Annotated in this window: 53 protein-coding genes (2 of these 53 cut by a window edge); 49 read left to right on the top strand and 4 right to left on the bottom strand. The window is 30.9% G+C overall.

Annotation, left to right across the window (positions count from 1 at the left end):
- Positions 1-1,237 carry the 5' portion of a spore germination protein gene (locus L1S49_RS05280; protein WP_238902885.1) on the bottom strand. The gene continues 272 nt to the left of window position 1, outside the view, so the window shows 1,237 of its 1,509 coding nt (coding positions 1-1,237); the start codon lies at positions 1,235-1,237; its stop codon lies beyond the left edge, outside the window.
- A gap of 355 nt (positions 1,238-1,592) precedes the next feature.
- On the opposite strand from L1S49_RS05280, the gene L1S49_RS05275 reads away from it, so the two are divergent.
- From L1S49_RS05275 to L1S49_RS05250, 6 genes are all read left to right on the top strand, one after another.
- Positions 1,593-2,447 carry an RnfABCDGE type electron transport complex subunit D gene (locus L1S49_RS05275; protein WP_238902884.1) on the top strand — a complete coding sequence of 285 codons (855 nt, stop codon included), beginning with the start codon at positions 1,593-1,595 and terminating at the stop codon, positions 2,445-2,447.
- A 2-nt stretch (positions 2,448-2,449) separates the two neighbouring features.
- Positions 2,450-3,058: an RnfABCDGE type electron transport complex subunit G gene (locus tag L1S49_RS05270; RefSeq protein ID WP_021803298.1), complete on the top strand. Its 609-nt coding sequence runs from the start codon at positions 2,450-2,452 to the stop codon at positions 3,056-3,058.
- 14 nt (positions 3,059-3,072) lie between these two features.
- Positions 3,073-3,753, top strand: coding sequence for an electron transport complex subunit E (locus L1S49_RS05265; RefSeq protein ID WP_238902883.1), 681 nt, complete (start codon positions 3,073-3,075; stop codon positions 3,751-3,753).
- Between the two features lie 24 nt (positions 3,754-3,777).
- On the top strand, positions 3,778-4,356 hold the full coding sequence (gene rsxA / locus L1S49_RS05260) for an electron transport complex subunit RsxA (protein ID WP_181602499.1): 579 nt from the start codon (positions 3,778-3,780) through the stop codon (positions 4,354-4,356).
- A 12-nt stretch (positions 4,357-4,368) separates the two neighbouring features.
- A complete protein-coding gene (locus L1S49_RS05255; RefSeq protein ID WP_238902881.1) occupies positions 4,369-5,166 on the top strand; it encodes an RnfABCDGE type electron transport complex subunit B in 798 nt (265 codons plus the stop codon).
- 310 nt (positions 5,167-5,476) lie between these two features.
- Positions 5,477-6,151: a hypothetical protein gene (locus L1S49_RS05250; protein ID WP_238902880.1), complete on the top strand. Its 675-nt coding sequence runs from the start codon at positions 5,477-5,479 to the stop codon at positions 6,149-6,151.
- 406 nt (positions 6,152-6,557) lie between these two features.
- Here the strand turns inward: L1S49_RS05250 and L1S49_RS05245 are convergent, their stop codons facing one another.
- Complete coding sequence (locus L1S49_RS05245) at positions 6,558-6,989, bottom strand: MarR family transcriptional regulator (protein ID WP_238902879.1); 432 nt, start codon at positions 6,987-6,989, stop codon at positions 6,558-6,560.
- Positions 6,990-7,297: 308 nt separating this feature from the next.
- Between L1S49_RS05245 and L1S49_RS05240 the strand changes: the two genes are divergently transcribed.
- From L1S49_RS05240 to L1S49_RS05050, 39 genes are all read left to right on the top strand, one after another.
- A complete protein-coding gene (locus L1S49_RS05240; RefSeq protein WP_238902877.1) occupies positions 7,298-8,689 on the top strand; it encodes a PTS transporter subunit EIIC in 1,392 nt (463 codons plus the stop codon).
- A 31-nt stretch (positions 8,690-8,720) separates the two neighbouring features.
- Positions 8,721-10,178, top strand: a complete 1,458-nt coding sequence (locus L1S49_RS05235; protein ID WP_238902875.1) for a glycoside hydrolase family 1 protein — start codon at positions 8,721-8,723, stop codon at positions 10,176-10,178.
- Between the two features lie 19 nt (positions 10,179-10,197).
- Complete coding sequence (locus L1S49_RS05230) at positions 10,198-10,473, top strand: antibiotic biosynthesis monooxygenase family protein (RefSeq protein ID WP_238902874.1); 276 nt, start codon at positions 10,198-10,200, stop codon at positions 10,471-10,473.
- Positions 10,474-10,825: 352 nt separating this feature from the next.
- Positions 10,826-12,220 carry a PTS transporter subunit EIIC gene (locus tag L1S49_RS05225; RefSeq protein WP_238902872.1) on the top strand — a complete coding sequence of 465 codons (1,395 nt, stop codon included), beginning with the start codon at positions 10,826-10,828 and terminating at the stop codon, positions 12,218-12,220.
- A 190-nt stretch (positions 12,221-12,410) separates the two neighbouring features.
- Positions 12,411-14,813: a helix-turn-helix domain-containing protein gene (locus L1S49_RS05220; protein WP_238902870.1), complete on the top strand. Its 2,403-nt coding sequence runs from the start codon at positions 12,411-12,413 to the stop codon at positions 14,811-14,813.
- A 168-nt stretch (positions 14,814-14,981) separates the two neighbouring features.
- A complete protein-coding gene (locus tag L1S49_RS05215; RefSeq protein ID WP_238902869.1) occupies positions 14,982-16,034 on the top strand; it encodes a Gfo/Idh/MocA family oxidoreductase in 1,053 nt (350 codons plus the stop codon).
- A gap of 30 nt (positions 16,035-16,064) precedes the next feature.
- The gene (locus L1S49_RS05210; protein ID WP_238902867.1) at positions 16,065-16,979 is read left to right on the top strand and encodes a sugar phosphate isomerase/epimerase family protein; all 915 of its coding nucleotides are present in this window, start codon (positions 16,065-16,067) and stop codon (positions 16,977-16,979) included.
- A 44-nt stretch (positions 16,980-17,023) separates the two neighbouring features.
- Positions 17,024-18,127, top strand: a complete 1,104-nt coding sequence (locus L1S49_RS05205; protein ID WP_238902865.1) for a Gfo/Idh/MocA family oxidoreductase — start codon at positions 17,024-17,026, stop codon at positions 18,125-18,127.
- Between the two features lie 18 nt (positions 18,128-18,145).
- Entirely contained in the window at positions 18,146-18,586 is a 441-nt protein-coding gene (locus L1S49_RS05200; RefSeq protein WP_238902863.1) for a DUF6379 domain-containing protein, read from the top strand.
- Positions 18,587-18,597: 11 nt separating this feature from the next.
- Positions 18,598-19,572, top strand: coding sequence for a TIM barrel protein (locus tag L1S49_RS05195; RefSeq protein ID WP_238902862.1), 975 nt, complete (start codon positions 18,598-18,600; stop codon positions 19,570-19,572).
- Between the two features lie 25 nt (positions 19,573-19,597).
- The gene (locus L1S49_RS05190) at positions 19,598-20,242 is read left to right on the top strand and encodes a histidine phosphatase family protein (protein ID WP_238902861.1); all 645 of its coding nucleotides are present in this window, start codon (positions 19,598-19,600) and stop codon (positions 20,240-20,242) included.
- Between the two features lie 75 nt (positions 20,243-20,317).
- Positions 20,318-21,283, top strand: coding sequence for an ROK family glucokinase (locus L1S49_RS05185; protein WP_238902859.1), 966 nt, complete (start codon positions 20,318-20,320; stop codon positions 21,281-21,283).
- Between the two features lie 10 nt (positions 21,284-21,293).
- Entirely contained in the window at positions 21,294-21,803 is a 510-nt protein-coding gene (locus tag L1S49_RS05180; RefSeq protein ID WP_238902857.1) for a PTS glucose transporter subunit IIA, read from the top strand.
- Positions 21,804-21,932: 129 nt separating this feature from the next.
- Entirely contained in the window at positions 21,933-22,904 is a 972-nt protein-coding gene (locus tag L1S49_RS05175) for a flavodoxin family protein (RefSeq protein WP_238902855.1), read from the top strand.
- A 159-nt stretch (positions 22,905-23,063) separates the two neighbouring features.
- Positions 23,064-23,381, top strand: a complete 318-nt coding sequence (locus L1S49_RS05170) for a hypothetical protein (RefSeq protein WP_238902854.1) — start codon at positions 23,064-23,066, stop codon at positions 23,379-23,381.
- Between the two features lie 65 nt (positions 23,382-23,446).
- Positions 23,447-24,361, top strand: coding sequence for a MurR/RpiR family transcriptional regulator (locus tag L1S49_RS05165; RefSeq protein WP_238902853.1), 915 nt, complete (start codon positions 23,447-23,449; stop codon positions 24,359-24,361).
- A gap of 130 nt (positions 24,362-24,491) precedes the next feature.
- Positions 24,492-24,791, top strand: a complete 300-nt coding sequence (locus L1S49_RS05160) for a PTS lactose/cellobiose transporter subunit IIA (protein WP_275299530.1) — start codon at positions 24,492-24,494, stop codon at positions 24,789-24,791.
- Positions 24,792-24,847: 56 nt separating this feature from the next.
- Entirely contained in the window at positions 24,848-25,147 is a 300-nt protein-coding gene (locus L1S49_RS05155; RefSeq protein WP_238902849.1) for a PTS lactose/cellobiose transporter subunit IIA, read from the top strand.
- Between the two features lie 497 nt (positions 25,148-25,644).
- Positions 25,645-27,012, top strand: coding sequence for an 8-oxoguanine deaminase (locus tag L1S49_RS05150; protein ID WP_238902848.1), 1,368 nt, complete (start codon positions 25,645-25,647; stop codon positions 27,010-27,012).
- Positions 27,013-27,078: 66 nt separating this feature from the next.
- Complete coding sequence (locus tag L1S49_RS05145) at positions 27,079-28,119, top strand: S66 peptidase family protein (RefSeq protein WP_238902846.1); 1,041 nt, start codon at positions 27,079-27,081, stop codon at positions 28,117-28,119.
- A 115-nt stretch (positions 28,120-28,234) separates the two neighbouring features.
- Positions 28,235-28,666: an Rrf2 family transcriptional regulator gene (locus L1S49_RS05140; RefSeq protein ID WP_238902844.1), complete on the top strand. Its 432-nt coding sequence runs from the start codon at positions 28,235-28,237 to the stop codon at positions 28,664-28,666.
- Between the two features lie 89 nt (positions 28,667-28,755).
- Positions 28,756-29,397: a DsbA family oxidoreductase gene (locus L1S49_RS05135; protein WP_238902842.1), complete on the top strand. Its 642-nt coding sequence runs from the start codon at positions 28,756-28,758 to the stop codon at positions 29,395-29,397.
- A gap of 20 nt (positions 29,398-29,417) precedes the next feature.
- Positions 29,418-30,059 carry an NAD(P)-dependent oxidoreductase gene (locus L1S49_RS05130; RefSeq protein ID WP_238902840.1) on the top strand — a complete coding sequence of 214 codons (642 nt, stop codon included), beginning with the start codon at positions 29,418-29,420 and terminating at the stop codon, positions 30,057-30,059.
- Positions 30,060-30,194: 135 nt separating this feature from the next.
- On the top strand, positions 30,195-30,803 hold the full coding sequence (locus L1S49_RS05125) for a sugar O-acetyltransferase (protein ID WP_238902838.1): 609 nt from the start codon (positions 30,195-30,197) through the stop codon (positions 30,801-30,803).
- Positions 30,804-31,103: 300 nt separating this feature from the next.
- On the top strand, positions 31,104-32,405 hold the full coding sequence (locus L1S49_RS05120) for a PTS sugar transporter subunit IIC (protein ID WP_238902836.1): 1,302 nt from the start codon (positions 31,104-31,106) through the stop codon (positions 32,403-32,405).
- A gap of 78 nt (positions 32,406-32,483) precedes the next feature.
- Positions 32,484-35,426, top strand: a complete 2,943-nt coding sequence (locus L1S49_RS05115) for a prolyl oligopeptidase family serine peptidase (protein ID WP_238902835.1) — start codon at positions 32,484-32,486, stop codon at positions 35,424-35,426.
- A gap of 308 nt (positions 35,427-35,734) precedes the next feature.
- Complete coding sequence (locus L1S49_RS05110; RefSeq protein WP_021804147.1) at positions 35,735-36,055, top strand: PTS lactose/cellobiose transporter subunit IIA; 321 nt, start codon at positions 35,735-35,737, stop codon at positions 36,053-36,055.
- Positions 36,056-36,086: 31 nt separating this feature from the next.
- The gene (locus L1S49_RS05105; RefSeq protein WP_073022325.1) at positions 36,087-36,398 is read left to right on the top strand and encodes a PTS sugar transporter subunit IIB; all 312 of its coding nucleotides are present in this window, start codon (positions 36,087-36,089) and stop codon (positions 36,396-36,398) included.
- An 85-nt stretch (positions 36,399-36,483) separates the two neighbouring features.
- Positions 36,484-37,785: a PTS sugar transporter subunit IIC gene (locus L1S49_RS05100; RefSeq protein WP_238902834.1), complete on the top strand. Its 1,302-nt coding sequence runs from the start codon at positions 36,484-36,486 to the stop codon at positions 37,783-37,785.
- Between the two features lie 158 nt (positions 37,786-37,943).
- Complete coding sequence (locus L1S49_RS05095; RefSeq protein ID WP_238902833.1) at positions 37,944-38,591, top strand: hypothetical protein; 648 nt, start codon at positions 37,944-37,946, stop codon at positions 38,589-38,591.
- A 125-nt stretch (positions 38,592-38,716) separates the two neighbouring features.
- Positions 38,717-39,148 (top strand): MarR family transcriptional regulator, encoded by a 432-nt coding sequence (locus L1S49_RS05090; RefSeq protein WP_238902832.1) that lies wholly within the window; start codon positions 38,717-38,719, stop codon positions 39,146-39,148.
- A 54-nt stretch (positions 39,149-39,202) separates the two neighbouring features.
- Positions 39,203-40,936 (top strand): ABC transporter ATP-binding protein, encoded by a 1,734-nt coding sequence (locus tag L1S49_RS05085; RefSeq protein ID WP_238902831.1) that lies wholly within the window; start codon positions 39,203-39,205, stop codon positions 40,934-40,936.
- On the top strand, positions 40,929-42,815 hold the full coding sequence (locus L1S49_RS05080) for an ABC transporter ATP-binding protein (RefSeq protein ID WP_238902830.1): 1,887 nt from the start codon (positions 40,929-40,931) through the stop codon (positions 42,813-42,815). The genes L1S49_RS05085 and L1S49_RS05080 overlap by 8 nt, the downstream gene beginning before the upstream one ends.
- A gap of 276 nt (positions 42,816-43,091) precedes the next feature.
- Positions 43,092-45,542, top strand: coding sequence for a helix-turn-helix domain-containing protein (locus tag L1S49_RS05075; protein ID WP_238902829.1), 2,451 nt, complete (start codon positions 43,092-43,094; stop codon positions 45,540-45,542).
- 166 nt (positions 45,543-45,708) lie between these two features.
- The gene (gene srtB, locus L1S49_RS05070; RefSeq protein WP_238902828.1) at positions 45,709-46,485 is read left to right on the top strand and encodes a class B sortase; all 777 of its coding nucleotides are present in this window, start codon (positions 45,709-45,711) and stop codon (positions 46,483-46,485) included.
- 98 nt (positions 46,486-46,583) lie between these two features.
- Positions 46,584-49,289 (top strand): prolyl oligopeptidase family serine peptidase, encoded by a 2,706-nt coding sequence (locus L1S49_RS05065; protein ID WP_238902827.1) that lies wholly within the window; start codon positions 46,584-46,586, stop codon positions 49,287-49,289.
- Positions 49,290-49,407: 118 nt separating this feature from the next.
- The gene (locus L1S49_RS05060; RefSeq protein WP_238902826.1) at positions 49,408-49,791 is read left to right on the top strand and encodes an SdpI family protein; all 384 of its coding nucleotides are present in this window, start codon (positions 49,408-49,410) and stop codon (positions 49,789-49,791) included.
- Positions 49,792-50,090: 299 nt separating this feature from the next.
- Positions 50,091-53,615, top strand: coding sequence for a pyruvate:ferredoxin (flavodoxin) oxidoreductase (gene nifJ, locus L1S49_RS05055; protein ID WP_238902825.1), 3,525 nt, complete (start codon positions 50,091-50,093; stop codon positions 53,613-53,615).
- Between the two features lie 299 nt (positions 53,616-53,914).
- Complete coding sequence (locus L1S49_RS05050; RefSeq protein WP_238902824.1) at positions 53,915-54,607, top strand: aspartate/glutamate racemase family protein; 693 nt, start codon at positions 53,915-53,917, stop codon at positions 54,605-54,607.
- A gap of 54 nt (positions 54,608-54,661) precedes the next feature.
- On the opposite strand, the gene L1S49_RS05045 is transcribed toward L1S49_RS05050, so the two are convergent.
- Entirely contained in the window at positions 54,662-54,886 is a 225-nt protein-coding gene (locus L1S49_RS05045; protein WP_238902823.1) for a DUF2922 domain-containing protein, read from the bottom strand.
- A 35-nt stretch (positions 54,887-54,921) separates the two neighbouring features.
- Positions 54,922-55,149 carry a DUF1659 domain-containing protein gene (locus L1S49_RS05040; protein WP_238902822.1) on the bottom strand — a complete coding sequence of 76 codons (228 nt, stop codon included), beginning with the start codon at positions 55,147-55,149 and terminating at the stop codon, positions 54,922-54,924.
- A gap of 532 nt (positions 55,150-55,681) precedes the next feature.
- On the opposite strand from L1S49_RS05040, the gene L1S49_RS05035 reads away from it, so the two are divergent.
- The 4 genes from L1S49_RS05035 to L1S49_RS05020 form a co-directional block, all read left to right on the top strand.
- Positions 55,682-56,095, top strand: coding sequence for a hypothetical protein (locus L1S49_RS05035; RefSeq protein WP_238902821.1), 414 nt, complete (start codon positions 55,682-55,684; stop codon positions 56,093-56,095).
- Positions 56,096-56,135: 40 nt separating this feature from the next.
- Positions 56,136-56,339: a hypothetical protein gene (locus L1S49_RS05030; RefSeq protein WP_238902820.1), complete on the top strand. Its 204-nt coding sequence runs from the start codon at positions 56,136-56,138 to the stop codon at positions 56,337-56,339.
- A gap of 223 nt (positions 56,340-56,562) precedes the next feature.
- On the top strand, positions 56,563-57,414 hold the full coding sequence (locus L1S49_RS05025; RefSeq protein ID WP_238902819.1) for a PRD domain-containing protein: 852 nt from the start codon (positions 56,563-56,565) through the stop codon (positions 57,412-57,414).
- A gap of 133 nt (positions 57,415-57,547) precedes the next feature.
- A protein-coding gene (locus L1S49_RS05020) for a beta-glucoside-specific PTS transporter subunit IIABC (RefSeq protein ID WP_238902818.1) crosses the window boundary here: on the top strand, positions 57,548-57,671 show its 5' end (the start). The gene runs 1,709 nt beyond the window's last position; the window shows 124 of its 1,833 coding nt (coding positions 1-124); its start codon is at positions 57,548-57,550; its stop codon lies off the right edge, out of view.

Here is a 57,671-nt window from a genome sequence, read left to right as displayed (position 1 = left end):
TTATATCTGGTAATGCGAAAGAAGAGAGCCCAGTAATTGATACTATTATTACTAATATAGGACTGATTATATTTGCTTCTACTGCTGCCTGCCCTAAAATTAATGCACCTACAATACCTATAGTGGGACCTATTGTAGTAGGAATTCTTACCCCAGCTTCACGTATTAGTTCAAAAGCAATTTCCATTAAAATCACTTCAACAATTATTGGAAAGGGAAGTACTTCTCTAGCGGCAGCGATAGATACAGCAAGATCGCTTGGGATCATTTCAGCGTGAAAGTTACTCATTGCAATATATAATCCTGGAACTAACAAGGATATAAGAACTGCAAAGAGTCTAATTATTCTTATAAAATTTCCATAAGCCCATCGTTCATATTGATCCTCGGCAGTATGAAAAAATGCCCAAAATGTTACTGGTGCTATTAAACAAGCGGGAGAGCCATCAATAAGTAGTACTATGTGGCCTTCATTTAAAAAAGATGATGCTCTATCAGGGCGTTCTGTATATAAGATTGTAGGAATAAGTGAATAGCTTCTTTCTTCAATAAATTGTTCTAGCATGGAAACATTTGATATAGAGTCTGATTTTATATTATTGATTCTATTTCTTATATTTTCTATCAATTCTGGGTCAGCAATTCCCTCAATATACATCATATAAACATCATTTTTAGATTTTTCACCAACTTCAATACTTTCAGTAACTAAGTTGGCATATTTTATATGTTTACGTATAAGAGATCTATTAACATTTGCAGATTCAACAAAGGCTTCTTTAGGTCCTTTTATGGTATTTTCATTTGCTGGTTTTTCAATAGAACGATGTTCAAATTCAGTAGTAGAAATAGAAATAGCTTCCTTGGAGTTTTCTATAAGCAACAACGTATTTCCTTTAGTAATTGAAGTTGTAATTTCAGCTATGTTTGATATTTTATGAGCTTCTTTAGTAGTAAGTATTTTATTTATTATACCTTCGGTAATGGGGTTAGGTGTTTCGTTAATTCCTTCTTTAGTTAATGGTTGAATAACATCAGCTACTATTGTGTTTATGCATGCAGAACCAGTTAAATAAATTATAATGCCGTCTACATTTAAAGCCTTTATATGCAAGGGTCTTATGACAAAGTCTTTATTTTTAGGATAAAAGAATACATTTTTCAAATTATTAAGATCAAGTTCAAGATTACCTGTAAGTAGTTTATAGTTATATTCATCTTTATTTATTTTAATCACCTCATTTATGTTTTATCATGAGTGTATTTTGCCTTTGGTGGAAATTTTTTATTCTATTAATATAAGTTAGATTTTTACAACCAACAACTTTTTGACAGAGAAGATTCGTTATGATAATATTATTATGAAATAAATATGAACGTATCGGTTGAGCAGGAAACTGTTTTCAAGTCGTCTGGGCTACTCAGGGGGGAGAGCCCAGACGATTAGGAAACGGTTTGTTTTTTTTTTATCAAGGAAAAACTAGTTTTTTCTTAAAATGAAAATGAACGTAGACAAAAAAGTGCAAGCCGATAAAAAAATGACAGCTGCTTTATGTACTTAAAAACTTATCTATAAAGAGAGGATGAATAATTTGTCAAACAATCTAAATTTAAAGAACAAAACTATGGTTGAAGTAATTATAGCAACTTTGCCTACAGTTGCTGCAAGTATGTATTTTTATAAGTTTGATGCTGTAAAAATAATATTAGCATCAGTTATAACCTCGATTTTATGTGAAGTTATTTGGAACTATGGAAGAGATAAGAAGTTAAAATTAAAGGATCTAAGTTCAGTAGTTACAGGAATATTATTTGCTTTGATTCTGCCAAGCCATCTTCCAATATGGATAGTTGTAATAGGGGCTATATTTTCTAATATCTTTGTTAAAAGTTTCTTTGGAGGATATGGAGGAAACTTTATGAACCCAGCTGCAGTTGGAAAGGTGTTTTTAATTACATCTTGGGCAGCAATTATAGCTAAACCATCAGGTGGAGAAACGGTACAAGCTGCTAGCTTAATGGATAAATTCTTAGGAGCAGCTAGTGGAAATCTAGGCGAGGTTTCTGTATTAGCTTTATTAGTAGGATTTATTTATCTATTAGTTAGAGGTGTTATTAGTTATAGAAGTACTTTAAGTTATTTAGCATTTTTTGCTTTATTTAACTGGGTATTTTCAAGAGAAGGATATTTTCTTGGTGATTATACAAATGTTATAAACGGGGCAGTAGTATTATCAGCAGTGTTTATGGCTAATGATCACGTAACCACACCAAAGGAAAAACTTGGACAAGTAATTTTTGGAGCGCTTACAGCTATGCTTGCAAGCATAATTATGATCTATGGATATAACCCAGATGGTCCTTATTATGCAATTATAATTATAAACTTGTTAACTCCAGTAATTGATTATGTTACTAAAAGAAAGCCTATAAAGGAGGTAGCATAAATATGAAAGAGAATTTTAAGTTAGGGATTATTTTAGCAATAATTACGTCTATAGCAGGAGTTCTTTTAGGATTGGCAAATGGTGTTACTAAAGATGCAATTGCAGAAAATTCTAAACTAAATAAAGAAGACTTAGCATTAATTATGCCTTTAGCAACTTCTGTTGAAGAAACAGATAAAAAGTTAGAGGGGAATATTTTAGAAGTTCTTGAAGGAAAAAATGGTTCTGAGGGAGTTGGATATTTATTTAAAGTAAATACCAAAGGCTTTCATGGTCCAGTTGACCTTATGATTGCAATATCAAATGAAGGAAAAATGACAGGTCTTAAGGTTATATCTCACTCTGAAACCCCAGGGTTAGGAGCTAAAATAGATGAAGATAAATTTAAAGAAAGATTTAAAAATGTACCAATAGATAAAGGAATTAGTATGGTGAAGACAACTCCAACTAGTGAAAATGAGGTTGAAGGAGTAACTGGTGCAACCATATCCTCAAAAGCGGTAGGAACAGCAGTTAATGAAGCTATTAATTACTATAGAGTTAATATTCAGGGAGAGGCACCTATCGATGAAAATGGTACGGATGCAAATTCCGGAGCATCAGAAAGTTAGAGGGAGTTGTTTATATGAATAAAGTATTTGAAAGAGTAAAAAATGGCGTAATAACAGAAAATCCTATATTTGTTCAAGTTTTAGCTATGTGTCCAACTCTAGCTGTAACCACTTCTACTGAAAATGCCCTTGGAATGGGAATAGCTACCACAATAGTTTTAATATTTTCAAATATGTTGATTTCTGCTTTAAGAAAATTTATACCAGATAAAATAAGAATACCAGCATATATAGTTGTAGTTGCGTCTTTTGTAACTATTATAGAGATGTTTATTCAAGGATATGTACCAGCTTTATATAAATCTTTAGGAATATTTATTCCTTTGATAGTTGTAAACTGTGTTATTTTGGGAAGAGCTGAAGCCTATGCTTCAAAAAATCCTATAATACCATCAATTTTTGATGGACTTGGAATGGGACTAGGATTTACTTTAGCTTTAACAATGGTTGGAGTTATTAGAGAGTTAATAGGTTCAGGAGCAGTTTTTGGTTTTACTATAATGCCAGAAAGTTATAAACCAGCTTCAATTATGATTCTTGCTCCAGGAGCATTTATAACATTAGGCTTTTTAATGGCTATTTTAAACTACATTAATATTAGAAAAGCTGATAAAAATGGAACTTCACCTAAGACATTAGAACACGGCTGTGGAAATTGTTCAGGCTGTGGAACTGGATGCAATACAGAAAAATAGTATTAAGAGGAGAAGGTGAAATAAATGAATTTATTATTGATTTTTGTAAGTGCCATGTTTGTAAATAATTTTGTGCTTTCTAGATTTCTAGGAATATGTTCTTTTTTAGGGGTATCAAAAAAGAGAGATGCTGCTATAGGAATGGGGTTTGCAGTTACCTTTGTTATGGTTATAGCATCTATAATGTCTTATTTAGTGTTTAACTTTATATTAGTACCACTTGAACTTCAGTATCTATCAACTATAGCTTTTATATTAGTTATAGCGTCTTTAGTTCAACTAGTTGAAATGGTAATAAAGAAAATGAGTCCAGGACTTTATAAAGCTCTTGGAATATATCTTCCACTTATAACTACAAATTGTGCTGTATTAGGTATGACAGTATTAAACATGCAGGAAAATTATAATTTCCTACAATCAGTAGTAAATGGTGTTGGAGCGGCTTTAGGATATATGATGTCCATAGTTTTATTATCTTTTATTAGAGAAAAAACTGATAATAATGAAAATATTCCTAGAGTTTTAAGAGGATTACCAATTACCTTATTTACTGCGGCCTTAATGTCTATAGCATTTTTAGGCTTTCAAGGCTTAATAAAGTAGGGGGGCGGAAGAATGGATATTAATATATTATATGCAGCCTTAAGTTTAGGTGTTTTAGGAATTATATTTGGGACCGCTTTAGGATACGCATCAGATAAATTTGCTGTAGAGGTAGACCCTAGAGTTCCAAAGGTTCGTGAAGCCTTACCAGGAGCTAACTGTGGAGGCTGTGGCTTTCCAGGATGTGATGCTTTTTCTGAGGCAGTTGTAAGTGGAGAAGCGCCAGTAAATGGATGTACAGTTGGTGGAATAAAAGTGGCAAATGCTTTAGGAGAAATACTTGGCGTTAAGGTTGAAAAAGTTGAGAAAAAAGTGGCCTTTGTAAACTGTAATGGAAATTGCTCAAATAAAAAGATACAGCTAGATACAGCAGGTTATACTAACTGTGTTGATGCTCATGAAAACTGGGATAAGATTGCATCTGGATGTTCATACAGTTGTTTAGGTTTAGGAACCTGTGTTAATGTATGTAAGTTTGGAGCTTTAGATATAGTAGATGGAATAGCAAAAGTTAACGAGGAGAAATGTGTTAACTGTGGAGCTTGTATAAAAGCATGTCCTAAGGGATTAATAGAATCTATTCCAGAAAACAAAAAAGTTAGAGTTGCATGTAGCTCTAAAGATGTTGGTAAGATAGTAAGAACAAACTGTAGTGTAGGATGTATAGGTTGTAAAATATGCGAAAAGAATTGTCCACATGATGCAGTTCATGTAAATGACCTTTTAGCTAAGGTCGATTATGATAAGTGTGTTAATTGTGGAATATGTGTGGAGAAATGTCCAACTAAGGCAATAAGAAGAGTTGTATAATATATAAATTATAAGTTAAAGTGCAGAGAGAAAATAAATTGATTATTTTGTCTTCTGCACTTTATTTTTTTTCACGTCTACTTCTACTATGTAGAGTCTATTTTTAAAACTGCATTAGAGACAAATTTAGGCTATTTTTAAATCAAGTAATAGCTTTTAGTTATAAGAATTATACATATTTGCTATTGGACTATGTTTAGGGTAGCAAACTATAATTAAAAAGAAAATGTGTTAAATTATTATCAAGTATTTATGTAGAAATCATACAGAATTATTTTTAGTTACAGTAGAAATAGGAAAGGAAGTAGTTATGAAAAATTTAAAAGGTGACATAGCATGGGGACTATTGCTTCTAATTTGGGTTTTGGTACTTGTAATTCCAAGTGCAAGATCTGTATTTATAAGTTTTACTGAAGCTCATGCTTATATTGGAGGATTTATAAAGTTCTTTATTTTAGCATCTATGGGGGACATGCTTGGGGGAAGGATACTAAAGGGAAAATGGAGCTTTTCACAAGGATTTTTCTTTAAAGCAGTAGTTTGGGGAATTCTAGGAATGATGATAACATTGGTGTTCAGCGTATTTATGGCAGGTGCAGCTGGAGCACAAGCAAGTGGAAAATTGCCTTTTCAAGAATCAAAAGTAGCTTTAGCATTATTTGCAAGTGTTATTATGAACATGACCTTTGGTCCAATGATGTATATTTATCATAAGTTTGGAGATCTTTTTGTAGATATGTGTTGTGAAAAGAGTAAGGGAATTCTACAGGGGAAAATAACAGTTAGTGAAATGGTAAATAGAGTTGATTGGCAAGGGATGGTAGGTTTTTCTTGGCTAAAAACATGTATATTTGTTTGGATGCCCTGTCATACAATCGTATTTTTACTACCACCTGAATATAGAGTTTTGGCATCAGCATTTTTATCTATATTACTGGGAGTGTTAGTTGCTATTTCAAAGAAAAGTACAAGCTCTATAAAGTGAAACTTAGCTTCAGAGGGAGTTTTAGTCTTCCACTGAAGGTTAGTTGAACTTATGCCCGCAAGGAGCACAATGTCTAGACATCAGATAAATCATAGAAATGTTCCTATTTAGCAACAGTGGAAAAGAGGAGCAGTGGTATTTGCCAATGCTGAAACAGCAGAAAAGTGAATCAGTGGAATGTTAAAATGCAACAACATTAGAAAAGTGGTGCATTGCTACAGTGCTATTTGCAAATGCCGGAACAGTGGAGAATCGATATGCAAAAGCATAAAAGCACAGGTGCAGTGGAAAAGTGCAGCAGTGAAAAATAGGAGCAGTGCAAAAGTGGTAAATAGAAAAAGCGAAGCAGCGGACTGATAAGTTAAATAAGCCAGTTGTAGATTAGTATATCTACAACTGGCTTATTTTATAGATTTTCAAGCATTTTATTAAGTAGAGTAAAAAGTTGTTCTCGCTCTTCTAATGTAAAGTTTTTAGTATAGGATTTATCAACTTCTACAATGGTTTTGGTACAAGGAATGCATAACTCTTGCCCCTTAGGTGTTAGGTATAGTTTATAGTATCGACCATCTTGTGCATCTTTAATTCGATATATAAGATTTTTACTCATCATAGTTTTTATTAAAGATGTTACTGAAGGATTAGTTAAACCTAAAGCAACTTCTAAAGTTTTTTGATTAACACTGCCTTCTTCATGAGAATATATATACTCCATTATTACTGCTTGAGTAAAAGTAACATCATAAACTTTTAGATTATCGTTATGTTTAATAATAGCTAATTTATCAACAGCGTGAATTAAGTTTCCTATCAAATTTGTTTCTTTTCTTGAACTCATATGTAAACTCCTTATATTTAAATATCTATGTATATTATAACATATTCAATAAAATTTATATAAGTTTAAATATACATAGATATTTATGTATATTGCTTTAAAACCCTATTTTTCTAGTTTTTATCGTCATTATAAATTAGAAATTGAAAAATACATTGTATTCTATGTATTGACATCTATAAATACATAGAATACAATGTATTTATAGATAAACGTTTTCTTTATTATGAATTAAATTTACCGGTAGATAATAAGAAAAAGTATGAAATTATAGGATTAAAGTTATAAGAGTACCAGGAGGGATAAGTATGTCAAAAAAATATGAGTCATTGGCTAAAGACATTCTAAAGTATGTTGGTGGAAAAGAAAATGTAAATCACGTGATGAATTGTGCTACTAGATTAAGATTTCAATTAAAAGATATCGAAAAAGCAGATAAAGAAAAGATTATGAGTTTGCAGGGCGTTATAACAGTAGTAATTCAAAGTGGTCAATTTCAAGTATGCATAGGATCGCATGTATCAGAGGTTGCTGAAGAGGTAAATAAACTAGGGGATTTTTCAGACTCTGATAAAAAAGATACAGTAGAAAAGCCTGTATTAGATAGATTTTTTGAAGTAGTTTCAGGAATCTTTACACCTATTGTGCCTGTATTAATTGCAGCAGGTATGGTTGGAGGAATATTAGCATTACTTTCAGGTTTGAATTTAGTTAGTACTCAAAATCCAACTTATTATACTTTCAATATAATTAGAGAAGCAGGGTTTTATTTCTTGCCAATATTAGTTGGATATACTGCTGCTAAAAAATTAGATGCAAATCCATTTCTTTCAATGATGTTAGGAAGTATATTGGTACATCCTCAGTTAAGCAATTTCTCAGCATTAGGAGTTGATAATTTAGATATATTTGGATTAGCAGTTCCAAATGTTAAATATTCAGCAAGTGTTTTACCAATTATATTAGGGGTTTGGCTTTTAAGTTATGTAGAAAAATTCTTCAAGAAAATATTCCATCCAGTAGTTCGTTCATTTATGGCTCCAATGATGACGATGTTAGTTATGCTACCTATTATGCTTCTTATAATTGGACCAGCTGGTAATTATGTGGCGACCTATCTTGGACAGTTTGTAGTTTTCTTCGGAGATAAAGCAGGATTCATAGCAGTTGCATTACTAGCTGCATTTATGCCTATTATGATAGTTACAGGAACTCATTCATTTGCATTTCCAGTTATAGTTGCAACTATTACAGCAACAGGTAGTGAAGCGTTATTAGTACCAGCTATGATGGCAGAAAATCTTGCAATGGCAGGGGCAGCACTTGCTGTTTCAACAATTGTTAAGAACCAAGATAAAAAGGCAGAAGCTAGGGCTGCTTCATTATCAGCAGTACTAGGAATTTCAGAACCAGCTATGTATGGAGTTAACTTACCTTTAAAAACACCATTTTATGCAGTAATAATAGGTGGTGGAATAGGGGGATTATTTGCAGGTATTTTTAAGCTGAAATTCTATGCAATAGTATCCGCTAGTTTAGTTGGATTACCAGGAACATTAGATGGACAAGGGTTCACCAATTTAATTGTAGCAATAGGTACAATGATTATTTCATTTGTAGCTGCATTTATAGCAACAAAGGTTTTATCAAAAAATAGTGCTATTGAAAATACTTTAGTAAAAGAAGAAGTAAAAGCGTAATTAAGTAAATTCTAACCTATGGATATTCTAAATGATTCTAATAATAGATGAAGAAATTAATGAAAGCGATGTGATGATTTATATGAAGAAAGATTTTTTATGGGGAGGTTCTACTTCAGCATTCCAGTTTGAGGGTGGAGCTAACGAAGGTGGAAAAGGTGATTCAATATATGATGTAATATCTAAAACAGGAGAGATACAATTAGGGGAAATAAAGATTAAATCTAATGCAGATTACTCAACTACATCTGACTTTTATCATCACTATGAAGAAGATATAGAACTAATGGCAGAAATGGGATTCAATAGTTTTAGAATGTCAATTGCATGGACAAGGATCTATCCTAATGGTGATGATAAGGAATATAACAAAGAAGGTGTAGATTTTTATAATAGAGTATTTGATAAATTAGTTAAGCATGGAATAAAACCAGTAGTAACACTATTCCACTGGGATATACCGCAAAGTCTTGTTGAGAGATTTGATGGATGGTATGGAGTAGAAACAGTTGATGCTTTTGAAAGATACTGTGAAACCTGCTTCAAGTTATTTGGAGATAGGGTTAAATACTGGTTAACACTAAATGAAAATAATTTATGCAAATTGTTACCATGCCTTCACACAAAAACAAAGCTAAAAGCTACGGATGAAGGTTATGAAGAATTTACATTGAGAGTGTACCACAATACCAATATTGCACATTTTAAAGCGGTAAAACTATGCCATGAGCTAGTGAGTGATGGAAAAATAGGATGTATGCTTGCAAGCTCTAAGGCATATCCAATGACTTCTCATCCAAAAGATGTATTTGAAGCAGTAAAACATGAGCAAAATAAGATGTATGATTATTTAGATTTATTAGTAATGGGTAGTTATAATCATAGAGAAATTGCTGAGTTTGATAATATTAACCTTAATATTTATAAAGACGATTCCTTTAAGGAATTAGCTACTAACTCGTTGTCAAAAATAGATTTCATATCATTTAGTTATTATTTTTCTATATGTATGAAAAGTAATGAAAGTAAGGTAAACGAAGATGCAAAGACACTTCAGATAATGTATCAAGCATATGAAAATCCAATGTTAGAAAAATCAAGTTTTGGTTGGACAATTGATCCTTTAGGGCTAAGAGTCTTAATGAATGATTTATATGATAGATATAGTTTGCCTCTTTTAATTGTTGAAAATGGGTTAGGGGTTGAGGATGACGTATTAGAATCTGATGGAACAGTACATGATCCTTATCGTGTTGAGTATTTAAGGCAACATATTAATGCAGTAAAGGATACTATAGAAATAGATAATATAGAGTGTTTTGGATATTTACCATGGGGATGTATTGATTTGTACAGTGCATCAGGGAATAAAAATAAAAGATATGGGTTTATTTATGTAGACTATGAAGATAATTTTAAAAGATATAAGAAAGATAGTTTTTATTGGTACAAGAAAGTTATCTCTAGTAACGGTAAAGAGTTAGATTAATTAAGATAGGAGTAGTTTTATGTTCGCAGTAATTGTAAAAAATAAAGTAAAAGTTGAAGGAAAACAAGAGTATATAGATGTTTCAAGAAAATTTGCAAGGGACATGGCTAAAGTTGATGGATGTATTGATGCCAAAGTATTGGTGTCAAATCAAGAAGAGGATGTTGTTTTAAACTATGAATTATGGGAAAGTGAAGAAGTATTAAAAAAATACGATGGTTCTGTTTTCTTGAAGTATAAACCAGAGCTAAGAGAATATTTTATAGGTAATGTAACAGAAACCTTTGAAGTATAACCAGAGATATTATTAAGAAGAACTGTGATGCTAGACAAATAGCACACGGTTCTTTTTATATTTTTAGCACTAGAATAATGTGAATTAAGATTGCAAAGAAATGTTCCAATGCAATAACAGTGGAAAAGACAAGTAGAGTAAAAAATAATCATGCGTTTTTTGTCCAATTCTTTAATTCATATAAGTATTAGACAAAAATAGAGCTATAATATTGTGAAAAATGAGAATGATTACATTAATAGCTTTGGTATTATAGTGTTAAAGAAGAAAACGATTAATGCAAGACATTAATAGTAATCTCTACTGCAGTAAGGGATATATTTATTAAATATATTTTAAGGAGAAAGATGTTATGGATAAAAAAGTAGCCGTTAAAGAAATAATAAAATTAGTAGGTGATGATAAGAATATCGCTGAAGTTAGTCATTGCTTTACCAGACTTAGATTTAAGCTAATAGATCGTAACATTGTAGATGATGAGAATTTAAAAAAGGTACAACCTGTTATGGGCTTAATTGATAGAGGGGGAGAATTACAGGTTGTAATTGGAAATGAAGTTTCAGAATATTATGCTGAAGCAAAAAGTATATTAGGTGATAAGTCATCAGGATCAGTTGATGAGAAACTAGACAATGTACCAAGTAAAAAGAAACTTAATTTAATTGATAAAATTTCAGAAATAGCTTCAGCTATTTTCATCCCAATAATCGGTGCGCTTGCAGCATGTGGTACTTTACAAGGAATAATATCATTATTAACATTCTTAAATGTACTTACTAAAGATAGTGGAACATATATAGTGCTGTATGCAATTGCAGAAAGTATATTCTACTTCTTACCATTTTTCCTAGCATATACAGCAGCAAATCATTTTGGTGGAAAAGCATATATCTCGATGATTATTGCAGGAACTATGATGTATCCAGAGGTAATGGCTCAAGTTACTAGTGGAAATAGTATGAATTTTGTAGGTATACCGCTATTATTTATGAATTATTCAAAAACAGTATTCCCTATTATAGTTGCATCTTGGTTAGCATCTGTAGTAGAAAAGAAATTAAGAAAAGTAATTCCAGATATATTAAAAATGATTTTTGTTCCTATGATTACATTACTTATAGTTGCCCCTTTAACTTTATTAGTTGTAGGACCAGTTCTTACTAAGGCTATGGCACTAGTTACACTATCAGTTCAAACTCTATATAACTTTACACCTACTATAACAGGTGCAATTGTAGGTGGAGTATGGCAGCTTCTTGTATTCTTTGGAATTAGTAAAGCATTTATTCCTATATTTACTTCAGACTTTTCAACTTTTGGATATAGCTACTTTGGAGCAATAACTTTCTTTGTTGCTTGCATGGGACAAACAGGTGCTGCTTTAGGTATTGCATTAAAATCAAAAAATAAAAATGTAAAATCAGTAGCAACAGGAGCTACAGTATCTGGATTCTTTGGAATAACAGAACCAGCGCTATTTGGGTTAAATGTGCCAGCTAAAAAACCATTCCTAATTGGTAGCATAAGTGCGGTTATAGGTGCTATTGTATCTTCATTATTAGGAGGAAAACTATATACATTAGCAACAGGAGTTCTAGGAATACCAGCATTAATTAATCCTAACTCAGGTATAGATATGGGATTCTATGGAGTTTTATTAGGATCAGCTATAACTTTAGTGTTAGCAGTAGGTCTAACATATAAATTCGGTTGGACAGAGGAAAATGATAAAAACTTTAAACTGTAAAGAGAAGCTTGATTTAGGTGGGATTTGATTCTCATTTGAATTCTGGATAATTTAAATTAGGTGTGGCAAAGTAATCTATTAGATTATTTTGTTAACACCTTTTTTCTTCTACATTGATATAGATTATGTTAGAATTAGCTTAAAGGTTTTCAATTATTACTTAAAGATGAATTGTGTAAGTGGGTGAATTATGAATAGAGTATTTAACGATTTTAATTCGGAAATTATGTTTAATATATTTATTAATAAAAGTATGGAAAAGCATAATCATGCTGAGGTTGAGTTTATTTATGTTTTAGAGGGGGAAATTGAGTTTAGTATAAATGACAAAAGTAGTACTTTAACTAAGGATAATTTTGTAATATTTAATTCTAATGATTCACATAGCTATAATTCTAAAACTGAAAAGAACTTAATATGTGAGCTGCATATATCTACTCAGCTTTTAAAGAGCATTATTAGAAAAAGAAATGTAGAGTTTGATTGTAATTCGATTAAAGATTTAGATAATAATCATGATAAGATAAGATCTATTATAAAAGAGTTTGTTAATCTAATTGTAGTTATGGATAAAAGAAAAAGCTTTAAGCAGTATAGCTTAGCCTACCAGCTCTTAAATGAGCTTGTTAGTAATTATATAGTATCTAAAAATTATACTTCTAATATCAATGATGAGTATGATGAAAGAATAGAGAATATTTTGGATTATATAAATAGGTATTATTATAATGATATTACTTTATCAGAAGTAGCAAACGAACTATTTATGTCGCCATCTTATTTCTCAAGATTCTTTAAAAAGAATATAGGAAATAATTTTCTTGATTATTTAACTAAGTTTAGGCTTGATAAGGCTGTGGAGAAGCTTACTAGCTCTAATTCTTCAATTACTCATATAGCTTTGGAAACAGGATTTCCAAGTACAAATTCTTTTAATAAAGTTTTTAAAAAAGCTTTTAACATTACTCCATCTGAATATAGAAAAGAAAACGGAATAGTAAAGAATCAAGAATTAGTAAATGAGACTAGTTACATAAAGGAAAGTATATATGAAAAGCTAAAGGAATATTCCGCAACCTCCATGACTTCAGCGGATGAAAAGAGTGAAGGAAACAACATTAATATAGTAGAAAGTGTTAACAGTAAAAACTTATATAATAAAACTTGGAATGAAGTTATTAATATGGGGAGTGCAGGAGATTTATTAAACTCCAACATGCAGGCACACATAATCCTATTAAAAAATAAGCTTAATATTAAGTATGTGAGATTTTGGAATATATTTTCCGAGGAAATGTATATAGATATAAGGCAAACAGACAATTTAAACTTTGATAAGATATATTCTGTATTGGATTTTTTAGCTGAAAATCAACTGAATCCATTTATAGAGCTTTCATTTAAGGATAGAAGAATTCATAGAAGTCCAAGTAAGGCTGTAGTATATGATAAAAGCTCACAGAAAATTGACGGTATAACACAATGGACAAAACTTATTAAAAAGTTTATGGCAAATGTGATTAATCGTTATGGATTAAAAAGAGTTGAGCAGTGGAAATTTGAGTTTGGAAAAGATGATATTTCTAATAGTGATATGAATATAAACTACTGTGATTTTTATAAAGAAACCTACAGGATAATAAAGAAGTATTCAGAAAGAATATGCTTAGGTGGAGCTGGATTTAAATTATATGATGTAAAGAAGTTTTCTATGGAGTTAAAGAAAATTAAAGAAAAAGGAATAGAATTTGATTTTATATCCTTAATGATATACCCATATGTTCAAGGGGAAAAAGAAGGAGAAATGAATTCAAGAAGAGCAAAAGACCCTAATTTTGTAGCAAATAAAATAAGAAATATTAGAAGTAAATTAGAGGACTTTGAAAAGCCTATATATATAACTGAGTGGAACAACACCATATCTAATAGAAATAGCACAAATGACAGCTGCTATAAAGGTGCATATGTTGTTAAGAATCTTATTGATACTTTGGAAGATGTGGATATGATGAGCTATTGGGTAGGTTCAGATGTATTTGGAGAATATTTTGACTCAAAAAGTATATTAAATGGGGGAGTTGGACTAGTAGCCAAAAACGGGATACTTAAACCTTCCTTATATGCATTTTACTTTATGAATGAACTTGAAGAGTATTTAGTAAGTAAAGGTGAAAATCATATATTAACGGTTGGAGATGAGGATAACTATACTTTGATTTGTCACAATTATAAACACTTTAATTACATGTATTACCTTAAGGAAGAGGATGAAGTGTTAATTAATGACCACAAATTTATATTTGAAGATGAGAACCCAAGAAAACTTAATATACTATTAAATGATGTTCCAAATGGAGAATATGAAATCAAAATATATTCAGTAAATAAAAACAACGGAAGCGTTTTAGATGAATGGGCAAATTTAGATTATCTTGATGATTTAAATAATGAATACATTAATCATTTAAAGCAGATTTGTATTCCGAGGCTTACAATAAAGAAGGTTAAAGTGAGTGAGCAGTGTTTACACCTAGATAGTGAGCTTGAAGCTCATGAGATTTGTTTAATTAAGTTCAATAAAAAGATAGAATAAGATAAAAAGAGTGATGTCAAAAATAATCGGATTATTTTTGACATCACTCTTTTTTATTTTTTTTATTTGCAAAAAAGCGTTGAGATTTTTGAATTAATGAAGTATTTGAAAATTTATGTATTTGTTATCATTTAAATATAGAAACGGTTTGAAAACAGGAGGATAATTATGAAACTTAAGTTAGGGATAATTGGATTTGGAGGCATGGGGAAATGGCATTCTGAAAATGCCACTAGAGTTGAAAACGTTGAGATAGTTTGTGTATGTGATATAAAGGAAGAGCGTATACAAGAAGCTAAAGAAAGAGGACTGAAGGTATACACCGATGTAGAAGATGTCTTAAATGATAAAGAAGTAAATACAGTTCTTTTAACTGTACCAAATCATCTACATAAAGAAATGGCAATAAGAGCAGCAAAGGCAGGAAAACACATAATCGATGAAAAGCCAGCAGCCTTAGATACAAAAGAATTAGATGAAATGACAAAGGCAGCTGAAGATAATAATGTTATCTTTACAGTTCATCAAAACAGACGTTGGGATAGAGATTTTCAAATTGTGAAAAAAGTATATGAGGAAAATTTAATAGGACAAATTTTTACCATAGAGTCAAAACTTCACACAGCTAACGGAAGAATTCATGAATGGCATTTATATAAAAAGTACGGTGGCGGAATGATGTATGACTGGGGTGTACATTTAATAGATCAAACTTTATTTATGATGAAGGGTTCCAAAATACTAAGTGTTTTTGCAGATATAAAAAGCATTATAAATGATGAAGTTGATGATTATTTCAAAATAATAATGAAGTTTGATAACAATATTACAGTTCATTTAGAATTAGGAACTTATGTCTTAAATTATCAACCAAGATGGTTAGTAGCAGGAAACAGAGGAACCTTAAAAATAAACTCCTTTGCTTGTGACGGAGAGATATGGAGAACTAGTGAACTTCTAGACAAGCTTCCAGCACAAATTGCAGAAACAGTTGCAGGACCAACTAGACAATTTGCACCACAACCAGCTGGAGCATTATACTCAGAACCATTACCAGAAGTAAAAACTGAATGGACAGATTTTTATAAAAACTTTGTGGAAGTCTTAAATAATAAAGAAGAACTTAAGATAAAAATTCCAGAAGTAAGAAGAGTGTTATCTGTTATGGAAGCAGCTGTCTTATCTAGTGAAACTAATAAGACAGTTGAGTTTAATGAGTAATAAATAATAAGAGAAAGGATGGGAGTAAATATGAAACTAGGAGTAGTAAGTGCTATTTTAGATAAAAGCACATTTGAAGAAGTTATTGATTTTGTAGCTGAAAATGATATGGAATGTGTAGAGCTAGCTTGCTGGCCAAAAGGAAAAGCTGAACGTAGATATGCAGGAGTGTGTCATATAGACGTAGAGGATCTAAGTGATGAAAAAGTTAACTATATTAAAGAATATACAAAAGCAAGAAATGTTGAGATATCATCATTAGCTTATTATCCTAACACTTTGGATGCGGATTTAGAAAAAAGACAAGTGTATGTAAATCATTTACTTAAGCTTATAGAAGCATCTTCAAAATTAGGAATCAACATGGTAACTACCTTTATAGGAAGAGTTCCAACTAAAACAGTAGAAGAAAATCTAGAAATAGTTAAGGAAGTATGGACTCCTATAATTAAACATGCTGAGAAGTTCAATGTAAAGATAGGAATTGAAAACTGCCCAATGTTATTTACAGATGATGAGTGGCCAGGTGGACAAAATCTTATGACTTCACCAGCAAACTGGAGAAAAGTATTTAGTTTATTAGATAGTCCAAACCTAGGAATTAACTATGATCCATCACACTTCATATGGCAACAAATTGATTATATCAAGCCTTTATATGAATTTAAGGATAAGATATTCCACGTACATTATAAAGACATAAAGGTATATAAAGACAAGTTGGATGATGTAGGAATAATGGCTACCCCTCTACAATATATGTCTCCAAAGTTACCAGGTTTAGGAGATGTTAACTGGGGAAAATATGTGTCAGCATTAACTGATATAGGATACACAGGATACACTTGTATAGAAGTTGAAGATAAGGCTTTTGAAAAATCTTATGAAGATGCTAAAAAAGCAGTTAAATTAAGCGTTAAGTATTTAAGAAATTTCGTCATATAAATAATTTGTGAAAATTAACTAATTAAAAGAAAGAGGTAAGAGATATGAAAAAAGTAAGAATTGGTATTATAGGTTGCGGAGGAATAGCTAATAACAAGCACTTTCCAGCATTAAGTTTACAAAAAGATAAAGCAGAAATGGTAGCATTTTGTGATGTTGTTGTAGCAAGAGCTGAAGAAGCAGCAGAAAAATTTGGAGCTGAAGGTGCTAAAGTATATGAAGATTACAATGAATTATTAAAAGATAAGACTATAGATGTAGTTCATATATGTACACCAAACGTAGCTCACAGCCCAATAGCTGTTGCAGCATTTGAAGCTGGAAAACACGTACTATGTGAAAAGCCAATGGCTCATACTACAGAAGCAGCTGAAAAGATGATGGAAGCTTGGAAGAAATCAGGAAAGAAATTTACTGTAGGATATCAAAATAGATTCAGACAAGAAGTACAATCTCTACAAAAATCTTGTGCTAATGAAGAATTAGGAGATATATACTTTGCAAAGGCTCATGCATTAAGAAGAAGAGCAGTACCAACTTGGGGAGTTTTCCCAGATAAATCTCAACAAGGTGGAGGTCCATTAATAGATATCGGAACTCATGCACTAGACATCACTTTATGGATGATGAACAACTATGAGCCTGTATCAGTAACTGGTTCTGTATTTAACAAGCTTGGAAATCTTCCAGAAGCAGTTGAAGGAAATATGTTTGGACCATGGGACCCAGAAACTTATGAAGTTGAAGATTCAGCCTTTGGTTATATCAAAATGAAAAATGGAGCAACTGTATTCTTAGAAGCATCATGGGCATTAAATGTACTTGAATCAAAAGAAGCAGCTACAACTCTTTGCGGAACAAAAGCAGGTGCTCAAATCAATGCTGGAATGAGTTATAAAACAAATGAATTAATATACAACAAAGCACACAATGGAATGTTAACAGAAGAGAGAAATTCAGCATCTGGAAACATAGCATTCTTTGAAGGTTCTTCAAATGCACCAGAAGCATTAGAAGCAGCTCAATGGATAGATGCAATAATAAATGACACAGAACCATTAGTAAAACCAGAAGAAGCATTTGTTGTTACAAAGATATTAGATTCTATATATAAAGCAGCAGCAACAGGTAAAGAAGTATTATTTTAGAAATAGGAGGAAAGTTTAATGGGATTTGCATTAAGAATAAACTTTGTTGATGTAGTATGCGATAACAGTTTAAAAAACACTTACATCAATGGAAAGAAAAATGGATTTGAATTTGATATTCGTCTTAGCTATTATAGAGGACATTTCCTTTCTGTAATAGATAAGTTTGAGGTTGCAGTAGATGGAGTAAAAGTAGATGAACCAGATGTAGTATTTTGCATAAATGATAAGGAGTTTGCTGTAAATCAACTACAATATGCATATGACGAGTTCTGGGATGTATTAGAACCAGCAAAAATAAAGGTAAGAAAACTAGGTGGACTAGAAGTAGGAGAACATGAAATTGATGTAACATTAATGTTCCGTTCACCTTATATGCCGCTACCAAGTGCAGATAATGACCATTTATACATGCCAATAGATGGCTGTGGTAAAAAGGTATTATCAATTGAAGGATAGGAGTGAGATACATGAGTAACATTAAATTAGGAGTAACACTTTTTAGTTTTACAGATAATTATTGCAAAGGAACATTTACATTAGAAGACTGTATAAGAACTGCTAAGGAACTTGGAGCAGAAGGCTATGAAATAGTAGGGAGCCAAATGGTTAGATCGTATCCATATGTAAGTGATAAGTTCTTAGGAGAAATAAAGGCTATGAATTCTTATTATGACATTGAAGCTATTTGTTATGGAGCTAATATGGATAGAGGAATGAGAGCAGATAGAAATCTTACTGAAGATGAGATGCTATCTAGAGCTATAAATGACTTAAAGACTGCAAACAAACTTGGATGTAAAGTTATGAGAGAGCAGTTTTTAATGTCTCCAAATGCAATGAGAAGACTTGCACCATATGCTGAAGAGTATGATGTTAAGGTTGGTATAGAAATACACAATCCTGAGATTCCAAGCAGTCCAATAATGCAAGAGTACTTAGAAGTATTTGAAAAGAGTGGTTCAAAACATATAGGATTTATACCTGACTTTGGATGTTTTGCAACAAAACCTAACAAACCTCATTGGGAAAGAGCTTTGGCTCAAGGGGCACCATTAGAACTTTTAGAAATGAGTAGAGATTTAAGACTTCAAGGTGTTCCAATGAGAGAAGCAGCAGAAAAGCTTCAAAAAGCAGGAGCAAATGGACCAACTATGGCTGCTTTTAATGGAATGTATGGATTTGTTCAATTCTCTAACAGTCCAGATTATGAAGGGCTTAAGAAGATAATGCCTTACTGCTTTGAAATGCATGGAAAATTCCACTATGTAGGTGAAGACTTAGTAGAAGCAAGTATACCATATGAAGAGTTACTATCAATCATAAAAGAATCGGATTTCAATGGATACATCGTATCTGAATATGAGCAAGAAGGACCTTATGATGCTGTAGAACAAGTTAAACGTCATTTAAATATGGAGAAGAAAATACTAGGATTAGTATAGAATTCTGAAAGGGTGAAAATTAGGAGTGAAGTTATATTTCATTAGACATGGAGAAACCTATTTAAATAAATATAAAAAGATGCAGGGCTGGGCTGATGCACCTTTAACTCCTAGTGGAGAAGAAGTTGCAATTCTAACAGGCAAAAGATTAGAAGACATAAAATTTGCCGGAGTATACTCAAGTGATTTAGGAAGAACCATAAAAACAGCACAAATAATATTAGATCATAACAAACAAAAAGAAGATGTAGAAATTAAATCTATAAGAGAATTAAGAGAAACCTTTTTTGGGAGTTTTGAAGGGAACAATGGGTTAGAAGTTTATAAACAAATGGCGGACAACCTAGGTATTCCTCAAGAAGATATATTCAAGAAACTAAGTTTAAAAGAAATAGCTGATGAAATGAAAAAGATTGATCCTACAGAGGATACTGAGAGTTATGATGAGTTTTGGAACAGAATATTATCTGGATTAAAGTTGATAACATCTGATGTAGAAGAAAAAGATGAAGAAAAAAATATATTAATAGTCACTCATGGAAATGTAATAAGAAGCATAGTTAATTATGTAGATCCATCAATAAATGTTAAAAGAGAAATTGCTAATTCAAGTATAACTATCTTAGAGTACAGAGATGAAACTTATTCTGTAAAAGACTTTAATATATAAAAGTTAGTAAAGTTATTAGAAGAGAGTTAGTTAAAATAGCTCTCTTTTAATCTATTAGTTGATTAGAGGTGGAAGATGAGTAAAAATTTATTAGGAATTGATTTAGGTGGGACAAGTGTTAAGTTTGGAATACTGACAGAAGGCGGAGAAGTAATCAATAAGTGGAGCATAGATACTAGAATAGAGTATAGTGGTAAATACATAGTACCAGATATTATAGAATCTATTAAAAATACCTTAGCTTCAATGGACTTAAAAATAGAGGATTTTCAAGGAATAGGAATGGGTTCACCAGGAACTATAAATAGAGAAAAAGGAACAGTAGTTGGAGCTTATAATTTAAATTGGGGAGAACTACAAGAAATTAAAGCTGCTTTTGAGAAAGAACTAAAGGTACCTTTTTATATAGATAATGATGCAAATGTAGCTGCTCTAGGAGAAAAGTGGATAGGTGCAGGAGAAGATAGACCAGACGTTGTTTTTATAACCCTTGGAACTGGTGTAGGGGGAGGAATCATAGCAGAAGGCAAATTAATTCATGGTGCAATAGGCGCAGCTGGAGAAATTGGACACATAATAGTTGAACCTGAAACTGGTTTTGAATGTACCTGTGGAAATCATGGATGTTTAGAAACCGTTGCTAGTGCTACAGGAATAGTAAGATTAGCAAAACATCTATCAAAGGTATATGCAGAAGATTCAAAGCTTCATTCTATCATTAATGAAGGAACTGAAATTACAGCTAAAGATATTTTTGATTTTGGGAAACAAGGAGATAAATTTGCAATTGTTGTTGTAGAAAGAGTTTCCTATTATTTAGGTTTAGCTTCTGCAAATATAGCTAACATATTAAATCCAACAGACATAGTTATTGGAGGAGGAGTGTCAGCTGCTGGAGACTTTTTGATTAAAAAGGTTGAGAAATATTTTAATAAACATGCTTTTCCACAAGTAAGAAAAAGTACAAAAATAAAGTTAGCTATATTAGGAAATGATGCAGGAATAATAGGTGCAGCATACATAGCTAAAGAACAAAACTAGGAGGATTATAATGTTTAATTTCTTAAAGAAAAAGAAAGAGGAACCAAAAGTAATAGAAAAGAAAGATACCTTAATATACTCAGTAGCTAATGGAACCTTTATAAGTATGGAAAATGTAGAAGACGAGATGTTTTCACAAAAGATATTAGGGGACGGTTATGCAGTTATGCCCGAAGACAAAGATGTGTATTCTCCTGTTAAAGGTACAGTGAAGAGTATATTCCCTACAAAACATGCCCTATGTATAGTTTCAGATCAAGGAGATGAAATAATATTACATATGGGAATAGATACTGTAAGTTTAAACGGAGTTCCATTCAAAATATTAGTATCAGAAGGACAAACTATAGAAGCTTGCACTAAAGTTGCAGAAGTAGATTTAAGTTATTTGAAAGAAAACAATATAAATAGTTCACTAATAGTAGTATTTTCAAATGTAGATTCGATAAGTGAAATAATATATTCAAAAACTGGCAGCTTAAAAGCCACAGAGATAGTAGGGCAAGTTGTGCACAGATAAGAAAATGTATACTAATTTGTGCGCAAGTAATGGAAATATGTATTATATTGTGCATAACTATACCTATGAAGAAATGACTGTGGATAAATAGAAACAAGTAATATAGAAAATAGAGGAGTTTATAAATTTATGAAAATTTTAGGATTATCATTCGGAAGAAAGATGGGAAACACAGATATACTTGTGAAAGAAGCATTATATGGAGCAAAAGAAGGAGCACCAGATGCAGAAGTAAAATTTATTAATACAAACCGTTTGACAATTGATCGTTGTACTGGCTGTGGAGCTTGTTCAACAAGTTTAGAGAGAGGCGGAGACAATGACTGTATAGTGAAAGATGATATGCAGATGGTAGAAGAAGAAATTAGAAAAGCAGACTGCATCATAGTTGGAGCACCAGTTTATGTATTGCAACCAGTAGGTCAATTCAAAAACTTAGTTGACCGTTTTTCATGTAGACATGATGTATCAGCAATTAATTGGGTATTAGATAAAAGAAGACGTGGAGAAGTTCCAGGAGATGCAGATGCATATCCACAAGAAAGATTAAAAAGACGTACTGTATCATATATATCGGTAGGGGGAACAAGTACTCAGAACTGGGTGTCAATGGGAACAGCTACTATGCATTTATTTGGTTTTCCAGCAATGATGAAGGCAGTTGGTAACTATGACGCACATCATATGGGAACTACAGGTAATCCAGTTCTAGATAAAACTCTTATATCTAATGTTCATGAAATGGGAAAACAAACATCAGAAGCTTATTTCAAAGAAGATAAAGATATAAAGTGGTTTGGGAATGAAGGAACTTGTCCTGTTTGTCATCAAAATCTTTTAATGATGAATGGAACAACAAAAGTAGAATGTCCAATCTGCGGAATTGAAGGAAGACTTTCAGTAGATGGGGAAAAAGTACATGTAGAATTCTCTGAAAAACAACAAGGAAGAGCAAGAGGAACCTTTGATGGCTTAAGAGAACATACAGTAGAAATTCAAGGATTCGGAAAAATCTGTGGACCAAAACTAATGGCAGCAAAAGAAGAAATGCCTAAGATGCTTGATAAGTATAAGAACTTTGATTCATATATCAATGAGTAAATTATATAAAGAATAATAACATTTGCTTTTTAAACAGCGATTTCGTTTTAGATGGAATTGCTGTTTTTCTTCTAATCTTTTTATTCATTAGGATTACTCCTTATTTTGACTTTTGATATAATGGTGTTGAATAGAATTATTGAGAAAATATGGGATGTGATGATTGAAATGATAAAAGCAGAAAACTTTAGAGTTAGTGAATATGATGCCTTTGGTACTTGGATTTATAAGATTACTGAGAAGCATCTTATGCCACCATTATTTATACCATATTATAAAGAAGAGAAAGATTATTTAATGTTAATAAAGATACCTAGAGATATAGAAAGAAGAAAAGCAAACCCAGATATGGATTTGTACGATTATGTTATTGGTATGTATGATAATTACGGTTATATACTCAAACGTAAAGATAAGGAAGTTGAGGAAATACGATTTTATTATGATGAAGTAGAAAGTATAGAAAATTATCAATAAATGAAAATAGATCTAAATTCAATTTAAATGTGATATATTGGAGATATAATTGAAGTAAATATTAAATGCGCCTTAGAGAAATAAAAAGCATAGAAAGAAGAGAATATGATATGGTGATTGATGAATTGAGAAGAGGTACAAACTTTACAGAAAGTGAAAAAATAATTTCTGAATTTATAGTAAATCATCCAGATAAATTTCAACAAATGAACAGTGAGGAATTGGCTAAAGAAACTTTCACAAGTAAATCTACTGTTATTCGTTTGTGTAAAAAGCTGAATGTTTCTGGTTATCAAGAGTTAAAAAAGATATTGTATTCCGAGATAAATGAAGAAATAAAGTTTGGAAAAGAAGAACTACATCCAAATTTAAATAGAAGAAGTACTTATAGAGAGATTGATGGTCTACTTCAGCAAGTATATAAAAAAGCAATTGATGATGTGAATTTGTCAAATAATCAGATCCTTATAAATAGAATAATTAATCAAATTCCTAGAATGGAGAAATTAGAATTCTATTCTACTGGTATGGGATGTGCAATACTTGAAGCGGTGACTCATAAATTTAATACAATAGGAATAGAAAGTTCTGTAAACAGTACTATAAATGAACGCTATTTAGCAATTGTTAAAAATAAATCCAAGATGATGGCTTTTGTTGTGTCATTTTCAGGCAATAATCCATTTGTAGTACATGCAGCAAAAGTATTGAGACATTTAGGAATATATTTAGTAGGGGTAGTAGGACCACTATCAGAGGATGTATCCCAGTATTGTAATGAATTAATAAAAATACCACAAAAAGATATTGTAGAGGGAATGGAAACCATTTCTAATCAATATAGTATCACTTATATTTTTGATATTATATATACACAAATTTTAGCTAATCAATATGAAGAGATAATAGGACGACAAAGGGATATAATATACAATTTTGATAAAGATATGCCTACAATGACACGAAAGTATCATAAATAGAATAACAATTAAAGAAGATTATGAAACAAAAGTACAATCAGCTCCAGCTATATTGTGATTTGGATAAGGCAGCGGTATATTCATATTAAAGAGAGCAAATCACATTCATAAAGATAGGGGAGAGATGAATATGGAAGAGATAGTAATGGAGCTAATAATTAATGCTGGTTGCGCTAGAAGTAAGGCAATGGAATCAATAATGGAAATTAAAGAAGGAAATTCTGAAGCAGCAAGAAAAAATATGCAAGAAGCAGATGACCTTTTACTAAAAGCTCATAATATCCAAACCAAGTTAATTCAAAATGAAGTAAATGGAGAAAAAACTGAATTAAATTTACTAATGGTTCATGCTCAAGACCAAATAATGAATGCTTTAACTATGAAATTATTAGCTACTGAGATTGTAGAGATGTATGAAAAATTTAGTTAGATTTAAACTTATAGTAGTAAGGAGTAAACTAAATTTGTAAAGGTAGGGTATGAATTATGGAAGAGATAATAATGGAATTAATAGTAAATGCAGGCTCTGCATCAAGCAAGGCAATGGAGTCAATAATGGAAAGTAAAGAGGGACATTCTGCAATAGCAAAAGACAACATTAAGGAAGCAGAAGAATTTTTACTTAAGGCTCATAGTATTCAAACCAAATTGATTCAAGATGAAGTAAATGGAAACAAGGTTGAATTAAGTTTATTAATGCTTCATGCTCAAGATCACCTAATGAATGCAGTTAACATGAAAGACATAGCTAAGGAAATTGTAGAGATGTATGAAAGGTTTAGTTAAGTGAGATAAAAATAATATGTATTATTTTTTATCTTGATTAATAAAAGTTTAAATATAAATGGCCAGTTGAGGTTAAACTTAAACTGGCTTTTTTAGCTTTATTCAAGCGGTTTTTTACTTTACAGCTTAATCATGTAGATATCTAATTTCAAGCCACATTAAAATTTTTTTGGGTTTATATTATGCACCATATTACTGTAGAGGCTTCTTCTCAGGCCTCATTAAAGTCATTTTGCTTAAATATTATGTTTAATAACCATATATACATTTAACCAGAAATACAGAAAACCAGATATCCAGCTAAAATAAAAATTGAAGATTTCTTGTAGAATAAATTTATGTCATGAGAAATAAGAGAAATAGTGAAATATAATAAAAAACGCAGCTTGTAAAAATCCTATTTTATTGTATAATAATATATATTATTTTTACTACTCAAAAATAAAGTGTCGAGTTAACCACTTAAAATACTCAACAAATTTTAGGAGGTTATAAAAATGAAGACATTATTTTTAAAAAATATCAGTTCAATCTACACTTTTAATGATAGGGATGAAATATTTGAAAATTACAGTATCCTTATTAAAGGAAATAAAATTATAGCGATTGGAGATACCTTATCTATTCCAGAAGGTTCAGAAGTTATTGACTGTTCTGGTCTTGTTGCCCTACCAGGTTTTGTTAACACACATCATCACTTATACCAAACACTATTTAGAGGAATTAAAGAAGTTCAAGAAAAACCACTATTTCCATGGCTTATAGGGTTATATGAATTTTGGAAGAATATAACTCCAGAGGTAGTATATAATGGAGCTATGGTAGGCTTTAGCGAACTTCTAAGAACTGGATGTACTCTTACATCTGACCATCACTATGTTTTTCCAAATAATCAACCCAATACTTTAATAGATGACCAAATAAAAGCGGCTAAGGAAATTGGAATAAGATTTCATGCTACTCGTGGTTCTATGTCTCTTGGTAGAGATCAAGGTGGCTTGCCGCCTATGTCTGTTGTTCAAAGTGAGAGTAAAATACTAGAGGATTGTCAGAGACTGGTAAGTCAGTATCACGACGATAAAGATTTTGCCATGACAAGAATAGCTTTTGCACCTTGTTCCCCCTTTTCAGTTACCAAAGATTTGATGATTGAAACAAAGAATTTAGCAAGAAAATTAAAGGTTATGATGCATACGCATATTGCTGAAACACTAGATGAAGAAAATTTCTGTATTGATAAATATGGAAGAAGACCATTTGAACTTATGGAAGATTTAGAATGGGTAGGTTCTGATGTTTGGTTTGCACATGGAATACATCTAAATGATAGAGAAATAAATAATCTTAATGGTTCTGGTATTGCACATTGTCCATCATCAAATATGAAACTGAATAGTGGTATTTGCAGAACTACTGATATTGTAAGAGCTAAAAAAGGAAATCTAAGTATAGCAGTGGATGGTAGTGCTAGTAATGATGGATCTAATATGTGGGAAGAAGTAAGAAGAGCCTACTTATTAAATCATTTAAAGTATGGTGTTGATGGATTAAACGCTTATGAAATATTAAAGGTCGCTACAAGAGGTGGTGCAGATGTACTTGGAAGAAGTGATACTGGTAGACTTGATATTGAAAAGGCAGCAGATATAATACTCTTTGATTTAAATAAGGTTGAATTTGCTGGATGTCATGATCCTTTAGTATCTTTAGTTTGTCTAGGTAATTCAAGCTTTACTAAAATGACTATAGTTAATGGGAAGGTAGTTTGTAAGGATGGAGTACTTCTTACTGTCAATGAGAATGAAGTTTATAACAAAGCTCATAGCTTGGCTAAAGAAATAGTTAGGAAGCAAAGAGAAAAATAAAAGAATAATACATTGGAGCTAATGTTAATAACTGGTATAATGTTTCAAAAAGTAGGGGGAATGGCTATGCTGAACTTGATAAAACCACCAATGCTTAAAAGAGGAGATAAAATAGCCACTGTAAGTTTGTCTTGGGGTAGAGCTGGAGATAAAGAAATATTATGGAGATATAATCAAGGTAAGAGAAGATTACAAGAAGAGTTCGGTCTTGAGGTAGTTGAAATGGAGAATACTCTAAAGGGAAGTGATTATTTATATAATCATCCTAAAAAAAGAGCTGAAGATTTAATGAATGCTTTTAAAGATAAATCAATTAAAGGAATTTTTTCATGTATAGGTGGGAATGAAAGTGTTAGAATGCTTCCATTTATAGATTTTGATATTATTAAAGACAATCCTAAGGTTTTTATTGGTTATTCAGATACAACAGTTGCACATATGATTTGTTTAAAAGCAGGAATTTCTAGTTTTTATGGTCCAGCTATTTTATCAGAGTTTGCGGAAAATATTGAAATGTTTGATTATACAAGATATTGGGTAGATAAGGTTCTGTTTAATAGAGAAGAAATAGGAGAAGTTCAAGCATCTACTATATGGACAAGTGAGCACCTTCCTTGGGAGGAAGAAAATAAGAATATAGGTAGAAGAACTAATGAATTTGAAGGGATAGAGGTTCTGCAGGGAAATGGAAAGGTAAAAGGAACTCTAATAGGGGGCTGTATTGAAGTTTTAGAGATGCTTAAGGGAACAGAAATCTGGCCAGAAGTGGACATGTGGAAGGAATCAATATTATTTTTAGAAACATCAGAAGATACACCGAGTCCTGAATATTTTGAGTACTGGATTAGAAATTATGGCTCTCAAGGCATTTTAGAAAAAATTAATGGAATAATTTTTGGAAAGCCATATGACAACAAGTATTATGAAGAGTATAAAAATGTAATTAATAAAGTTATTAGAGAAGAATTAAGGCTTAAAGACTTACCAATAATGTACAATATGAATTTTGGTCATACGGCACCAATGATGATAATTCCATATGGTGCATTAGCAGAAATTGATTGTGATAATAAGAAGTTTTCTATATTAGAATCGGGAGTGGTTTAAGTTTTAGATAAAATGTAAATATCCATAGGAGATTAAAATTTCTTATGGATATTTTTCTATAAACTCTTGACTAAAAGTTTAGTTGTAACTATAATGGTTACAAGAGGTGTTTTAAATGAAAATTAGTAGCAGATTTACTGTAGCTGTTCATATATTATCATTAATAGCTATTCAAAGTGATACTCTTTGTACTTCTGAGTGGATGGCAGGAAGTGTTAATACTAATGCCGTGGTAATCAGAAGAATTACAGGTATGCTTAAAAAAGCAGGTTTAGTAAATGTTACTTCAGGTACTGGAGGAGCATCATTAAACAAGGAGTTAAAGGAGATAACTCTTTTAGATGTTTATCGTTCTGTAGAAGTTGTTGAAGAAGGAGAACTTTTTCAATTTCAAGAAAACCCTAATATAGATTGTCCTATTGGAGCTAATATTCAAGGCGTTCTTGAACTGATATTATTTAGAGCACAAGAAGCTATGGAGAATGTTCTTAAAGATGTAAATATGGAAGAACTTGTAGGAGTTTTAAACAAAAAAATTGAAGGATAGGTTTCAATTTTTTTTACCAAGGTTGTAACTATAATAGTTACAGCATATAGTGTTAAGTAAACTTAAAATATTTTAGGAGATGATTAATTGTGTCATTAAAAATTAAAGTATATTCAGATTATATTTGTCCATTTTGCGTTATAACAAAAGGGATTTTTGAAGAAGCTATAGAAGGAAAAGATGTTGAGGTTGAGTGGATGCCTTTTGAGTTAAGACCAGAACCTGTACCAAAACTAGATCCTATAAATGATCCGGAGAAAATGCAAATGTGGGATAGATTTACTAAATCCATAGGAAGTGATATGAAGTTGCCTAGGGTATCTCCAAATCCCTATACTAATTTAGCTTTTGAAGGTTTTCATTTTGCTAAGGAGCATGGAAAAGGGAAAGAATATAATGATAGGATTTATGAAGCTTTCTTTAAAGAAGAACAAAATATTGGAGAAATAGATGTTTTAGCTAAACTTGCAGTGGAAGCCGGACTAAATAAAGAAGAGTTCAAAGAAGCATTACAAACAAGAAAATATAAAGATGTTCAAAGAGAGGCATTGAGACATGCTTATGAGGATGCAAATGTTAAAGTGGTTCCAACGTTTATTATAGGAAATAAAAGAATTGAAGGATATACAGATAAAGAAACTTTTGAAAAAGCAATTAATGATGAATATACAAAGGATGTAGCGAGTAAAGGCTATGGAGTTTGCAGTATAGACGGAGTATGTGAAATTTAAAAAAATAGGAGGAATGAGAAATGAAAATAGGAATTATAGGTGCATATGGAAAGGCTGGAAGTCTTATATTAAAGGAAGCTCTAGATAGAGGTATTGAAGTAACTGCAATAGTCAAGGATGCTTCAAAATTAACAGATAAAACTGTGGAAATAATAGAAAAGGATCTTTTTGATTTAAAGGCTGAGGATGTTAAAGACCTAGATGTTTTAGTAAATGCTATTAGTGCACCAGCTGGAAAAGAAAATCTTTATGTAGATGCAGGAAGATTTCTTACAAATCTTTTAAAAGAAGTACCTGATACAAGATTAATCGTAGTAAGTGGTGCTGGAAGCTTATTTGTAGATGAAGATAAAAAGGTGAGATTATATGATACTCCAGATTTTATAGAAGCATATCTTCCAACTGCTAAAGCTATGGGAGCTAGCTTAATAGAGATGGAAAAGTCAGAAGGAATAAAATGGACTCACTTAAGTCCAGCAGCATTTTTTGATCCTCAAGGAAAAAGAACAGGTAAATATATAGAAGGAAAAGATAATGTTATAGTTAATTCTAAAGGAGAAAGTTACCTTAGTTATCCTGACTTGGCAGTGGCATTAGTAGATGAAATTGAGAATGGGAAACACATAAATGAAAGATTTACTGTAGTTTCAGAGAAAGAATAATTAAATTCTTTTGTAATATGAGAGTTTAGTAGAGTTAATTTGCTAAACTCTTTTTTATATGTAAACAATTGAGTATAATATTAGTATAATTTCATTATTTAAATAGATTATAAAAGGTAAAAGAGAGGTATTACTATGAATCAAAAAGAAAGAATGCTTGCAGGACTACCATATAAGGCCTGGTTAGATGGTCTTAGTGAAGAGAGGATGGAGAATAAGTTAAAGATACATAAATATAACACTATGTCTCCAGATAAAAAAGAGGAATTAGATGCATTAATTAAAGATATACTTGGAAAGTCTGGGAAAAACATTGTAGTGGAACCTCCATTTCATTGTGATTATGGAAAAAATATTGAAGTTGGTAATAACTTTTTTGTAAATTATAACTGTACTATATTAGATGTAGGGAAAGTTATAATAGGAGAAAACGTTATGTTTGCACCTAATGTATCCATATATACTGCAGGACATCCTGTTCATCCTGAATCAAGAAATTCTGGATATGAATATGGAATTGAAGTAATAATAGGCGATAATGTGTGGATAGGCGGAAATGTCATAATAAATCCAGGAGTTAAAATAGGTAAAAATGTGGTTATAGGTGCTGGAAGTGTTGTAACAAAGGATATCCCAGACAATGCTATTGCAGTTGGTAATCCATGTAGAGTTATAAGAGAAGTAACCGAAGAGGATAGAAAGTACTATTTTAAAGATAGAGAATTCGATGTTGATGATTATTAATAAAAGAATATAGATAGAGAATGTCTAGTTATTTTTTAATTAGAAAATTAACTAGACATTTTTATTTTAATTAAACTGACTGGTGAGTTTACCTTTAATATATTAACTTTAAACACTAATAAAAAAATATAAACACAAAATTAAAATGCTATTAAAACGATATCAAAAGTCAAACACAATAAAAAAATACTTAAACACTATTAGAAACACTTGCTGAAAACGTTATGAATACGTGGAAATAGTGTTTTGGCATAGATATTGCTCTAATAAAAGGTATAAATTATAAGGAGGAATTATATTATGTCAGAAACACGTGGAGAAAAACTTATAAGTATCGTAATGAAGTTTGTTGAACTTAAAGCAATAGTTGCACTAAAAGACGGAATAATATACACTCTACCTATGTCACTAATAGGATCAGTATTTTTATTATTAGCACAAATACCATACAAGCCATTTAATGATTGGATGGCTGGAATCTTTGGAGCAGGGTGGACTGAACCATTGTTCCAAGTTTACAACTCTACAATGCAGATTATGGCTATAATAGCAGTAATCGGTATAGCATATATGTATGCTAAAAATGAAGGTCATGAACCATTAGGATCAGGAATCATAGCGTTCGCAGTATTTTTAATAACTTTAAATCAATATACAGCATCTAAGTCAGGAGAAGTTGTATCAGGTGTTATACCTAGAACTTGGCTTGGTGGACAAGGTATGGTTACAGCCATAATTATAGGACTCTTAGTTGGATTTGTTTACTCATGGTTCCTAACTAAGAAAATAACTATTAAGATGCCTGCTGGAGTTCCACAAGGTGTATCAAATCAATTCTCAGCACTTATACCTGGACTTGTAATAATTACAGCTACAATGTTTGTATACATGTTCTTTAGATATGCACTTAATACTACTTTAATAGATTTTATATTTAAAGTATTACAAACTCCACTACAAGGATTTACAGATTCATTAGTAGGTTTAATAATTACAACTGCACTTGTACCTTTCTTCTGGTGGTTTGGTGTTCATGGTGCTACTATAGTTAATGGAGTAATGAGTGGACTTACAGCTGCTAATAGACTAGATAATCAAGCAATTATAGATGCAGGTAAAGAATTAACTTTAGCTAACGGAGGACATATAGTAACAGATCAATTTAATGCAAGTTTTGTTACTGTAACTGGATCAGGTTTGACAATAGGGTTAGTAATATTAATGCTTACTATAGCAAAATCTGAGCAAAATAAAGCTTTAGGTAAACTTTCTGTAGGACCTGGTGTATTTAATATAAATGAACCAATACTATTTGGATTCCCAATGGTTATGAATCCATTAATGTTTGTGCCATTTGTAGCTGCACCAACAATATCAGCTATAGTTGCTTATTTTGCAATGAGAGTAGGTCTTGTTCCATTATTCACTGGTGTAACAGTACCTTGGACTACACCTCCTATAATCTCAGGATTTATCCTAGGAGGATGGAGAACAGCATTGATGCAAATAATTTGTATAGCAATTTCAGTTGTTGTTTATTTCCCATTCTTTAAAAAGGTAGATTCTATGAATCTTAAGAGTGAGCAAGAAGCAGAAGCTTAGAATAGACAATTTAGTGAAGGCTCAACATTATCTATGTTGAGCCTTTGCTATATAAATATATAAGGGGTGTAAAAAGTAATGAAAAAAGGTTTGAAAAGTTTTTTAACGGCACTTACACTGACAGGAACAATAGTGAATTTTGCTATACCTAGTTTAAGAGTTAATGCTGAAACTCTAGGTAGTGTTAGTATAAAGCATATTACAGCTAATACCTATGTGGGAGATGTGGGGCAGGTTGTTGATAGTTTTGAGATAGTTGTTGATGATATAGCTAAGATTCAAGGAATTAAAGCTGAAGATTTCGAAATAATAAACAACTATGATGGATATCCTTTAAATTCTAAAGGTGAGCTTGCTCTAGAAAATTATGAAGATGATGGTATTTCTTTGAGTATTGAAGGCAATACAATAAAGATGGATGTAAAGGATTTTAAATATGATTCAAGTATGACAGGGGTATTCAGTGTAGTATGTGATAAGTACCCTGAGCTTAATTTTACATCAAGTAATGTTAATGAAATAAAAACTCAAACAGTTGATAAGTTTGAGAATTTGACTTACGTAGGAACTAATGGTGTGAAGATACCATATAGATTATATTCAGCAAATACAGGAAAACCTGAGCCATTAGTAATATGGATGCATGGGGCTGGAGAAGTTGGAACAGATAACATTAAACCAGTTACAGCTAATAGAGGGGCAGTAGCATTTGCAGAATCAGGATATACAACAAATGTTATAGCAGCACAATACCCATATAAATATTCTGTAGAACTTACTGATGCAGAATTAAAAGATATGAGAGACTTTTTTGATGCTTATGAAGAGCTTATAAATAAGCTTATAGCTGAAGGAAAAGTAGATTCTAATAGAATATACTTAACTGGAGCATCTATGGGTGGAGGATTAACTTTAAGATTTTTATTAGAGAAACCTAACCTGTTTACAGCTTCAGTTGCAATAGCAAGTAGAGGAACAGTTAAAGATTTATCTGAACTTAGTAAGATATCAAAATTACCAATATGGTTGTTCCATGCAGAAGAAGATACAACTAATGCTAGCACCATAAGTAAAAATATATATAACAAATTAAAAGAGCTTGGAAATGATAGTGCTAAAATAACTATATATTCAACAGAATATATGAATTCATTAAGACTATATGGTGGACTTCTTCATTGGTCTTGGGTTCCTACTCTAAATAACAAAGATATGATTAGTTGGCTATATTCCCAATCTAAGCAAGTTGTTCAGGTAAAAGATATAGTTGCTGATACTTATATAGGTGATGCAGGGACTATGGTTCAAGGATTTGATATAACAGTAAACGATGCATCAAAGCTTTCAGGACTAAAAGCTTCAGATTTTGATATAAAAGGGAATTATGATGGATATCCACTAGATTCTAAAGGAAATCTTGTACAAAACAACTATGCTGATGACGAAATTAAATTAAGCATAGAAGGAAATACAGTTAAATTAAGATTTAAAGGATTTAAATATCCAGGTGGAGTTATATCACCATTTTCAATTATATGCAGCAAATATCCAGAGTTATCTTTTAACCAAAGCAATGTTTCAAAGGTTAATATTAAAACTGTAGATGAATTTGTATCTGGTACTTTTGTAGGCAGTAATGGTCAGAACTTAACATACAAACTTAAATCTACAAAATCAAGTAAACCAGAGCCACTAGTTGTATGGTTACATGGTGGTGGAGAAGTAGGAACAGATGGATTAAAACATTTAACTGAAAATAGAGGAGCTACAACTTGGACTGAGTCTGGAAAAGAAACATCAGTACTTAGTGTACAATTCCCTAAAAATTATGGATGGGCAAGTTACAATAATCCTACAGAATTAAAACAAATGCAAGATTATTTTACTGCTTATAATGAATTAATTCAGAAATTAATCTCAGAAGGAAAAGTAGATAAAAATCGCGTTTATGTAGTAGGTGCCTCAAGTGGTGGAGGCGGAGTATTTAGATTTATGATGCAATATCCAGATCTTTTTGCAGGTGCTATATCAATAGCAGCAAAAGATACAATAGGAGATTACAAAGCTGAGGAAGCTACTGCTGTAGCAGACTTTAAAGAAAAATTAAAAGGAATAAAAGATATTCCAATATGGATAGTACATGCAGATGGAGATCCAATTTGTGATAGTAGAACAAGTAAATATGCATATAAAGCTTTAATAGAATTAGGTAGTACAAAAGCTAAAGAAACTATATATAGTAATGAATATATGGATGCACATAAATTCTATGGAGCTTTAAAACATTGGTCATGGGTACCAGTATTTAATAATGATCAAGGTATAATTGATTGGCTTTTTGAGCAAACAAAAGCAGTTGATGATAATAAATCCAATAACCCAATAGTTAATAAAGATGGTGTTAATAAGATAGTAGTAAAAGATGTTGATTTAACTAAAGGAGCTAAAGTTGAAATTGAAGATGTACAATCAGTTAAAGATGGAAAAGGATCTTTTGAAATAGTAGTGGGAAATACTACAATAAAACTTCCTTTCTCAGCTATTGATGATAGCTTATTAGTTGAAGGTTCAAAAATAGTTTTTGAACTTAATATTGAAGAAAACAGTGATATTGTTAAAAACTTAAAAGGAAATAAAAAAGTTTACAATTTCAATCTATATGTAGTAAATGGAGATAATAAAACTCTTATTCATAAATTTGATAATGGTAAAGCTGAGATTACAATAACTCTTACTGATGAGGAATTAAGTAAATTTAATAAAGATAAGATAACAGTATTCTATTATAATGAAGAAACTAAAAGTTTTGAAAGTTTAAAAACATCATTAGATGGAAATAATGTAACTTTTAAGACTCCTCATTTCTCAAAATATGTAATAGGGGAAGCTACTAATGATTCTAAGACTGGTTTAACATTGCCTCAAACAGGATCAATGGTAGGAATGAATTCTTTACTTGGAATTTCTATAATACTTATTGCATTAGGTTTTGTATTAGTGAAAAAAAGAGCAAAAATATAAAAAATTATTTATAAAGGAAATGGCTGGCGGCATAAGAAATGCCCAGTCATTTTTTTATTTAAATTAATATTAAAAAGAAAAATTAAACACAAGTAGAATAAATATAAACACTTAAAAATCACTGTTTAAATAGTCAAACACTACTTGATGAAAATTAAACACTAATTAAAATGATGCTAAATAATCAAACACTAAATAATATTTATGTTTGAAAACGTTAATTATAGGTGGTTTTAGTGTTTTGGCACGAGTCTTGCTAATATAAAGAGTATAAAAACAAAAGGATTTAAAAATACGGAGGTAATAAAATGAGTGAGTTAGAACAGGTAATAATGAATATAATAATAAACTCAGGAGATGCTAAGGGATATTCCTATGAAGCTCTAAACGCAGTAAATGAAGGAAACTATGAAGAGGCAGATCAATTAATAGAAAAAGCAAACGAAGCACTAGAAGTAGCTCATAATTCTCAAACAGATTTATTACAAAAAGAAGCAGCAGGAGAAAAAACAGAAGTGTCGGTACTGTTTGTACATGCACAAGATCATTTAATGACAACAATAACAGAAAAGAATCTTATAGAACAAATTATGGAACTAAGAAAAATAGTTAATAAACTAGTTAAATAGTTAAGTATAGATATTTAAGGAGGAAAAAAAGATGATAAAGATAAGATTATTTTGTGCGGCAGGAATGTCAACAAGTGTATTAGTAGCAAAAATGCAAGAGGCAGCTAAAGCTAAGGGAGTAGAAGCTGATATAGAAGCTTTCCCAGAATCAACTATGGGTAAGAAATTAGAAGAAGGAATAGATGTAGCTTTACTTGGACCACAAGTTAGATATAAATTACCAGCAGCTAAAAAGCTTTGTTCTGCAAAAGGAGTTCCAGTAGATGTAATCAACTCAGTTGATTATGGAATGATGAAAGGTGATAAAGTTTTAGATTTTGCTTTAAAATTATTAGGAAAATAATCAATAAGGTATTAAGTTCTGCTATAAATATTAGAACTATTTATAGCAGAAAATATATAAATAAAAAACTAGGAGGACTTATTTTATGTCAGAAACACGTAGTGAAAAGTTGATAAACATAGTAATGAAGTTTGTTGAACTTAAAGGAATAGTAGCACTAAAGGATGGAATCATTTACACGTTACCAATGTCATTAATTGGGTCAATATTTTTATTACTTGCTCAAATTCCATATCAACCATTTAATGATTGGATGGCAGGAATATTTGGAGCAGGATGGACAGAACCATTATTCCAAGTTTATAACTCAACAATGTCAATTATGGCTGTGGTAGCTGTAATCGGTATAGCATACATGTATGCTAAGAATGAAGGGCATGAACCTTTAGGAGCAGGAATTATAGCATTTGCAGTATTTTTAATAACATTAGATCAATTCACAACATCTACAACAGGAGAAGTTGTATCAGGAGTTATACCTAGAACATGGTTAGGTGGACAAGGTATGGTAGCTTCAATAATCATAGGATTACTAGTTGGAGCAATTTATTCTTGGTTCTTAACTAAAAAAATTACTATAAAGATGCCAGCTGGAGTACCACAAGGGGTATCTAACCAATTCTCAGCACTTATACCTGGACTTGTTATAATAACAGGAACAATGTTTATATTTATGTTCTTCAAATATGCATTAGGAACAACAATGATAGACTTTATATTTAAAGTATTACAAACACCATTACAAGGATTTACAGATTCATTAATCGGATTAATAATAACAACAGCACTAGTACCATTCTTCTGGTGGTTTGGTGTTCATGGAAATAATATAGTTAACGGTGTTATGCAAGGTATGCAAATAGCAAACAGACTTGAAAACCAAGCAATTTTAGATGCAGGTAAAAAGCTTACACTAGAAAATGGTGGACATATAGTTACAGACCAATTTATGGCTAGCTTTGTAACAGTTGGAGGATCTGGATTAACAATAGGTCTTGCAATATTAATGGTATGGTTCTCTAAATCTGACCAAAACAAAGCATTAGGTGGATTATCTATAGGACCTGGAATATTCAACATAAATGAACCAATAATATTTGGTTTCCCAATGGTTATGAACCCATTAATGTTCTTACCATTCGTATTAGCACCAACAATTTCAGCAGTAGTAGCATATTTTGCTATGAGAGTAGGATTAGTTCCACTATTTACAGGTGTAACTGTTCCTTGGACTACACCACCAGTAATCGGAGGATTAATAATGGGTGGATGGAGAATGGCTTTACTTCAAGTAGTATGTATAACTATATCTGTATTAGTATACTTCCCATTCTTCAAGAAAGTAGATGCTATGAATCTTAAGAGTGAGCAAGAAGCTCAAGCTTAATATAAAATTTAATAAAAATAACAATAAAGACTTTATCTAAAGTCTTTATTGTTATTTAAGGAAATATATTTGATTTTCAGAAATAGATAATTTATGGAGTTAAGGTTGTGGTATATTTTTAGTGTATGAATCAGATTTACTAAGGAGAGTAGTATTAGATGAATAAAAAAATTAATAGGATTATCATGGTGGCTATAGCTATGATTATAACTGCCATAGGGGCAAGCTTAGGGATAAAAATAGCAATAGGGGTAGGTGCATGGGATGCATTAAGTCAAAGTATATCAATGGTATTAGGAATAAAAGTAGGAACTTTTTCTATGATTCTTAATATTAGTTGTGTTTTAGTGCAAATTTTTCTTTTAAAAGATGGATTTAGATTTAATCACCTGGCTCAGATAGGTGTTTCAATATTATTAGGAACTGTTGTTAATTTTATGATATACAAAGTTTTATCAGAAATTATAATTGATAATTATTTTATAAGTATGAGTTTGTTTATTTTATCTGTAGTAATGTGTGCTTTAGGTATAGCTATGATTACTGCAATTAATCTTATTAGTTTTCCACTAGAATCATGTTGTATGGTTTTAGCAAAAAAGATTAATAAAAACTTTGGTTCGATAAGACAAGGTGTAGATATAATAGCAATTATAATATCTTTAATAATTACATTTATCTTCAAAAATTCTATGACGGTAAGAGAAGGTACTATAATAGCAATGTTGATTTTTGGACCTATGTTAGATCTTTTTGTGAAGCTTATGAGTCCAAGCTTGAGAAAATTATCTTTAATTATAGAATAGTGTTTAGTTTCATACTATTCTCTTTGTTATTAAACTATACTGATTTTCAAAATTAGAAAATTAATTGACAAATTAGTTTAAGAATTTTATAATTAGTTAGAAGTCTAACAATTTGAGGTAAAGTATTGAATAAAGAAATCTACATAGGGAAGAAGATTAATATCTTATCACATGGAATTCATAGGAAAATAGCTAAAGAAGCATCTAAATATGGTTTGACTGGGGTTCAAGCAAGGATACTTGGATTCTTGAATCGTGAAACAAAAGTAAGATCAATATTTCAAAAGGATATAGAAGAAGAGTTAGATACTAGACGATCTTCTGTAACTAGCGTTCTTCAACTTATGGAGAAGAATGGGTATATAGAAAGAGTAAGTGTATGTGAGGATGCAAGGCTTAAGAAGATAATCCTTACAGATAAAGGAACTGAAATTCAAGGCAAGGTTTATAGTTATATACTTGAATTTGAAAAATCATTAAAAGATGAATTGAGTAATGAAGAATTAGAAATACTAACTGAATTAATAGATAGATTAATGAAAAAAATTGCTGATTAGGCAATTTTTTTTAAGTGATTAGTTAGAAGTCTAACAAAGATGAGGAGGTAGGTTATGGTAAAAAAAATAGCAAGTTATATTGGAGAGTTTAAAAAAGATACAATTATGACTCCAATATATATAGGGTTAGAAGTGGCAATGGAGGTTATGATTCCATTCCTTATGGCATGGATAATCGATAATGGGGTAGGGAAAGGTGATGTGAAGTATGTAACAATGGTAGGGATTGGAATGCTTGTAGCATCATTTTTATCACTTACATTTGGAATTATTGCTGGTAAAACTGGAGCCAGTGCGTCATCTGGTTTTGCAAGAAACTTAAGAAAAGGAATGTTTTATAATATACAGGACTTTTCTTTCTCAAATATAGATAAATACTCAACAGCAGGGCTTATAACTAGATTAACTACTGATGTTACAAATGTTCAAAATGCATTTCAAATGATAATAAGAATGTTTGCAAGAGCTCCTCTTATGTTGGTATCGGCTATGCTCATGTGTTTTTATATTAATTGGAAACTAGCACTTATATTTTTAGGAGCGATAGTTTTTCTATCTATAGTGTTGTATGCTATCATCATGAAAGCACATCCAAACTTCGTAAAAGTATTTAAAAGATATGATGATTTAAATGCTAGTGTTCAAGAAAATTTAACAGGCATTCGTGCTGTTAAGGCGTATGTAAGAGAAGATCATGAAATAGATAAGTTCTATAAAGAATCAAAAACTCTTTATGATTACTTTATGAGAGCAGAAAAATTGGTTATTCTTAATGGACCTATTATGCAGTTTACCGTTTATACTTGTATATTACTTTTGTCTTGGCTTGGAGCTAAAATGATAGTTTCAAACACTATGACAACAGGTGAATTAATGAGTTTATTCACCTATACTGCAAATATAATGATGAGCCTTATGATGATGTCTTTTGTATTTGTTATGGTTATTATAGCTAGGCCATCTGCTGAAAGAATTGTAGAAGTTTTAGATGAAAAAAGTGATTTAACTAATGGAGAGAATCCAATATATGAAGTTAAAGATGGATCTATAGAATTTAAAAATGCTAGTTTTTATTATAAAACTAATAAAAATAACTTAGTACTAGACAATATAAGTTTAAAGATAGATTCAGGGGAAACAATAGGAATTATAGGTGGAACAGGAAGTTCTAAATCTAGTTTAGTTCAACTTATACCAAGGCTATATGATGTTACAGATGGTTCAGTAGAAGTTGGTGGAGTTGATGTTAGAAAATATGATATAGAAACACTTAGAAACGAAGTATCCATGGTGCTTCAAAAAAATGTACTGTTTTCAGGAACCATAAAGGAAAACTTAAGATGGGGAAATAAAAACGCAACAGATGAAGAAATAATAGAGGCATGTAAACAGGCTCAAGCATCTGAGTTTATAGAAAGTTTTACAGATAAATATGATACTTTCATAGAGCAGGGTGGAACTAATGTATCTGGTGGGCAAAGACAGAGACTTTGTATAGCAAGAGCATTACTTAAAAAACCTAAAATATTAATTTTAGATGATTCAACTAGTGCAGTTGATACTAAAACAGATGCTCTTATAAGAAAAGCCTTTATAGAAACAATACCTAATACAACAAAGATCATTATTGCACAACGTATTTCTTCAGTTCAAGATGCTGACAAGATTATAGTATTAAATGATGGGCTTATAGATGGATTTGGAACTCATGAAGAATTATTAGAAAGTAATAATATATACAAAGAGGTTTATGAATCACAAGTTAAAGGAGCTGATAAAGATGAATAAAGACAAGAATTTTAAAGGTAATGTAAGCTCTTTAAAAACATTAAAAAGATTAATAAACTATGTAGTTAAAGAATATAAGTTTCTTTTTTTCATTGTTACTATAGCTATAATAATAAGTTCTATAGCTAATGTTATAGGTACAATGTTCCTTAGAAGCTTAATTGATGATTATATAGCCCCTCTTATGAATAAATCAAATATAGATTTTGCACCACTACTTAAAGTAGTATTAACTATGGCTGTTATTTATTATGTAGGAGTTTTGTGTACTTATATATACAACCGTATAATGATTGTAATTTCTCAAGGCTCTTTAAAGAGAATAAGAGATGATATGTTTTCACATATGGAAAAGCTACCTATAAGTTTTTTTGACAGAAACTCTCATGGAGATTTAATGAGTTTATATACTAATGATACAGATACTTTAAGGCAGATGATAAGTCAAGGGATTCCACAGCTTCTAGCAGCTATAATAACAGCTGTAAGCATATTTTTTTCTATGATATTTTTAAGTATCCCGCTTACGATTGTTCAGATAATAGCTATAGCTACTATGTCATATGTTACTAAGTTAATTGGTGGGAAAAGTAGAAAGTACTTTGGATTTCAACAAAAAGATTTAGGTAAAGTAAATGGTTATATAGAAGAAATGATGGAAGGGCAAAAGGTAGTAAAGGTATTTGGTTATGAGCAAGAAGCGAAGGCTAACTTTGACAAAATAAATGATGCTTTACGTGATAGTGCTAATAATGCAAATAAGTTTGCAAATATACTAATGCCTATAATAGGTAATATTGGGTATATAACTTACGTTGTAATGGCTATCTTAGGAGCAACTTTAGCAATAAACTCTTTTGCAGGCTTTACCATTGGAGGACTTGCAGCTTTCCTTCAACTAACAAGAGCATTTAGTCAAACAACAGGACAGATGTCACAACAGTTTAACTTTGTAGTTATGGCTTTAGCAGGAGCTGAACGTATATTTGATTTTATAGATGAAAAACACGAAGAAGATGAGGGATATGTAACACTGGTTAATGTTAATGAAGATGAGCAAGGAACATTAACTGAAACTAATAAGCGAACTGGTATATGGGCATGGAAACATCCTCATGAAGATGGATCTGTTACCTATACTAAGCTTTTAGGAGAAGTAGTATTTGATGACGTTGATTTTGGGTATACAGATGAGAAATTAATATTAAAAAATATAAATCTTTATGCAAAACCTGGTCAAAAAATAGCCTTTGTTGGAGCTACAGGTGCTGGTAAAACCACCATAACCAATTTAATCAATAGATTCTATGATATTCAGGATGGAAAAATAAGATACGATCATATAAACATCAACAAGATAAAAAAGGATGACTTAAGAAGATCCCTTGGTATGGTACTTCAAGATCCTCATTTATTTACAGGAACTATTGCGGATAATATTAGATATGGTAAATTAGATGCTACAAATGATGAAGTAATAGCGGCGGCAAAACTTGCAAATGCAGATACTTTCATAAGACATTTACCACAATGTTATGATACCTTTATTACTGGTGATGGAGGAAGTTTATCTCAAGGACAGAGACAACTACTAACAATAGCAAGAGCTGCTATAGCAGATCCACCAGTATTAATACTAGATGAAGCTACTTCAAGTATCGATACAAGAACAGAGAAAATCGTACAAGAAGGAATGGATAAACTTATGAAAGGTAGAACTGTATTTGTAATTGCACACAGACTTTCTACAGTTAAGAATTCAGATGTTATTATGGTTTTAGACCAAGGAAAGATAATTGAAAGAGGAAGTCATGATGACTTAATTAATCAAAAGGGAAGATATTATCAGCTTTATACAGGAGCTTTTGAACTTTCTTAAAGGTATATAATAACTATAAAAATAGCTGATATTAGGAGCTTAAAGTTCTTAGTATCAGCTATTTTCATTATGAAAATTAAATTATTTTATAATGACTATAAAGCCTAAACACTCAAGAATAATATCCAAACACTAAGGAAAAAGTCACAAACACTACATTGATTTATTAAATAGGAAGTTGATTAATGGCTATTTTAGTGTTTTGGTATGATATTTGCTGGATTATATTAACAGATGTAAGTAAAATCTGAATTTACGGTCAAAGGGGGAAGGATAATGATATTTGAGAAAACAAGTGATATTCCAATTAGTATTAACAGCTATGGAGTAACTAAAACTCAATACTACTTCAATAAAGAATTGAAACTAATCTTCATATTAAAGGGGAAGATTAATGTCACAACAAACAGCAATTTATATAATCTTTCAGAAGGAGCTGTATTTTTAATCAATAATGAAAGCTTATGTTTACTAGAGCCTTTAGAAGAAAACGTTATTATTACATTAAATATAGATAGTAACTACTTTAACAATTATTATAAAGATTTTTCTGAAATTAGATTTTACTTAAATACTAAAGAAGATAAGAGTTTTTGGAGAATGCTTTTAAAAATAATAGAATCATTTATAAAAAAGGAAAAGTCTTATGCTTTAGAGATCAAAAAGAGGGTTTTAGATTTGATTTTAGTATTTACAACTAAATATATAGATGAAAAGGAATATATAAAATCAAATTCCTCGATAGAAGATAAAAGAATAGAAAAGCTGATTAATTTTATTAATATCCACTATAAAGAAAAGTTAACTTTAAATGACTTGGCTGAGGAAGTGAACTTAAACCCTCAATATCTATCTAGATATTTTTCTAAACATATGGGGTTAACTTTAAATGATTTTATTTCTAATGTGAGGTTAAAAGAATCTTTAAAGGATCTAAAAAACGAAAAAAATAAGATAACCTATGTTGCTTTAGAAAATGGCTTTCCTAATCTTAAATCCTATTTTAAGGTATTTAAAGAAAAATACAATACCACGCCGTCAATTTATAGAAAAAATATCCACAATACTAATCCAATTAAAATTAATAATCCCAAAAGTAATATTAATTTAGAAGATATAGAAATTATAGATTTAATTAAAAAATACTGCTCAAATGAGGATAAGGAAAATATAGTTAATGAAAAATATATTATTAATTGTGAGAAGACTATAGGGGATATAAAAGATTCATGGAATAAAATCATTTGCTTTGGAAGAGCTTCAGAGGGGTTAAGAGCTGAATGGAGGCAGCAGCTTAGAGCTATCCAAGAAGAAATAGCATTTAAATATATAAGATTTCATGGAATCTTTAGTGATGACATGATGATATATAATGAGAATTCCAATGGAGAAGTAGAACTCAATTTCAGTTATATAGATGAACTTATAGATTTCTTATTAGAAGTTAAGTTAAAACCATTTATTGAATTAAGTTATATGCCTGAAAGCCTTGCTAGTGAAAAAAAGTATATGTTTAATTGGAAAGCAAATATAAGTTACCCAAAAAGCTTAGATAAGTGGGAGAGTCTTGTTAGAAATTTTACAAAACATTTAATAAATAGATATGGAATTGATGAGGTTACTTCTTGGTATTTTGAAATTTGGGATAACTTTACCATTGAAAAGAGTGTGAGCAAAAAAACATTGGAGTTTTTTAAGAGAACTTATTCAGCTGTAAAAAAGGTTAATTCAAAGTTAAAAGTTGGAGGAATAAATAATTTCATCGAGATTTTGATAAACACAGATATTCTAAAAATGTATAATGCTTTTTTTCTTAAAGAAAATATAGAACTTGATTTTATATCGCTAAAGATTTATTCAATTAAACCTAAAAACAATACTGATTTAGTTACCATTTTTAAGAATTCTGGAATAGATTCGGATGGGAAATTAATTCTCCAAGACTCCGCTAATGAATGTGTATATGCTGAAGAAATGTATATAAGTGAAAACCTAGATAAACTTATGAAAATATTAGATAACTTCCCAGCTTTGAAAAAACAAATATTTATTACTGAGTGGAATCTTAACGCCGACCCTAGAGATTTAGTTCATGATACTTGTTTTAAAGCTTCTTATTTAGTTAAAAACGTTGTTGAAAATTTTAATAAAGTTGATGGAATGGGATATTGGACATTTACTGATATTTTTGAGGAAGTAAAAACTAGTTATGATACTTTTCATGGAGGGCTTGGGTTTGTTACTAGCAACGGACTTAAAAAACCTATATATAATTCTTATAAACTATTAAATAAACTTGGATCTCAAATAATAGAAAAAGGCGAGGACTTTATAGTAACTAAGAATTCTAAAGGGGTTATTCAAATACTAGCCTATAACTACTGTCATTTTAAAAATGAAGATATTAAATACAACGAAAAGGAAGTTTTAAGTGATAGGTATAGTATATTTAAAGAAAAAATAAGAAATATAAAAATCACCTTATTAGGTGTTAATGGAAATATAACTAAAAAGATATATAGAATAAATCAAGAAAATGGTTCTGTTTATGATGAGTGGATTAAAATAGGATGGCAAAAAAATATATATCAAGAAGAACTTGATTATCTTAAACAGAAATCAATATATGGATATAAAAGAGAATATGTTTTTTGTGAAAACGATTTAGAAATCGATGAAAATATGCAACCTCACGAGGTTATGCTAATAGAGGTAGTTAGGGAATAAAAAAATTATATACCCTTTTTTGACTTGGTTAGAAAAGGTGAAAAAGAAGTAACAGAAAGGAATGTAGTAAAAGAGGATTAAAAAAATAAATAAACATACGTTTATTGGAAAGAAATTCTATTGTCTGAAAGATATAATTTTAATAGATTGAGGTAAAGTAGGTGCTATGAATTTAATGAGATTAGAAGATGGAAATAAGAGCAAAAAGAGGAAATGGACAAGATTAGCATTACTTATTATTAGTCTCTCTGCCTTAATATATTCAGCAGTTTCCCTATTAGCTATTTTTAATGAATATAAAAAAGGTGAGAAGGAATATGAAAGTCTTCAGAAATATGTTAATAGAGACTCTAAGATTTCAGAAAGTGAGGATAAAGAAGTTTTATCAGTAGATTTTGGGAGTTTGAAAAAGCTTAATGAAGATATTGTTGGATGGATTTCTTTTAAGGACACAGAAGTTAATTATCCAATTGTTAAAGGAGCAGACAATAGTTATTACTTGAATCATACTTTTAATAAAACAGAAAATGATTCAGGAAGTATTTTTATGGATTTTGAAAACGATTCAAGTTTTAAAGATAAAAATACAATCCTATATGGTCATAACATGAAAAATGGTTCGATGTTTAGCATTTTAAACAAATATATGGATAAAGATTTCTACGAAAGTACTCCATATTTTTGGCTATATACAGAAAATGAAGTTTTTAAATGTGAGATATTTTCTGCCTATAAAACAAGTGCCCATAATGGTAAAAGTTATATTAAAAAGTTCTCTACAGACCAAGAATATGAAGATTTCTTAAAGGAAATAAAGAACAATTCTTTATATGATACTGGAATAAATGTAGGAAAGGATGACATAGTTTTGACCTTGTCTACATGCACAAATAATGATAAAGACAGCCGCTTTGTAGTAAACAGTAAAATGGTAAAACAATAATTTCTATTAATTAAGTGAAACTTTATAACCATTAATATATAGGTTTTAAGTTTAAAAGGTTCTATATAAGGAACTTTTAAAATGGGAGGGGGATAAAAATGATTAAAAGATTCCGCAAATACGGAAAAAGCTTTATGGCACTTATGTTATCAACATCTATGATACTTTCTTCTGGAGTAACAGTATTGGCAGCTGATGGAAAGTCAACTTCTTACAGTACTATTAGTGAAGTTCATGATTGGGGTATTGCAATCCCAAGAGTAGTAGTGGACTTAGGCAAGACAGTTAATAAAAATTCAATATCAAAGGATACATTTAAAGTACACGTAAAGAGAACTGAAAAAGGTAAAGATACGGTTTTATCAGAAGGGGATCGTAACATCACTAAGATTTACGTATCCGACAAGGATGGTAATGCTCAAGAAAGTGGAAATTATGTAGTTATTGAAATGGAAATAGGACCAACTTTAGATATTGCATCACCAATTCAGTTCAGTATGAAAACTTTCTTGAATGAGTGGATCGATTCTCACTATACAATCACTCAAGTACAAGATATAACTACTCCTACAGAAACAATTTCTGGATTAGTTATTGATACTTTTTCAGGAGATACAAAAAAGCTTGTTGATGATTTTACTGTAGGAAGTGGAACTTATGATAATATAAATTTAAAATATGCAAGCTATGCACCTGAAACAACTGGGGAAAAGAAACCTTTAATTATATGGTTACATGGTATGGGTGAAGGTGGAACAGATGGACTTCTTCCAATATCAGCAAACAAAGCTGCTAACTTTGCATCAGAAGATATACAATCATATTTTGATGGAGCTTATGTATTAGCACCTCAAACACCAACAATGTGGATGCAAGGACCAAACGGTGAATTTGGAGGCAAAGATTCTAAATATACAAAAGCCTTAATGGGATTAATAGAAGACTATGTTTCTAAAAATAGTAATATAGATAAAAATAGAATTTACATCGGAGGAGATTCCAATGGTGGATATATGACTATGGTTATGGCTAGAGAGTATACAGATTATTTTGCTGCTGCATTTCCAACATGTGAAGCATTAGCTGACTCTTTAATCACAGATTCAGATATTCAAAAGATGAAGGATCTTCCAATGTGGTTTATTGCATCTAAAGATGATACTACAGTTGATGTAAATAGCTATGTAATTCCAACACATAAGAGATTAAAAGATGCCGGAGCTAAAAACCTTCATTTATCATTATATGATAGTGTAGTTGACCAAACAGGTTTATATAAAAATCCAGATGGTACACCATATAAATATAATGGACATTGGTCATGGATATATGTTTATAATAATGATCCAAAAGAAGTTATAAATGGAAAAGAGACAACCATTATGGAATGGTTAGCATCTCAAAACAAATCTGATTTTACTACCTATAATACTATTACAGAAATCGAAGATTGGGGTCCAGCAACTACAAAAGTCGTAATTGATTTAGGACAAGCAGTTAAAGAAGGTTCTGTTAATACTGATAGTTTTTCAGCATTTGTTTCTAGAAGTGACAAAAGATTAGCTACACCATTAATACAAGAAGGTTATAGAAAGATAACAAAAGCTTATGTTTCTGATGCAAAAGGTAATGCAGCAACAACAGGAAACTACGCAACTTTAGAAATGGAAATAGGACCAAGTATAACATTAGGTTCACCATTTAACTATGTTCCAGCGTCAGGCGGTAATGCATGGATTGACACTAAATATACAATTACTCAAGAAAAGAATATTGTATCTGATAGCACTACAATATCACGTCTTGTAGCTAATGAACTTAAAGATCAAATAAAAGTAGGAGTAGATGATTTTGATCTTTCAAAAGCAACTTATGACAATGTAACTTTATCTTATGCAAGTTATGCTCCAGCAAAAGATAATGGTAAAAATCCATTAGTTATTTGGCTTCATGGTGGTGGAGAAGGTGGTTCTGATGCAACTGTACCTATATCAGGAAATAAAGCAGTAAACTTCTCCTCAAAAGAAATACAAGATTATTTTGGAGGGGCATATGTTTTAACACCTCAAGCACCAACTAGATGGATGCAAACTGAGTCTGGAAAACTAGATGGAACTTCAATTTATACAAAAGCCCTTATGTCATTAATAAAAGATTACGTTTCTAAAAATGATGACATAGATGCTAATAAAATATATATTGGAGGATGCTCTAATGGTGGATATATAACTATGGTTATGATTCGTGATTATCCAGGATATTTTGCTGCTGCATTCCCAGTATGCGAAGGATTAAATGATAGTTTAATATCTGATTCTGACTTAGAAAAAATGAAAGAAACTCCAATATGGTTTGTTGCGGCAGCAACAGATACAGTATTGCCACCAGCAATAAACACTGTACCGACTTATGAAAGATTAATAAAAGCTGGCGCAAAAAATGTTTATCTATCACTATTTGATAAAGTAGTAGATACAACAGGATTGTATAAAAATGCAGATGGTACTCCATATGAATACAATGGACATTGGTCATGGATATATGTATTTAATAATGAAGTAAGTCAAGTAATAAATGGAAAAGAAACAAGTATTATGGAATGGATGGCTGCTCAAAGTTTAAAACAAAATGAAACTCCAGGTGAAGAAAAACCAACAGAAGAGCAACCAACCAAAAATCCTACTAACACAGATGTAAAAACAGCACCTAAAACTGGTGATACAGCACCAATAGCTCCACTATTAGTAATAATGACATTATCTATAGCTGGAATATATATTTCTGTAAGAAAAAAATCAGCTTAAAAAACTTCCACCTAAAATTTAATTTTAGGTGGATTTTTTTACTGGAAGGGTTAGTGAATTTACAAAATATGTTATTATTATAGGTGATGATAATTTTAATTTATAATAGGGAGAAATTATGTGGCAAGAAATATTTATATTTGTAAGCAATTTAGTTATTCCAATAATGATGTTGTTCTTTGGAATAACATTTAAAAATCAGGGACCTAAAAAAATAAACGGATTTTATGGTTATAGAACCTCAATGTCAATGAAAAACAAGGAAACTTGGAATTTTGCGCATAGATATTGTGGGAAGTTATGGACAAAATTAGGGCTTATAACATTATTTTTATCAATAATTATTAGCTTTATTATCTTAAATTTTAATGAGAAAATTCAAGGTATTGTTGTTGCAATAGTAGTAACTGTTCAAACTATTCTTTTGATTACATCTATTTTCCCTGTTGAGAAGGAATTAAAAAAGAACTTTGATAAGGATGGAAATAGAAGAATTAAGTAATTAATACTTTAGGAGTGTTTTGTTTATGAATATAAAAGTCCCAATTAAAGGGACTTTTTTTAATCAAAAAAACAAATAACTATGATTTAAATAGTTGATTTAATAGCATTATATATACTTTTGATAACAATATTATAAAGTGTTTAGCCATAGCTTTAAAATGGGGCAAAACAATATAACGTTTTCATTTATAATGATATACTAATATTGGTATAAGATTTAATCTAAATTTCTCTATAAAATAAGGAACTTAATTTAAGTCTTATAATTAAATCATGAAAATTATGGAGGAGTAATTAATGTCTAAAGTTATAAAAACTATGGATGGAAATGAGGCTGCAGCTTACGTGTCCTATGCATTTACAGAAGTAGCTGCTATCTATCCAATTACCCCATCATCACCTATGGCTGAACATATAGATGAGTGGTCAGCAAAGGGTAAAAAGAATATTTTTGGACAAAGAGTAAGATTGGTAGAGATGCAATCAGAGGCAGGAGCTGTAGGAGCAGTTCATGGTTCATTAGAAGCAGGTGCTTTAACAACCTCATATACAGCTTCACAGGGATTGCTTTTGATGCTTCCTACTATGTATAGAATAGCAGGTCAATTAAAGCCCGCAGTACTGCATGTAACATCTCGAACAGTTGGGACACATGCTCTCTCAATTTTTGGTGATCATTCAGATGTTATGGCATGTAGACAAACAGGATTTGGAATGTTATCCACCTCAAGTGTACAAGAAGTTATGGATTTATCAGGAGTAGCACATCTTAGTGCAATAAAAGGACGTGTTCCTTTTTTACACTTTTTTGATGGATTTAGAACATCTCATGAAATTCAAAAAATAGAATGTTTAGAATATGATGATTTAGCTAAGCTTGTAGATAAAAATGCACTTAAAGAATTTAGGAAAAATTCTTTAAATCCTGAAAGGCCTGTACAGCGTAGTACAGTGCAAAATCCAGATATATTCTTTCAAGCACGTGAAGCAAGTAATAAATTCTATAATGAGATTCCGACTATTGTAGAAAATTATATGAATGAAATAAACAAGATTACAGGAAGGAATTATAGGTTATTTAACTACTATGGAGCACCTGATGCAGAGCGTATAATAATAGCTATGGGGTCAGTATGTGGACCAATAGAAGAAACTATAGATTACTTAAATAGTAAAGGTGAAAAAGTTGGACTTGTTCAGGTACATCTTTATAGACCATTTTCTGTTACACATTTCCTAAAAGTGGTTCCAGAAACTGTTAAAGCAATAGCGGTTTTAGATAGAACAAAAGAACCAGGTGCAGTGGCTGAACCTCTATATGAAGATGTTTGTGCAAGCTATATAAATAATGATAAAAGACCGAAGTTATATGCTGGACGTTACGGTCTTTCCTCAAAGGATACAACACCAGCACAAATTGTTTCTGTTTTTGAAAATCTTAAAAAAGAAACTCCTAAAAATAACTTTACAATCGGAATAGTTGATGACGTAACAAATCTTTCTTTAGAAATAGGCGAAGAATTAGATGTAGTACCTAAAGGAACTATAAGTTGTAAGTTCTGGGGACTGGGCTCTGATGGGACGGTAGGTGCAAATAAAAATTCAATAAAAATAATAGGTGACTATACCGATATGTATGCTCAAGCATATTTTTCATACGATTCTAAAAAGTCTGGTGGAGTAACTCAATCTCATCTTCGTTTTGGAAAAGAACCTATACGCTCTAGTTATCTTGTGAAAAAAGCAGACTTTGTTGCATGTCATAAAGCATCCTATATAGATAATTATGATATAGTTTCAGACTTAAAAGATGGGAAGACATTTTTATTAAATTGCAGATGGAATAAGGAAGAGCTAGAGGAACGTCTACCAAAAGCAATGAAAAAGTATATCTATGATCATAATATTAAGTTTTATACAATAGATGCAACAGGTATAGCTAAAGAAATAGGTCTTGGAAATAGAATAAATACTGTGCTTCAAGCTGCTTTCTTTAAACTTGCAAATATAATACCTATAGAAGATGCAGTAGCACATATGAAAAAAATGATATATAAAAGCTATAGTAAAAAGGGTGATAAGATTCTTAATATGAATTATGCCGCTGTTGATAAAGGGGTAGAGGGATTAGTAGAAATTAAAATACCATCCTCTTGGGGGAATGCTATAAAAGAAGAAAAAGCTGAAACCACAGGACTACCAGACTATATAAAAAATATCCTTATACCAATAAATGCGCAAGAAGGAGATAAGTTACCTGTAAGTATATTTTCAGGAAGGGAAGATGGCACAGTTCCTCTTGGTACATCAGCTTATGAAAAGAGAGGAATAGCAGTTGATGTTCCTGTTTGGAATATAGATAATTGTATACAATGTAATCAATGTTCCTTTGTTTGTCCACATGCATCCATAAGACCATTCCTAGCGAATGAAGAAGAAACAAAAAGTGCACCAGAAGGTTTTAAACTTAAAAAAGCTGTTGGAAAAGGTTTTGAGAATCTTAACTATAGAATACAAGTTGATGTATTAGATTGTACAGGTTGTGGAGTTTGCGCAGAAACTTGTCCAGCTAAAGGAAAAGCTCTTAAGATGGAGCCAGCTGAAACTCAGAAGCAAGAAATGGATAACTGGTATTATGGACTATCACTTTCTAAAAAAGAGAATCCTTCTAATATTAATACAGTTAAAGGAAGTCAGTTTGAGAAGCCGCTGCTTGAATTCTCAGGGGCATGCGCAGGATGTGGAGAAACTCCTTATGCAAAAGTAATAACACAATTATATGGAGATAGAATGTATCTTGCTAGTGCAACAGGTTGTCTACAAGCTTGGGGGGCAGCAGCTCCATGTGTACCATATACAACCAATAGTGATGGACATGGACCGGCTTGGTCAAACTCACTATTTGAAAATAATGCAGAATTCAGTCTTGGAATGTGTTTAGCAGTTAAACAACAGCGAGAGAATTTGAAATCAAAGCTTGAAAAGATTTTTGATTTTACTGAAGATAATCTAGTAAAAAAAGCAATAAAGGAATGGATCGACAACTATAATAACGGAAAAACCTCAAAGCTCTTAAGCGGAAAGCTTATATCATCTTTAGAGAATTTAAAAATAGATGGGGAATTAAAAGAATTGGTGGATGAAGTCCTTAATAATAGGGAACATTTAGTTAAAAAATCTATGTGGATGTATGGCGGAGATGGCTGGGCATATGATATAGGTTTTGGTGGACTTGACCATGTTTTATCTTCTGGAGAAGATGTTAATGTAATTGTACTTGATACAGAGGTTTACTCAAACACAGGAGGACAATCATCTAAAGCAACTCCTTTAGGTGCAGTTGCTCAATTTGCAGCCTCAGGTAAAAGGATTCAGAAAAAGGATTTAGGAATGATTGCAATGAGTTATGGACATGTGTATGTAGCTCAAGTTGCAATGGGAGCAAATCAAAGTCAATTTTTAAAAGCAGTTGAGGAAGCAGAAAACTATCCAGGCCCAGCACTTATAATAGCTTATGCTCCATGTATAAGTCATGGACTAAAAGGCGGAATGAGCACTTCTCAGCTAGAACAAAAACGTGCAGTTGAAGCAGGATATTGGCACTTATACAGACACAATCCAGTGCTTAAAGATAAAGGAGAAAATCCATTTGTTTTAGATTCAAAAGAACCTAAAGGAAACTTTAAAGAGTTTTTATTAGGAGAAGCACGTTATTCCTCACTTCAAAGAACTTTCCCAGAAGCAGCGGAAGAACTATTTGAAACGGCAGAGAAATATGCAAGAGAAAAATATGAGAAATATAAAAAACTTGCAGCACAATAAAAACATTTATAAGGTAGCATATAAGAACACTTATATTTGATTATTGATATCTAAAGGTATTGAAAAAGTCCCAGTTAGCAACATTATTAAGTTTCTTAACTTAATGATGTTGCTTCACTGGGGCTAATTTTAGTTAGATGGTGACAGTGAGAAATATATATGATTTTAATTATAATAATAGTATATGGGTAAGAATAATAATTTGTTATAATAAAAAATAGTACTTTTAATTAAATATACAAATAATAAATTTATAGTAATTATATTATTTAATAGTTAGACAAGGAGTAGAGATTTTTATGAAGACAATAGGATTAATAGGCGGAATGAGTTGGGAAAGCACTGTAACATATTATCAAATAATAAATGAGGTTGTAAAAAAACAGCTTGGAGGACTACATTCAGCTAAAGTTGTCCTATATAGTGTAGATTTTCAAGAGATTGAAGAGTGCCAATCCAATGGAGATTGGGATAAAAGTGCTGAAATATTAGGTGGATCCGCAAAGAAACTTGAACAAGCTGGAGCAGATTTCATTGTTATTTGTACAAACACAATGCACAAGGTAGCACCTAATATACAAAAAGAGATACAAATTCCTATTATACATATTGCTGAAGCTACTGCTGAAAAGCTTATAGAAAATAATATATATAAGGTTGCGTTACTTGGTACTAAATATACTATGACACAGGATTTTTATAAAGATAAGTTGATAGAAAAGGGAATAGAAGTTTTAATTCCAAATGATAGCGATGTTGAAATAGTAAATAATATAATTTATGATGAACTATGCTTGGGAATTATATCGGAAAAATCTAAATCAGAATATATTAGAATCATAGATAAGTTAAAAGAAGATGGAGCTCAAGGTGTCATACTTGGATGTACAGAAATTGGTTTACTTATTGGACAAGAAGACACGCTATTGCCTGTATTTGATACGACACAAATCCATGCAACTAAAGCTGCAATGCTTGCGATAGAATATTAAAATTTAAAATCGTCTGTGAAAGAAGGGTTCAGCAAAATGCTGAACCCTAAATTTTTAGGATAACTGAACATCAAAATCACGAGAATTCTTCTCCGTTAATTTCGCTGCATAAAAAGATACTAAGGATCCGTTTTTACTAGTAAAAACATTGAGCTCTAGTATCGATTTAACTAATTCAGTTACCTCGTCATTGCTTAGATCACTTCTAACATCTGCAATAGTTATATTAGACTTATCGCCACTTTCAGTGACAAAAGTCAAACTTAAGGAGTACTGCATATTTTTCACCTCCTTCCTTTATAATAAAATTCATGCTATTCAGCATCTGATAAAATGGAGAGTTCATCTAATAGATAATCTCCAGTTTCAGGGGCTAATACCTTAGATATAGCTTTAGCAAGGGCATGAATATCTGCATCTGTTGCATCAAGTCTTATATTAGAAAAAGACTTTTTCTTAAAAGTAGGAAGCCCATTTTTATCAACACCTGACTGTATTTCCACAATTAAAGACTTTGTCTTTAGGTCTCTTATTATAGACATAGCGCTATCGCTCCTTTCGTTTAATATTTTGCTACTCTATACAATATGTAATGAAAGTATAAAAGGTGACTATTATTGATGAAAAAAGTAGTATTTTATATTATTACTTATATGGAAAATATAGTAAATTTAATTATATTAAAATTATTATCTGAAGAATTGATATAAAGTAAATAAAGGAATCTAATGGAGAATTCCTACGGAATCTCCTACAGGGCAGAAGTTAAAAGGAATTTTATGAAGCTTGAGAAGAAGCTTCTACAGTGCATAGGTGCGTAAATGCGCAGGAGCATCGGAAAAGTGGAGCATTTGAAAAGTGAAACATAAGAACATTGGAAAAGCGGCAAGGCGGACTGCAGAAGCATAGGAAAATTTCAAAAGTGGAGCATAAGAGCAGTGCAAAAGTGGCACATTGGGATGCTGGAACATAGGAAAAGTGGAATGGTGAAAAATAGGAGCATTAAAAAAGAGGAACAGCGGAGCAGTGGTATGAATAGAATATTATTAAAAAAGAGTTTATAGGGGAAAAATGATGAAGAAAAATAAAAAACAATATAAAAATAATGCAAATGAAAATATAGAAGAGCTTACACCTAAAAAAGAAGAGTATCCTAAAGGATCTAAGTGGACAGATGGGGAAGTACCTGATGAAAAAGTAGTAAAGGAATTTCACTTAGATGAAAGTTTGATAAACATGGGGATTAATAATGTTCTTAATGAAGAGAATTTAAATATAAATAGTGATAATAGAATGAAAAGTAGGGTGGCTGTTTTAGAGGATGAGGAGTTTTTAATTAGAAAGACTTTTAGTGTCAGGGAATCAACTGCACAAATGTTAAATGAGCTTAAGTTCTTACATCCAAATGTAAATATAAGATTAAACGTAATAATAGATAGTGCTATAAGATATTATCATGAATATATAATAGAACAAGGTGGATTTTAATAAGAAAATAATAGAGAATTTATGGGGAGGAGAGGTGTTAATGAATAGTATAAGTAATAATGGTAAAGAGGCGAGAATAAGAAAAAACTTTGTTGTAAATGAATCTACTGCAAGAATGATTAGTGAACTTAGATTAATTCATCCAGATGTTAATGTGAAATCTAGTGATATAGTAGAAAAAGCTATAAGGTGCTATTACAAATATATAAAAGAAGAGAATGGTAATCAGAAAGAAGAGTTTTAAAAATATTTTTATAACGATTGCATTTCGAGAAAAAGCGTGCTACAATATATTTATCAAAGGATAGTAATCATATTTTATGAGCTAAACCTATTGAAAAATAATGTCATTGTATATTTATCAGAGGATAGTAATCATTTTTAAAAAAGTGAGCTAAACCTATTTATAAGATTTGTGAATTTTTTTGCATACTTATAAATAGGTTTTTTATTTGGAGGAAGGATTTATGAAGATTGAAAAGATTTTAAACAATAATTTCATTGTTGTTAGTAATGAAGGAAATGAATGTGTTGTTTCAGGAAAAGGTATAGCTTTTAAAAAGCATGTTGGAGATTCAATATCAATGGAAAATATAAATCGCATTTATAAATTATCTAATTCTAGTATCAATGATAACTTTCAACAATTAGTAATGAATCTTCCAATGGAATATGTTCAAATAGCTGATAAAATTATTGATTATGCAAAACTACAACTTGGTGATAAGTTAAATGAAAATATTATATTATCTTTAAGCGATCATATTCATGTTGCAATTAAGCGATTTTTAGATGGTTTAGATTTTAAAAATGCAATGTTATGGGATATAAAAAGGTTCTATGAAGAAGAATTCAAAATTGGATTAAAAGCTTTAGACTTTATAGAAGAACAGTTCAAGGTACGTCTTCCAGATGATGAGGCAGGATTTATAGCACTGCACATAGTTAATTCTGAAATGGATGAAAATATTCATAATATATATCAAATAACAAAAATTATGCAGGAAATTTCTAATATTGTTAAGTATCATTTTAGTGTTGAATTTAATACAAATTCTGTTTACCACTATAGATTTATAACGCATTTGAAGTTTTTTGCTCAACGTCTAATTAAAGGTGAAACTTATGATGATGGAAACGATAACAAGTTATTTCAAACAATTAAAAGTACTTATAAATCATCCTTTGAGTGTGTAGAAACAATTAGTGAATTTTTATTAAGAAAATACCAGTATGTTTTGTCAAATGAAGAAAAACTATATTTGACTATACATATAGAACGAGTTATATATAAAAATAAAGATTCAACTATAAAATAATATACTTTAAATATAGCAATGATATATTAAAGATATACGATGTAGGATAGTAACATTAAGTTGGCTAAACCTTCTATAAAAATGAATGAGATTATCTAAGTTCAATTTATTTATAAAATAGGAGGTAAAAAAATTGGGTAAATATGAACAACTAGCTAAAGAAATTGTGAAAAATGTTGGTGGAAAAGAAAATATTTTAGGATTAGTACATTGTGTTACACGTTTACGTTTTACATTAAAGGACGAATCTAAAGCGA

Source organism: Clostridium sp. YIM B02506 (assembly GCF_022324845.1).
GTDB classification, from domain to species: domain Bacteria; phylum Bacillota; class Clostridia; order Clostridiales; family Clostridiaceae; genus Clostridium_T; species Clostridium_T intestinale.
The sequence above is the reverse complement of the archived record's forward strand: the minus strand, read 5'-3'. Positions and strand labels throughout refer to the sequence as shown.

What these genes read in the sequence shown, in the direction of transcription:
- L1S49_RS05270 (WP_021803298.1), top strand. Translation starts at nt 2,450, where the DNA reads ATGAAAGAGAATTTTAAGTTAGGGATTATTTTAGCAATAATTACGTCT.
- L1S49_RS05265 (WP_238902883.1), top strand. Translation starts at nt 3,073, where the DNA reads ATGAATAAAGTATTTGAAAGAGTAAAAAATGGCGTAATAACAGAAAAT.
- rsxA (WP_181602499.1), top strand. Translation starts at nt 3,778, where the DNA reads ATGAATTTATTATTGATTTTTGTAAGTGCCATGTTTGTAAATAATTTT.
- L1S49_RS05255 (WP_238902881.1), top strand. Translation starts at nt 4,369, where the DNA reads ATGGATATTAATATATTATATGCAGCCTTAAGTTTAGGTGTTTTAGGA.
- L1S49_RS05250 (WP_238902880.1), top strand. Translation starts at nt 5,477, where the DNA reads ATGAAAAATTTAAAAGGTGACATAGCATGGGGACTATTGCTTCTAATT.
- L1S49_RS05245 (WP_238902879.1), bottom strand. Translation starts at nt 6,989, where the DNA reads ATGAGTTCAAGAAAAGAAACAAATTTGATAGGAAACTTAATTCACGCT.
- L1S49_RS05240 (WP_238902877.1), top strand. Translation starts at nt 7,298, where the DNA reads ATGTCAAAAAAATATGAGTCATTGGCTAAAGACATTCTAAAGTATGTT.
- L1S49_RS05235 (WP_238902875.1), top strand. Translation starts at nt 8,721, where the DNA reads ATGATTCTAATAATAGATGAAGAAATTAATGAAAGCGATGTGATGATT.
- L1S49_RS05230 (WP_238902874.1), top strand. Translation starts at nt 10,198, where the DNA reads ATGTTCGCAGTAATTGTAAAAAATAAAGTAAAAGTTGAAGGAAAACAA.
- L1S49_RS05225 (WP_238902872.1), top strand. Translation starts at nt 10,826, where the DNA reads ATGGATAAAAAAGTAGCCGTTAAAGAAATAATAAAATTAGTAGGTGAT.
- L1S49_RS05220 (WP_238902870.1), top strand. Translation starts at nt 12,411, where the DNA reads ATGAATAGAGTATTTAACGATTTTAATTCGGAAATTATGTTTAATATA.
- L1S49_RS05215 (WP_238902869.1), top strand. Translation starts at nt 14,982, where the DNA reads ATGAAACTTAAGTTAGGGATAATTGGATTTGGAGGCATGGGGAAATGG.
- L1S49_RS05210 (WP_238902867.1), top strand. Translation starts at nt 16,065, where the DNA reads ATGAAACTAGGAGTAGTAAGTGCTATTTTAGATAAAAGCACATTTGAA.
- L1S49_RS05205 (WP_238902865.1), top strand. Translation starts at nt 17,024, where the DNA reads ATGAAAAAAGTAAGAATTGGTATTATAGGTTGCGGAGGAATAGCTAAT.
- L1S49_RS05200 (WP_238902863.1), top strand. Translation starts at nt 18,146, where the DNA reads ATGGGATTTGCATTAAGAATAAACTTTGTTGATGTAGTATGCGATAAC.
- L1S49_RS05195 (WP_238902862.1), top strand. Translation starts at nt 18,598, where the DNA reads ATGAGTAACATTAAATTAGGAGTAACACTTTTTAGTTTTACAGATAAT.
- L1S49_RS05185 (WP_238902859.1), top strand. Translation starts at nt 20,318, where the DNA reads ATGAGTAAAAATTTATTAGGAATTGATTTAGGTGGGACAAGTGTTAAG.
- L1S49_RS05180 (WP_238902857.1), top strand. Translation starts at nt 21,294, where the DNA reads ATGTTTAATTTCTTAAAGAAAAAGAAAGAGGAACCAAAAGTAATAGAA.
- L1S49_RS05175 (WP_238902855.1), top strand. Translation starts at nt 21,933, where the DNA reads ATGAAAATTTTAGGATTATCATTCGGAAGAAAGATGGGAAACACAGAT.
- L1S49_RS05170 (WP_238902854.1), top strand. Translation starts at nt 23,064, where the DNA reads ATGATTGAAATGATAAAAGCAGAAAACTTTAGAGTTAGTGAATATGAT.
- L1S49_RS05165 (WP_238902853.1), top strand. Translation starts at nt 23,447, where the DNA reads ATGCGCCTTAGAGAAATAAAAAGCATAGAAAGAAGAGAATATGATATG.
- L1S49_RS05160 (WP_275299530.1), top strand. Translation starts at nt 24,492, where the DNA reads ATGGAAGAGATAGTAATGGAGCTAATAATTAATGCTGGTTGCGCTAGA.
- L1S49_RS05155 (WP_238902849.1), top strand. Translation starts at nt 24,848, where the DNA reads ATGGAAGAGATAATAATGGAATTAATAGTAAATGCAGGCTCTGCATCA.
- L1S49_RS05150 (WP_238902848.1), top strand. Translation starts at nt 25,645, where the DNA reads ATGAAGACATTATTTTTAAAAAATATCAGTTCAATCTACACTTTTAAT.
- L1S49_RS05145 (WP_238902846.1), top strand. Translation starts at nt 27,079, where the DNA reads ATGCTGAACTTGATAAAACCACCAATGCTTAAAAGAGGAGATAAAATA.
- L1S49_RS05140 (WP_238902844.1), top strand. Translation starts at nt 28,235, where the DNA reads ATGAAAATTAGTAGCAGATTTACTGTAGCTGTTCATATATTATCATTA.
- L1S49_RS05130 (WP_238902840.1), top strand. Translation starts at nt 29,418, where the DNA reads ATGAAAATAGGAATTATAGGTGCATATGGAAAGGCTGGAAGTCTTATA.
- L1S49_RS05125 (WP_238902838.1), top strand. Translation starts at nt 30,195, where the DNA reads ATGAATCAAAAAGAAAGAATGCTTGCAGGACTACCATATAAGGCCTGG.
- L1S49_RS05120 (WP_238902836.1), top strand. Translation starts at nt 31,104, where the DNA reads ATGTCAGAAACACGTGGAGAAAAACTTATAAGTATCGTAATGAAGTTT.
- L1S49_RS05115 (WP_238902835.1), top strand. Translation starts at nt 32,484, where the DNA reads ATGAAAAAAGGTTTGAAAAGTTTTTTAACGGCACTTACACTGACAGGA.
- L1S49_RS05110 (WP_021804147.1), top strand. Translation starts at nt 35,735, where the DNA reads ATGAGTGAGTTAGAACAGGTAATAATGAATATAATAATAAACTCAGGA.
- L1S49_RS05105 (WP_073022325.1), top strand. Translation starts at nt 36,087, where the DNA reads ATGATAAAGATAAGATTATTTTGTGCGGCAGGAATGTCAACAAGTGTA.
- L1S49_RS05100 (WP_238902834.1), top strand. Translation starts at nt 36,484, where the DNA reads ATGTCAGAAACACGTAGTGAAAAGTTGATAAACATAGTAATGAAGTTT.
- L1S49_RS05095 (WP_238902833.1), top strand. Translation starts at nt 37,944, where the DNA reads ATGAATAAAAAAATTAATAGGATTATCATGGTGGCTATAGCTATGATT.
- L1S49_RS05085 (WP_238902831.1), top strand. Translation starts at nt 39,203, where the DNA reads ATGGTAAAAAAAATAGCAAGTTATATTGGAGAGTTTAAAAAAGATACA.
- L1S49_RS05080 (WP_238902830.1), top strand. Translation starts at nt 40,929, where the DNA reads ATGAATAAAGACAAGAATTTTAAAGGTAATGTAAGCTCTTTAAAAACA.
- L1S49_RS05075 (WP_238902829.1), top strand. Translation starts at nt 43,092, where the DNA reads ATGATATTTGAGAAAACAAGTGATATTCCAATTAGTATTAACAGCTAT.
- srtB (WP_238902828.1), top strand. Translation starts at nt 45,709, where the DNA reads ATGAATTTAATGAGATTAGAAGATGGAAATAAGAGCAAAAAGAGGAAA.
- L1S49_RS05065 (WP_238902827.1), top strand. Translation starts at nt 46,584, where the DNA reads ATGATTAAAAGATTCCGCAAATACGGAAAAAGCTTTATGGCACTTATG.
- L1S49_RS05060 (WP_238902826.1), top strand. Translation starts at nt 49,408, where the DNA reads ATGTGGCAAGAAATATTTATATTTGTAAGCAATTTAGTTATTCCAATA.
- nifJ (WP_238902825.1), top strand. Translation starts at nt 50,091, where the DNA reads ATGTCTAAAGTTATAAAAACTATGGATGGAAATGAGGCTGCAGCTTAC.
- L1S49_RS05050 (WP_238902824.1), top strand. Translation starts at nt 53,915, where the DNA reads ATGAAGACAATAGGATTAATAGGCGGAATGAGTTGGGAAAGCACTGTA.
- L1S49_RS05045 (WP_238902823.1), bottom strand. Translation starts at nt 54,886, where the DNA reads ATGCAGTACTCCTTAAGTTTGACTTTTGTCACTGAAAGTGGCGATAAG.
- L1S49_RS05040 (WP_238902822.1), bottom strand. Translation starts at nt 55,149, where the DNA reads ATGTCTATAATAAGAGACCTAAAGACAAAGTCTTTAATTGTGGAAATA.
- L1S49_RS05035 (WP_238902821.1), top strand. Translation starts at nt 55,682, where the DNA reads ATGAAGAAAAATAAAAAACAATATAAAAATAATGCAAATGAAAATATA.
- L1S49_RS05030 (WP_238902820.1), top strand. Translation starts at nt 56,136, where the DNA reads ATGAATAGTATAAGTAATAATGGTAAAGAGGCGAGAATAAGAAAAAAC.
- L1S49_RS05025 (WP_238902819.1), top strand. Translation starts at nt 56,563, where the DNA reads ATGAAGATTGAAAAGATTTTAAACAATAATTTCATTGTTGTTAGTAAT.